The sequence below is a fragment of the Paracoccus alkanivorans genome (assembly GCF_003697785.1).
GTDB classification, from domain to species: Bacteria; Pseudomonadota; Alphaproteobacteria; order Rhodobacterales; family Rhodobacteraceae; genus Paracoccus; species Paracoccus alkanivorans.
Genome location: NZ_QOKZ01000004.1, coordinates 224,611 through 281,775, shown reverse-complemented (window position 1 = coordinate 281,775; position 57,165 = coordinate 224,611). Strand labels below are relative to the sequence as shown.

The window sequence follows — 57,165 nt, the reverse complement described above, 5'->3', positions numbered from 1 at the left end:
CGTTGCATACGAAATAACCCTCCAGTTCCGGCACCGGCCCCATCAGCACATTGCCATCCGGCGACCAGATCATCGGCCCGTTGATGCCGCGCTTGATCCCGGCCTCGCCCAGGGCGGGAACGCGGGTGATCGCGTTCATCAGGTTCTCCTCGATCCGCTCCAGGTCGTCGGGGAACAGGTCATGGGCGAAATCCAGCGGCGTGCCCTCTTCGGCCCAGAACTTCATGTCGCGCTCATAGGCGCCGACCAGCAGGCCCTTGCCCTCCTGCCGCAGGTAATATTCACCGTCGCGGTCGCTGACCGAGGGTAGCCGGCGGTCCATGCCGTCGATATCCGCCATGGTCTCGGTGACGAAATACTGGTGTTCGGTCGGCTGCAGCGGCAGTTCCACCCCGGCCAGCGCCGCCACCTCGCGCCCCCACAGCCCGGCCGCATTGACCACCCATTGCGTGCGGATATCGCCCTTGGGCGTGCGAACGATCCAGCTTCCGTCCGCCTGCTGTTCGGTCGCCGTCACCGGGGTGAAGCGGTGGATCTCGGCGCCCCGCTGGCGCGCGCCGACCGCATAGGCATTGGTTACCCCGGAAGGATCGACATTGCCGCCATCGGGCTCATACATGACGCAGCGGATACCGTCGAAATTGACCAGCGGGTTCAGCCGCCGGGCCTCCTCGATGCTGATCTCGTGGAAATTCATCCCGTAGAGCTTCGCCTTGGCCGCCTGCAGGCGCAACTGATGCTCGCGCGCCTCGGTCTGCGCCAGATAGAGCGAGCCGGGCTGGAACACACCGCAGCTTTGCCCGGTCTCGGCCTCCAACTCCTTGTAGAGCCGCATCGTGTAATGCTGGATGCGGCTGATATTGGTGCTGTCATGCAGCCCGTGGATATTCGCCGCCGCATGCCAGGTGCTGCCGCTGGTCAGTTCGTCCCGTTCCAGCAGGACAACATCCGACCAGCCCAGCTTGGTCAGGTGATACAGGATCGAGCAGCCGATCACACCGCCGCCAATCACTACCGCTTGCGCTTCCGTCCGCATCATTCCTCGCGTCATTGATCGAAAAGCCGGGCAAACGCTCAACGGGCAGCCTGCGCTCTTCTTCTTCTTCATACAAATATCCTGCGGGAGGTTCGGGGGGCGCAAAGCCCCCCGGCCATCGAAACGAGCCGATCATATTGTGCGGGCGGACGCCGCAGAACCATATTTCCGACATATTTCAACTTGCTTCGGCACCGTCATCGGCCTTTCCGTTCCTGCCATGCTTTGGCTGGTGGTCAGCCCTGTTTGCCATCTGCTGTCGGATTGCGATGGTGTTGCGAGCGCATCAACCGGGCGCGGGCGCGCAGGTCGGTCGGGCGAATGCTGTTGAACTCTTTGAACCATTTGGAGAAATGCGAGGTCGAGGCAAAGCCCGCCGCGATCGCGATATCCATGATCGGCTGCTCGGTATAAAGAAGCATCTCGCGCGCCCGATCCACACGCAACGAGATATAATACCGCACCGGCGTCATCCCCAGATGCAGGCGGAACAGGCGTTCCATCTGTCGGGCGCTGAGACCGGCCTCTTCCGCTAGGTCCTCGATCTGGATCGGCGTTTCCAGATTTTTACGCATCAGCCATATGATTTTTTGCACCGGTTCGGGCAGGGCTGTCATCTCCTGTGCGGTGCCGCCCTGCTGATCCTCGTCCGCCCGGCGAATGCGCTGGTGATGGAACTGGTTGGCGACAGCCTGCGCCAGATCTGGGCCGTAACGATCGGCGATGATCTGCAGCATCATGTCCATCGCGGCGGTTCCGCCCGAGCAGGTCAGCCGGTTCCGGTCGATCTCAAACAACGTGCAGGTCATCTCGATATGAGGAAACTCCTCTTCGAAAGCGGTCCGGTTTTCCCAGTGGATCGTGCAGCGATAGCCATCCAGAAGGCCCGCCTGAGCGACCAGGTAACTGGCCGTGGATAATGCCCCGATGGCCAGCCCGGCGCGTGCCGCACGCCGCATCGCGGCCAGGTATGGCCGCGCATCCAGCGGCTCCAGCCGCATCCCGCCGCACAAAAAGATCGCATGGCTGCGTTCCAGAACCTGATCCAGCGCAACTGCCTGGAAAGGTAGCCCATTCGAGGCAAGAACAGGCGCTCCGTCGAGGCTGCAGAGATCCCACTGGAAAGCCTCGCGACCCAAAAGGCGATTGGCCGCTCGCAGGGGTTCGGTCGCGGAGGCAAGGCTCATCATGGACTGCCCGTCAAGCATCAGAAAGGCAAAACACAGAGGTTCCCTTATCTCATGGTAGAACATCGTCGGTTCCTGATTGCATCGCGGCATGATTGATCGGGTATTCCGATGGCCTCAAGGAATTTTTCCGATGACCGCCTAACCGGGATGCAAACCGCCGAAGCCGGCGGCCGGTCATTCCAGAGAGATCTCGACATTCGAAACCGCGCGGCTCGAACAGGCGAGGATATAGCCCTGTTCCGCTTCTTCGGCGGTCAGCCCGCCATTCGGGCGGGCGTCGACATCGCCTGAAACCAGCCGGACCATACAGGTTCCGCACATGCCCTCTCCGCAACCGCAGGGGATGACGACACCTTGCCTGAGGCTGGCCTGCAAAACGGTTTCCGCGGGGCGGATCTGCAAGTCCCGGCCGTTCACCTTCAGCCGATGGGCGGGGCCGTCCGTTCCGGCCCGTTCCGGGGTGGGCGGAATAATGACGGGGGCGTCAGCTCCGAAACTCTCGGTATGGAACTGGGTCTTGTCGCCTCCCTCCGCCGCGTGGATCAGCCGTGCCTCCTGCATGAATCCGGCGGGGCCACAGCAGAAAACCTCGCGGCGGCCGAAGTCCGGGAGGGCAGCGGCAAGAAGCGCGCGGCGGATGCGACCGCGATAGCCGAACCAGCCCGGCGAGGGTTGCGTCACTGTCATCGCGACGCTCAGTCGCGGCATCCGGCGCTGCAGCTCGGTCAATCCCGATGCGAACAGCGTCTCTTCCGGGGCGCGCGCGGCGTGAAACCATGCGACATCGACCTTTGGCTCGGTCGCTGCCAGATGCCGCAGCATTGCCATCATCGGAGTTGCGCCCGAACCGCCCGACACGAATGCCAGTTTCCCGTTGTGGCGCAGCGCCAGCGTAAAGCTGCCGCGAGGAGGGCGGGCCTCAAGAGTATCGCCCCGGCGCAGATTGTCATGCAGCCAGCGGGTCGCGCCGCCCCGGGCCTGCGCCTTGATGGTCAGGTGCAGGTCGCCGCTGTCGCCGCCGGAAATGGTGAAACTGCGCCATAGTGGCCCGTTGGGAGCAGGCACTTTCAGCACCAGGGCCTGACCGGGAACGAAACTGAGCGGGCCGGATTTCGCGCGCAGTCGAAAGGTCTTGATTGTCGGTGTTTCGTCATGGACAGAGATGCAGGACAGGAGCAACAGTCCCGTCGGGACAGCTTGGATATTCACGCTTTTACTCCGCCGCTACCGCTCTGCGCGGGCCGCCAACATAATCGCCCATCTTTCCGGCATACCAGTCGGTGAAATGGGTCAGCATGAATTCCGACGGCGCATAGGGGCCGGGGCGATAGGCCCGCGACAGGATTCCACGGTGGTTGTTTTCGGCCAGCATTCCATCTTCGCTGTTCGTGGCCAGCCACACGGCGGTCAGATGCCCGACATCGTAATCCAGGCCATCGACTGCGTCTTCATGGACCAGCCATGTGGTGCGCAGCTCTGTCCGGTTGGCCGAAATCGGCAGGACGCGGAAATGAATGATGTGGTCTGACAGGAAATGGTTCCAGTTATGCGGCACGCGGAACATGCGGACCGAACCCAGATCCTGCTCGGTAAAATTTCCCAGCAGCTTGTTGCAGGCCGGCTTGCCGTCCATCGTGAAGGACACGGTATTCTCGTTGAAGGGCAGCCGGATGCAGCGGAACTCGATCCCACCATCGGCGGGCTTGTGAGGCAATCCCAATGCATTCCACCGCGAGACCGAGCGGTCCATCAGGCCCTGAAACTGGCTTTTCGCCTGCGGATCGTCCGGCAAGGCGAATTCGACCATCGAGACCAGCAACTCGGGGTGGTTCCCGGCGCAATGATAGCATTCGCGGTTATTCTCGATCACCAGTTTCCAGTTCGCCTCCTCGATGATTGTCGAGGTAAAGGCCACCTTGGTGCGGTCGGGCATATGCGGCGCGATATATGGTGTGACCCCGGCCCTGAAATGGTCCAGCGACGGCGGTCTGTCGGCAAGACAGATATAGACCATGCCGCAGACCACCTGCACATGCACCGGCGCAAGGCTGTAAGCGCCGATATCGAAGCCTTCGGGCATTTGGCGGGCGTTGATCAGGCTGCCGTCCAGTTCGTAGACCCATTGATGATAGGGACAGACCAGACGATTGGCGCGCCCCTTTTCTTTCAGACAGAGCTGCGAGCCGCGATGCCGGCATGTGTTGTGGAACGCCGCGACCTCGCCGTCGCGATTGCGCAGCACCACGATCGGGTTATGGCCCACCCGTAATGTCAGGTAATCGCCGGGGCGCGGGATCTCGACAGTGCTGCAGGCGAAAAGCCAGTCGGTTTCGAACACCGCCTCGACATCGGCCTGGAAAATCTGCTCGTCCACGTAAAAGTCGCGCGGCAGTGAGTGGCCGGAAAGGCGCTGATCCAGCAATCCTGCAATTCGTTCCTTCAGCATCGGCGATGCCTCCTGAAAGCCGGGGTCCTTGGGTGATGCATGGCATCCTTTCAGGCGCCTATCCTGACGCTTTGGCATGCGAATTTGCGCCAAGGATTCCGACATCGGGAATCAGCTTTCCGACCGGGGGGTGGGAGCATTACCGGGAATACCATGCAAAAAATATGCCTTGAACTCCGGTGCGGGTGCAGGGCTATAGTAGACCCTCTGCATATACCGGCAGGATTGCGGTGGCACCGTGATCCGCCCTGCAATCTCCATGCGAGATCATGGCCGATGGCGGATTTATGCAAGACGATGGCGGAAATGCATAACTTGTCCCGCGCCCATCCGGGATATCCCGGGATATCCGCTGACCGGATCGTGATCCATGTTCAGAGGAGAGGGGGAAACAGTGGAGATTCTGAGCTTTATAGCCAATAATTGGCTGGTGATCCTTGGGTTGGCAGGCGAGCATATCTCGATTGTCGTGGTCGCGGTGGGTTTTGCCGTCCTGACGGGCGTGCCGATCGGTATCGCCATCACCCAAAGCAAGCGCGTTGCGGATATGGTGCTTTACGCCGCCTCGATCATTGTCACGATTCCCTCGATCGCCCTGTTCGGCCTGATGATCCCGATACTCTCCATGATCGGGCAGGGGATCGGCTGGCTGCCCGCCGTGATCGCGATCCTGCTGTATTCGCAACTGCCCATCGTCCGTAACACCTATACCGCGATCACCAATGTCGACCCTGCCTTGCGCGAAGCGGCCACGGGGATGGGCATGACGCCTTTCCAGCGTCTGGCGCGGCTGGAGATCCCGATTGCCATTCCGGTCATCATGGCCGGAGTGCGCACCGCTGTCGTGATGAATATCGGTGTAGCCGCGATTGCCGCCTATATCGGTGCGGGCGGGCTGGGCGTTTTGATCGCCCGCGGCATTTCCCAGACCGATCCGCGTCAGCTCATCACCGGGGCGATTGCCGTCTCGCTGCTGGCGATTGTTGCGGACTGGGCGCTGCTGAAATTACAAAAACGCCTCACGCCAGAAGGGCTGAAGCGCTGAACCTCGTTCAACAGGAGGGACAAGCTATATGATTCGTCTCGAAGACCTGACCAAGATTTTCAGGACGCCGAATGGCGATGTCGTTGCCGCCGACCGGGTCAATATGGAGGTGCCGACAGGCGAGATTTGCATCCTCCTGGGGCCTTCCGGCTGCGGCAAGACGACCGCGCTCAAGATGATCAACCGGTTGATCCCGCCCACCAGTGGCAAGATTTATATTGACGGCAAGGACACCGCGACGCTGGACGACATCGAGCTGCGCCGCAATATCGGCTATGTGATCCAGCAGATCGGCCTGTTTCCCAACATGACCATCGAGGAAAACATCTGCGTCGTGCCCAGGCTGTTGAACTGGGACGCAAAAAAGGCCCGCGACCGCGCCGCCGAGTTGCTGGACCTCGTGGGGTTGGATGCCCGCCAGTATCTGAGGCGCTTTCCGAAAGAGTTGTCGGGCGGGCAACAGCAGCGCGTCGGCGTGATCCGGGCGCTGGCCGCCGATCCGCCGGTGATGCTGATGGACGAGCCCTTCGGGGCCATCGACCCGATCAACCGCGAGATCATCCAGGATGAATTCCTGAAGATGCAGTCCGAGATGAAGAAGACCATCATGTTCGTCAGTCACGATATCGACGAGGCGGTGAAGATGGGCGACAAGGTCGCCATCTTCCGGGCGGGCAAGATCGAGCAATATGCCTCTCCGGATCGGATCCTGGCGCATCCGTCGAATGAATTCGTCGCCGATTTCGTCGGTGCCGACCGCACCCTGAAACGATTGCGCCTGCTTACCGCCGAAGAGGTGGCCAGGAGCGACGCGCCGATCACCTCGCGCTCGACCAAGATCGACGATGCCCGGCAGGTCCTGTCCGCGGCAAGGGCCCGGATCGCGGTCGTCATCGATAGCGATCACCGGCCGGTGGGCTTCGTGACCGCGGACGAGATGACCGGCGCCTCGGGCACGGTGCGCGATCTGGCCCATCCGCTGCCTGCAACTGTGCCGGTCCGCGCAGATCTGCGCGCCGTCGTGTCAGAGATGTTCGCGCAGGATACCATGTGGCTGGCCTGTACCGATGATCAGGGCCGCTTCGCGGGCGTGATCTCGCAGCCCGATGTGACCGCCGCACTTCGCGCCACCTATACCCGCGACCGGAGAGCCTCCGAGAAACTGGAGGCCTCATGACGCAATCGCTCGGATTTGGGCGCATGGTATCGCTGCTTCTGGCCTTCGCGCTCGGAATATGGGTTTCGGCGTCCGGCCTGGTGGATTCTGTCTTCACCTACTGGGAGGATATCGTTTACCTGACCAAGCAGCATCTGGTGCTTGTCGCTTCTTCGGGGCTGGCTGCGATCGCGGTCGGGCTGCCGGCCGGGATCTGGCTTTCGCGCCCTTCGATGGAGCGTTACGCCGAGACGGTGATGCAGGTGTTCAATATCGGCACCACCATCCCGACGCTGGCAGTCGTCGCGCTGTCGATGACAATTCTGGGCATCGGCTTTCCACCGGCCTTTTTCGGGCTGTTCATCGCTTCGCTTCTGCCCATCGTGCGCAACACATATGCAGGGCTGCTGACAGTTCCCTCGCATCTGAAAGAGGCGGCGACGGGCATGGGCATGACCCGGCGCCAGCTCCTGTGGCGGGTCGAGTTGCCCAATGCTCTTTACGTGATATTTTCGGGTATCCGCACCGCGCTGGCGATCAATGTCGGCACAACGCCGCTGGCCTTCCTGATCGGCGGCGGAGGCTTGGGCGAACTGATCTTCACCGGCATCGACCTGATGGACACCGGCATGCTGCTGGCCGGGGCGATCCCGACTGCCGCGCTTGCCGTCGCCGTCGATTTCCTGATGGGGCAGGCGCAGCTGCACCTGATCCCCAAAGGTGTGAACCCGCTACGGTAGCAAAACACAACCAGCCAACCAAGGGAGAGTTTCAAATGAACATCACAATCAAATCCGCCCTCGCCGGCCTTGCCCTCGCCGGTTTCTCCATGGGTGCGCAGGCCGCCGATATCGTTGTTGGCGGCAAGAACTTCACCGAACAGCAGATCCTTTCGGCAATCACCCAGCAGGTGCTGGAGGCGAAGGGCCATAATGTCGACAACCGCGCCGGCATGGGCTCCGCCGCTGTGCGGCAGGCGATGGAGAACGGCCAGATCGACGTCTACTGGGAATATACTGGCACCTCGCTGATCACTTATAACAAGGTCGAGGAAAAGCTGGATCCGCAAGCGACCTACGAGCGGGTCAAGGAACTGGATGCCGAGAAGGGCATCATCTGGCTGAACCCGTCAGAGGCCAACAACACCTATGCCCTCGCCATGCGCGCCGGGGATTCCGAGGAAACCGGCATCAAGACGATCTCGGATCTGGCACAGGCTGTGAATGACGGCGGCGAGCTGACCTTTGCGTCCAACGCCGAATTCTATGCCCGTGCCGACGGTCTGAAGCCGCTGCAGGAAGCCTATGGCTTCGAATTCGGCCGCGCCAATATCAAGCGGATGGATACCGGGCTGGTCTATCAGGCGCTCAAGGACGGGCAGGTCGATATCGGGCTGGTCTTCGCCACCGATGGCCGAATCCCGGCCTTCAACTTTACCGTGCTTGCCGACGACAAGGGCTATTTCCCCAGCTACGCCCTTGCTCCGGTGATCCGCGACGAGGTGCTGGAGGCCAATCCCGATATCGGCGAGTTGCTGAACGAGGTCTCGGCCAAGCTTAATGACGAGGTGATGGCCAAACTGAATGCCAGCGTCGATGTCGACAAGGTTTCGGTCGAGAATGCGGCAACGCAATTCCTGAAAGATAACGGTCTGATCTGAACCAGCGGGCGGGATCCGCCCGTCACCATGCATTGCTGACAAGGCGCGTGCCCATGACGAACGGTAAGAAGTTGAATGTGGGCGCGGCCCAGTTCGCCAGCGAGATCGGCGATGTCGATGTCAATATCGACCGCCACCTGCGCTGGATCGCTAGGGGCCGTGAGGCCGGACTGGACATGCTGGTCATGCCCGAGCTTTCCCTGACCGGCCATTACGGGCCGGAAAGGCTGCTGACAGCCGCGATGTCGCGCAAGGATCCCCGGTTGAAGCGATTGGCCGAGGCGGCGGGGCCGATGGCGGTCACCGTCGGTTTCATCGAGGAAGGCCCGGCCGCGCAGTTCTACAATTCGGCGGCGATCCTTCGGAATGGCAAGCTTGTGCATCTGCATCGCAAGGTGAACGTGCCCAATTACGGCAAGCTGGAAGAGGGCAAGCACTACGCCTCCGGCCGTTTCGTCGAGACCTGGGCGATGGACGAGAACTGGCGGGCAGGACTGCTGATCTGCGCGGATGTCTGGAACCCGGCACTGACTCATCTGGCATTTCTGCACGGTTCTACCGTGCTGATCTGCCCGGTAAGTTCGGGTGTCGAGGCGGTGGGCGTCGAATTCGACAATCCCGGGGGATGGGTGTTGACCTGCCGATTCTATGCGATGATCTACGGCGCACCGGTGATCATGGCGAACCGGACCGGAACCGAGCGCGACCTGACCTTCTGGGGCGGGTCATGTATCGTCGATCCTTTCGGACGCGAAATGGCGGTTGCGGGGCAGGGCGAGGAACTGATCACAGCGACACTGGACTATGACGAGCTTCGGCGTGCGCGCCACCTGTTGCCGACCGTGCGCGACAGCAATATCGCACTGATCCATAACGAGACGACGCGACTGCTGGGAACGCTTGGCGTTCCCGATTTCGTGCGCGACTGAAGCGCCTATACTCTCACCCCCGGAACGTTTCACCCTGTCTGAAGTGGCAGCGGGAGAATAATCATCCAAAATCACGACAAAAAGAGGCGAGATTTTTCTCTTGCAATACACGATTAACTCTGTCGTAATTATCGTGTCATGAGGGTGCCGGGCAGAAACCAGCGGCAAGGGACACATCCCGCCGTTCCGTGCCCGCCCCTCTGGCACGAACTCGTATGGGGTCAGAAGAGGAGGTCCCGATGTATCGCACCGTCAAGACCGGAACCCATGTGCTTGCACAGGGAACATTTGTCCGTCGCCATGGCGATGGCAGAATCGAGATCAACCTTGGCGACCGGCATGTCATCGGCCTGCCCGTCGATGCCGATGACGGCACCGGACAGGGAAATGTCATCACGCGCCTGTTTGGCACGGGCTATTGGCGAGGCGGCCTGTTCGCAGTGCTTGCGACCTTGGGGCTGGGATTTTCATTTCCCCATGACGCGGCTGCGCAGGAAGAGCTCCTGAACGTCTCCTATGACCCGACCCGCGAATTCTATCGCGAGTATAATGAGCTTTTCAATGATTGGTGGGAGGCTCAGGGTCATGCTCCCGTCACCCTGCGGCAATCCCATGGCGGATCGGGCGGACAGGCGCGCGCCGTGATCGACGGGCTGGAGGCGACGGTCGTTACCCTCGCGCTGTCGGCGGACATCTCGGCCATTGCGGAAAGGACCGGAAAGATTCCCGAGGACTGGCAATCCCGCCTGCCGCATAATTCCTCGCCTTATACCTCGACCATCGTGTTTCTGGTCCGCGAAGGGAATCCGAAAGGGATCAAGGACTGGGACGATCTGGTCCGGGACGATGTCGAGGTAATCACCCCCAATCCGAAAACCTCGGGCGGGGCCCGATGGAATTTCATGGCCGGATGGGCATGGGCGCTGAAGGAATATGGCGGCGACGAGGAAAAGGCCCGCGCCTACATGGCCGAACTTTACGGCAATGTCCCGGTTCTTGATACCGGCGCGCGCGGTGCCACCAATACATTCACCCAACGGGGACTTGGTGACGTGCTGCTGGCGTGGGAAAACGAGGCTTTCCTGGCCCTTGCCGAACAGGGCGAGGATAACTTCGACATCGTCGTGCCCTCGGTTTCGATGCTGGCCGAGCCACCGGTCACGCTTGTGGACGGCAATATCACCTCGGATGCGCAAAGAGAGGCTGCGGAAGCCTATCTCGAACATCTCTACAGTCCCGAGGCCCAGGCCCTTGCCGTGAAGAATTTTTATCGTGCCTGGGACGATTCGGCCGCATCGGAAGAGGATATTGCCCGTTTCCCCGACGTGGAACGCCTGTCCATCGATGAATTCGGAGGATGGGCCAAGGTGCAACCTGCCTTCTTCGGCGATGGCGGCATCTTCGATCAGATCTACGGGGGATAGGACATGAAGGCGATTGCCATCCGCTCGCCCTCTCCCTTGCCGGGTTTCGGGCTGAGCTTCGGGATCATGTTGACGCTGCTGTCGATTATCGTCCTGCTCCCCCTGGCGGCCCTGCTGGGCCGCGGGCTGACGATTGGCCCAGTGGAGCTGTGGGGCATGATCAATTCGCGACGGGTCTGGACGGCGCTTGCGTTGTCTTTCCGTTCAGCACTGATCGCATCGCTGTTCAATCTTGTGCTTGGGCTGCTTCTGGCATGGGTGCTGGTGCGTTACCGGTTCTGGGGCAGAAAGCTCATGGATGCGGCCATTGACCTGCCTTTCGCCTTGCCGACTGCGGTAGCAGGGATCGCGCTGACCACGCTATATGCGCCGAACGGGCCTTTCGGTCAGGCATTCGGCGCCCTGGGTGTGAAGATTGCCTATAGCGAACTCGGTATCTGGCTGGCGCTGATATTCATCGGGCTACCTTTCGTCACGCGCACGGTCCAGCCGGTGATCGAAGAGATCGATCGCGAATGCGAGGAAGTCAGCGCAACCCTGGGCGGAAGCCGTGCTTATACCCTGCGCAGGGTCGTGCTGCCGATGCTGACACCCGCACTTCTGACCGGCTTTGCCCTGGCTTTGGCGCGATCGGTCGGGGAATACGGCTCGGTCATCTTTATCGCCGGCAACCTGCCCTACCAGACCGAGATCGCTCCACTGCTGATCGTGATCCGGCTGGAAGAGTACAATTATGACGCGGCGACCGCCATCGGCATCGCCATGCTGGCGATCTCTTTCGCCATGCTGCTGATCATCAACGCCATCCAGGTCTGGAGCAGGAGGAGAATCGGTAATGGCTGATATCCCGGTTCAGGCATTCACTCCGGTCACGACCGAACACCGCCATTTTCGCGCGGTCCTGATCGGCATCTCGGTATTCTTCATGGTCATCCTGCTTTTTGCGCCGCTTGCCACGATCTTCGCCACGGCGTTGAGCGATGGCTGGAAAGCCGCGGCCGAGGGCATCTCCTCGCCCGATGCGCTAAGCGCTATCCGGCTGACCCTGACCGTTGCCGCGATTGCCGTGCCGCTCAACATCATCTTCGGCATTGCGGCCGCATGGGCGATCGCCAAGTTCGACTTTCGCGGCAAGGCTTTCCTGATCACGCTGATCGATCTGCCTTTTTCCGTCTCGCCGGTCGTCGCAGGTCTTGCGCTGGTGCTGCTGTTTGGCAGTCACGGCGCATTCGGCACATGGCTGATTGCGCATGACCTGAAGATCGTCTTTGCCTTCCCCGGCATCCTGCTGGCCACATTGTTCATAACCTTTCCGTTTGTGGCGCGGGAACTGATCCCCGTGATGATCGAGCAGGGCCGGGCGGAAGAGGAGGCCGCCCTGACACTGGGCGCCTCGGGCTGGCGGGTTTTCCGCAGCGTGACGCTGCCCAATATCCGCTGGGCATTGCTTTACGGCGTATTGCTGGCGAATGCCCGTGCCATGGGCGAGTTCGGCGCGGTCGCGGTCATATCGGGCAAGATCAGGGGCGAGACGACCACGATGCCGATCATGATCGAGATGCTTTACAACGAGTATCTCTCGGTCGCGGCCTTTTCGCTGGCCTCCCTGCTCGCGGCGCTGGCGCTTGTCACCCTTGCCCTGAAATCCCTGCTCGAATGGCGCTTTGCCGGCCAGCTGGCCGCCACGCGCCGCCATTGAAGGAAGGTCACATGTATATCGATATCGACGAACTGGCCAAGGAATTCGGAACATCGCGGGCGCTTCATCCTGTCTCGCTCTCCATCCCGGCGGGCGCATTGGTTGCACTTCTCGGGCCCTCGGGCTCTGGCAAGACGACGTTGCTGCGCATTCTCGGAGGGCTGGAATTCCCGACCTCGGGTCGCGTGCTTTTCGACGGGAAGGACGCGACTGGCATGAGCGTGCAGGAACGCCGGGCCGGTTTCGTGTTCCAGCATTACGCGCTGTTCCGGCACATGACGGTATTCGAGAATATCGCCTTTGGGCTCCGCGCCCGAAAACGACGCGAACGCCCCGGCGAGGCTGAGATCGGACGACGGGTCAATCGGCTGCTGGACCTGATCCGGCTGCCCAATATCGGCGGCCGCTATCCAAGCCAGCTTTCCGGGGGGCAGAGGCAGCGTGTAGCGCTTGCCCGAGCCCTGGCCATCGAGCCGCGCATGTTGCTGCTCGACGAACCTTTCGGCGCGCTCGATGCTAAGGTGCGCAAGGAGTTGCGGCAGGGCTTGCGCGAAATTCACGATACCACCGGCCTGACCACCATATTCGTCACCCACGACCAGGAAGAGGCGATGGAACTGGCCGATCTCGTCGTGGTCATGTCGATGGGCCGTATCGAGCAGATCGGCAAGCCGGCCGATATCAGGTCGCGCCCGTCCAGTGATTTCGTTCGGGCTTTCACTGCAGCTTAGGAATGTTCCGATGCGATGCGACATGGTCTACCATCGGACGTCATGCGTTGGCTTCGCGCGCGAGCCGAGCGGGAACTCTTCGCCCGGCTTCTATCATATTTGTCGCAGTTGACGTTGGGTTACATGGATGAGCAAACCCGCACTTGACAGAATTGACAGGAAGATACTGAGCCAACTGATGCGTGACACGACGCTGCCAGTGGCACAGCTTGCCGAGCGTGTTGGCCTGTCACAGACCCCCTGCTGGAAACGGATCCAGAAGCTGGAAGCGGCCGGGATCATCACAGGACGCGTCGCACAGGTCGACCCGGCGATGATCGGCCTTGGCCTGACTGTCTTCGTGGAGATCGAGGCTCCGGATCATACTCCGGAATGGCGCGCGGAATTTCGCAAGATGATCCCCCGTTTTCCATCGATCGTTGAGGTGCATCGTCTGGCGGGTGACGTCGACTATCTGCTCAAGGTGGTGGTTTCGGGCATGGACGCATTTGACGAATTCTACCTGCAATTAACCCGCGCTCTTTCCTGCCGGAATGTCACCTCGAAGTTTTCCATGGAACCGATCATGGTAACCACCGCGTGGCCCCTTGACGTGGAAACACCCTGAACGTTGGGCGCCGAGCCCTCCGAGATTTGGTTGATACCCTGTGGAAGCAATCTGCCGGAGACTCGTTTTGTCTCATGCCTGCAATGATTGGAATTCAAATGGGCGATTGCTTGATGGCTCATATCCAGAGCAGTCTGCAGTTAACCGGGTTCAGCCGCGAGCTGCATCCCGCGATGGGCCGGAGGCGCTGCCCCGTCGCCGGCTGGTTTTCGAACCAGTGGTGCGACCGGCCGGCGACCCCCGGGGATATTTGCATCAAGAAGTGGGCCGACCCGGATCCGAATAAGCGCAAACTGCGTTAGGATGCGCTCCAGAAATCTATATCCGAGGCCGCGAACAAATCGGTCGCAGCCTGGGCCAGATCACTCCAATCCTGAGCTTTTTCCAGGGAGATGCTGAATATCTCTTCCGGAAGGTAAAGCCCAAAATTATTCGATTCCACGTCATCGTCGAAGGAGATTGGCTTGTTGTAAGGCTTCTTGTTTCCGTTTGTGCGGCGCCGGCGAATTTCTAAAAACAGGGAGATATAAAATTCCGGGGATGGGGCATTATCGGATTCTCGAATATCGCGATAAAAATCCCAGCCAATGCTCTGGCCATGGCGAAGATCATCTCCCGTGCAGAAAATGAGATAGGCGATATCGTTGGCGAACTGGTTCTTCCATTCCGATTCAACAGCATTTCTCCGTACGCCATTATTCTGCTGAAGGCGATGGAGCATGATTGAATAGGCAAGCAAATGGGCGTCCAGAAATGTAATGTCGGATTCTTCCGTGAGATTCGCCCGTTTGATTGCCTTGAATAATGAAACGGTCTCAACCATGGCTACATTTCTGCCGTAATCGACCATGCGTTTTCGAAGGTGGGAGGGGGATTGGTTCTTATTTGATTTCGCAAACAGATCGGTGCGAATGTTGACTCCCTGATCTCTTATTAACGGCTCTACCTTGAAAGCAACATATGGTTCAAAAATGCTGGCGTCTGCCCATTTGCTTTCCATCAATGCCATTTCGATCCTGCCATATGCCGAACAAGGGGCTCCGCGTCATATCAGATTGAATGCTACATGGCGCCGATTGGCATGACAAGCAAAGGAGCATCCGGCCGGGGGTGTTCTTTCACCGAGTCGGCTTTGCCGCCTCGTTTATAAAATTCTTCATTGTCGGGTCCGATCACTGCCCGGGCGGAATCCAGCGATCGGACGCCGCGTCTCGCCTATTGATACCTATGACGAAATTACCGGGCGTTTCAGCATCGATATGCGGAGGGGTGATCAACAGACAAGAGGTCATCCCTGCCGTCGCGCATAGCCGATCTGGCCCAATGCCGCAGCGATTTCGTCAAGAATGGCCGGGTCGTCGATCGTGGCGGGAGCATCGACATCTTCTCCGTTCGCTATCCTGACCATCATTCCCCGCAAGATCTTGCCCGAACGGGTCTTGGGCAGCCGGTCCACCACGCAGGCGTTCCGGAACGCGGCCACCGGGCCGATCCTGTCCCGAACCAGTGCCACGATTTCGCGGATGACCTGCTCATTGCTGGTCTGGACACCTCGCTTGAGGCACAAAAGGCCCAGCGGCACCTCGCCTTTCAGCCTGTCCGCGGCCCCGATCACAGCACATTCCGCAACCGCCGGGTGCGAGGCCAGGACTTCCTCTATCGCGCCGGTGGACAGGCGATGGCCCGCGACGTTGATCACGTCATCGGTACGCGCCATGATGTAGAGGTAACCGTCCTCGTCGACATAGCCCGCATCGCCCGTTTCGTAATAGCCGGGAAAACGGTCCAGATAGGCCTTGCGGAACCGCTCCTCGGCATTCCACAGCATGGGCAGGGTGCCCGGCGGCAGCGGCAGCTTGACCGCGATTGCGCCAAGCGTTCCCATCGGGACCGTTGCCCCCGCATCATCCAGTATCTGCACGTCATAGCCGGGCATGGCGACCGAGGGGCTCCCTTTCTTGACGGGCATATGCTCGATTCCGAAGGGATTGGCTGCGATGGCCCATCCGGTCTCGGTTTGCCACCAATGGTCCAGCACCGGCAGATGCAGGCGATCCTCCAGCCATTGGATCGTGTCGGGGTCGGCACGTTCACCTGCAAGGAAAACCGCCTGCAGGCCGGACAGGTCGTAATTTCCGATCAATTCACCGGCAGGATCCTCGCGCTTGACGGCGCGGATGGCCGTGGGAGCGGTGAAGAAGCTCTTGACCTTGTGGTCGCTTATCACCCGCCAGATGGTTCCAGCGTCGGGCGTGCCTACGGGCTTGCCCTCAAAGACGATGGTGGTCGCGCCCGCGATCAGGGGTGCATAGCAGATATAGCTGTGTCCGACGACCCAACCGACATCCGAAGCGGCCCAGAACACGTCGCCCGCATCGATGCCGTAGATATTCCTCATTGACCAGTTCAGTGCCACGAGATGCCCGGCGGTATGGCGCACGACACCCTTGGGTTGGCCGGTCGTGCCCGAGGTATAAAGGATATAGGCCGGGTGGTTGCCCTCGACGGCAACGCAATCGGCAGGTGCGGCCCCCTGCTGGAACTCGTGCCACTCGTGATCGCGGCCCGGGATGAGTTCGGCGATGTCCTGCTCCCGCTGCAGTATCACGCAGAATTCGGGCTTGTGGCTGGCGGTTTCGATAGCCGCATCCAGCAGGGGCTTGTATCGGACGACGCGGCCGGGTTCCAGCCCGCAGGAGGCGGCGATGATGGCGCGGGGCTTGGCGTCATCGATCCGGATGGCCAGCTCACGCGCTGCAAAACCACCGAAGACAACCGAGTGAATCGCGCCGATCCGGGTGCAGGCCAGCATCGCCTCCAGCGCCTCGGGAACCATCGGCATATAGATGATGACACGGTCCCCCTTGCCGACGCCCCCGGCCCGCAGCGCGCCGGCCAGCCGCGCCACCCGGTCTCGCAGTTCCGCGAAGCTCAGGCACCGGCTCGTTCCCGTAATGGGGCTGTCGTGGATGATGGCGGGTTGATCGCCCCGCCCGGCTTCGACATGACGGTCGACCGCGTTCCAGCAGGTATTGACCAGCGCATCGGAAAACCATTCGCCCACCGGTCCCTGATCGAACCAGGCACGGCTGGGCGCACGCTCCCAATCGATTTGCCGCGCCGCTTCCATCCAGAACCCTTCCGGGTCCGATTTCCAAGCGTCGTAAACGTCACGATAAGCCATGTCTCGCCCCTCCCTGCGTCAGGGAAGTGTTACGCGATCAGGTCGGCCCGCCGCAACTCCGCTTCTTCTTTACCCGGATGACACGGGGCAGCGACGGGCGACCCTGACTTTACAGGAGGTAATATCGGCTCCTAACTGTAGTGAGCAACCGGTGTTCCCGCGAGCACGCTCATGTTCAGCAGCCCGCGCGGGGTGATCGAGGGAGTAACGATATGGGCGCGGTTGCCCATCCCCATCAGGATCGGCCCGACCTCCAGCCCGTTGGCACACATTTTCAGCGCGTTACGCACGCCGGATGCCGCATCGGTGCCGGGGAAGATCACCGTATTCGCCGCACCTTCCAGGCGCGATCCGGGGAAGATGCGCTCGCGCAAAGCAGGATCGAGCGCTGCGTCGACATGCATCTCGCCATCATACATGAAATCGGGCTTCCGGGCGTCCAGCAATTCCATCGCCGCCCGCATCTTGCGCCCGGTATAGCTGTCGAGATTGCCGAATTGCGAGTGGCTGCACAGCGCGATGCGCGGCGTTACGCCAAAGCGGCGGACATGGCGGGCGGCGCCGATGACCGTCTCGGCCACCTGCTGCGGAGTCGGATCGTTATGACATTGCGTGTCGGCGATGAAGAGCGGCCCGTCCTCCAGAATGATCATCGACAGGGCTCCGACCGGCTGCAACCCATCGCGGGCCAGCACCTGGCGGATATATTGCAGATGCCACGAATACTGACCGAAGGTCCCGCAGATCATGCTGTCGGCCTCTTCGCGATGCACCATGACCGCGCCGATGGCGGTGGTATTGGTGCGCATGATGGCCCGGGCGATGTCGGGGCTGACCCCGCGCCGCGCCATCAAATGGTGATATGTCTCCCAGTAATCGCGATAGCGCGGATCGTTTTCGGGGTTCACGATCTCGAAATCCCGCTCGGGCCGGATCGGCAGGCCGGCGCGTTCGGCGCGCATCGAGATCACCTCGGGGCGGCCGATCAGGATCGGCACATCGGTGGTTTCTTCCAGCATCGCGTTGGCGGCGCGCAGCACGCGTTCGTCCTCGCCCTCGGCAAAGACGATGCGGCGGGTGGCTGTGGCGGCGGCCTCGAAGACCGGGCGCATGATCAGCGCCGAACGGAAGACCGAGCTGTCCAGCTTGCGCTTGTAGGTGTCGAGATCCTCGATCGGACGGGTCGCCACGCCGGATTCCATCGCGGCGCGGGCGACGGCGGAGGACACGACGCCGATCAGGCGCGGGTCGAAGGGCTTGGGGATCAGGTAATCCGGGCCGAAGGTCAGCGTCTCGCCGCGATAGGCGGCAGCGGCTTCGGCAGCCGTGGTTGCGCGGGCCAATGCCGCGATACCTTCGACGCAGGCTATCTCCATCTCGTCATTGATGGTGGTTGCCCCAACATCCAGCGCGCCCCGGAAGATGAATGGAAAGCACAGCACATTGTTGACCTGGTTGGGAAAATCGCTTCGCCCGGTGGCGATGATCGCATCGGGCGCAACGGCGCGGGCATCCTCGGGCAGGATCTCGGGCGTGGGATTGGCCAGCGCGAAGATGATCGGCTGCTTGCCCATCTTCTGCACCATTTCGGGTGTCAGAACGCCCGGCCCCGACAGGCCAAGGAACAGATCCGTTCCCTCTATCACCTCGTCGAGCGTCCGCAGATCGCTGGCCTGTGCATAAGCGGCCTTTTGCGGATTCATGTCCTCGACCCGGCCTTCATAAACCAACCCGTTGATATCGCAGAGCCAGACATTCTCGCGCTTGACGCCCAGTTTCAGCAGCATGTCGAGGCAGGCTATTCCGGCGGCACCTCCTCCGGTCGAAACCACCTTGATATCCGTGAATGTCTTGCCCGCCACGCGCAGCGCATTGGTGGCGGCGGCGCCCACGACGATGGCGGTGCCGTGCTGGTCGTCGTGGAAAACCGGGATATTCATCCGCTCGCGGCACAGCTTTTCGACGATGAAGCAATCGGGGGCCTTGATGTCTTCAAGGTTGATCGCACCGAAGGTCGGCTCCAGCGAACAGACGATCTCGGCCAGTTTCTCGGGATCGGATTCGTTCACTTCGATATCGAAGCAATCGATATTGGCGAATTTCTTGAACAGGACTGCCTTGCCCTCCATGACCGGCTTGGAGGCCGCCGCGCCGATATTGCCCAATCCCAGCACCGCGGTTCCATTCGACACCACAGCCACGAGATTGCCACGCGAGGTATAGCGGCTGGCATTGGCCGGATCGGCCTTGATCTCCAGGCAGGCCTCGGCGACGCCGGGGGAGTAGGCGCGGGACAGGTCGCGGCCATTGGCCAGCGGCTTGGTCGCCCGGATCTCCAGCTTACCCGGGCGTGGGAATTCGTGATAATCCAGTGCCGATTGCCGGGCGCTGTCCTGCCTGCGGTCGTTCATTTTTGCCCCCTCCGATTTCAGGTTAGTTCACCGTTAAACCATTTCCGCGGCGGGGAACAGGAGGGTTCGGCTTGCGTTGACGCCGGATGACGCGCAAAACTTGAAACGCAACCATAAACGGGGAGAGCGATGTCACTACTGGATGCCGCACGGGAGGTGCGTGATTCGGCCTACGCCCCCTATTCGCATTTCAAGGTCGGGGCGGCGATCCGCGGCGCTTCGGGGGCCGTTTATCGCGGCTGCAATGTCGAGAATGTCGCCTATCCCGAGGGCACCTGCGCCGAGGCCGGGGCCATCGCCGCGATGGTCGCGGCCGGAGAGACCGAACTGGTCGAGGTTGCCGTCATTGCCGACAGTCCCGGCCCTGTGCCGCCTTGCGGCGGTTGCCGCCAGAAGCTGGCCGAATTCGGGCGGGCGGACACGCCCGTGCTGCTGGCCACGACCGGCGGTGCGACATTGGCCACGACAATTGGGGAGCTTCTGCCGGGTCGCTTCGATTCGGGCCATATGAGCAAGACATCATGACCGATCCGTGCAGCGTCATCGCGGCGGTGAGGGACGGTCGCGGGCTGGATGGCTCCGGTGCGGCGCTTATGGCACAGGGGCTGGCCAATGGCTCTGTCTCGGATGCGCAGGCCGGGGCATTCGCGATGGCCGTTCTGACCCGTGGATTGGGAGAGAAGGGCAGGGTGGCGCTGACAAGGGCGATGCGCGATTCCGGGCATGTGATGCGGTGGGAACTGCCGGGACCGGTGGTGGACAAGCATTCGACCGGTGGGATTGGCGACACGGTCAGCCTGGTCCTTGCGCCCTTGCTGGCAGCGTGCGGAGTATTCGTGCCGATGATCTCGGGGCGCGGACTGGGCCATACCGGCGGCACGCTGGACAAGCTGGAGGCGATCCCCGGCTTTATTTGCGATCAATCCGAGGAACAGTTTCGCCGGATCGTGAATAATACCGGCTGCGCGATCGTTGCTGCGACGGCCGATTTCGCCCCTGCCGACCGGCGCCTTTACGCGATCCGCGACGAATCGGCGACCGTCGAGTCGATCGATCTGATCACCGCCTCGATCCTGTCGAAAAAGCTGGCGGCGGGGCTGGATGCGCTGGTGCTGGATGTCAAGGCGGGGTCGGGCGCGTTCATGCGGGAACCGGAAGCATCGGAGCGTCTGGCAAAGGTGTTGGTGCAGACGGCGAACGGAGCTGGATGCCGGACATCCGCGCTGATCACTGACATGGATCAGCCACTTGCCCGCAGCGCCGGGAATGCGTTGGAAGTAGCCGAAGCGATCCGGGTGCTGCGCGGTGAAAAGGGAGCCTTGCGGGATCTGGTGCTGGCGTTGTCGGCGGAATGCCTGCGACTGGTTGGGCAGGACTCCGAGGGGCTGGAACAGGCGCTGGACAACGGGGCCGCTGCAGAGGTCTTTGGCCGCATGGTCGCGGCGCAGGGCGGACCGGACGATCTGATCGACCGGCCCGAAGCCTATTTGACCGCTGCTCCGGTCATCCTGCCGGTGCCTGTGTCCGACGGTGCCGTGGCGGGAATCGACGTGACCGCCCTGGGCCATGCCGTCGTCGCCCTGGGCGGCGGGCGCGTCCGGGCCGGGGAAAGAATCGACCATCGCGTGGGCCTGTCCGCTCTGGCCAGGCTGGGCGAGCCGGTCGGTCCCGATGCGCCGCTGGCCATCGTCCATGCGCCGGATGAGACCGCCGCCGAGATTGCCATCGCCGCGGTGCAGGCGGCTTACCGGATCGGTGAGCGCGTCACGTCCGGCCCGCTGGTTCGCGACAGGATTTGTGCAGATGACTGAGAATCGTGCATTCCTGATCGTCATGGACAGCGTCGGCATCGGCGGCGCACCGGACGCCGACCGCTTCTTCAACGATGGCAGGCCCGATACCGGCGCCAATACCGTCGGCCATATTGCGCAGGCGCAACCGCTGCATATGCCCCATCTCGACCGCTTGGGGCTGGGTGCCGCCATCCGCCTTGCCAGCGGGCAGGAGGCGCCCGGACTGAATGCCGAGCCGCAAGGACTCTGGGGCGCGGCGACCGAGATCTCTGCGGGCAAGGATACTCCCTCCGGCCATTGGGAGATGGCGGGTGTTCCGGTGCCCTGGGAATGGCATTATTTCCCCAAGACGATCCCGGCATTCCCGCCCGAGGTCACTGCGCGGATATGCGAATTGGCGGGAACCGGGGGGATTTTGGCGAATTGCCACGCTTCGGGCACCCAGGTCATCGAGGATTTCGGGGACCGGCATATCCGCAGCGGCTGGCCGATCTGCTATACCTCGGTCGACAGCGTCTTGCAGATCGCCGCGCATGAAGAGCATTTCGGCCTCGACCGGCTGCTGGCGCTATGCGAAGGGCTTGCGCCGATGTTGCACGAGATGCGGGTGGGCCGGGTCATCGCGCGGCCCTTTGTCGGAGAGGTCTCGGAGCGGTTCAAACGCACCCCCAACCGCCGCGATTTCGCCATCGCGCCACCCGCCGACACGATCCTTGACATCGCGGCGAAGGCAGGGCGGATCACCCGTGCCATCGGCAAGATCGGCGATATCTTCAGCCATCGCGGCATCACCCATCTGCACAAGGGTAAATCCGACGCCGATCTGGCCGGGCATCTCCTTCGCCTCGGGCAAGAGGCCGAGCCGGGAAGCCTGACCTTCGCCAATTTCGTCGAGTTCGACACGAATTACGGACATCGGCGGGATATTCCCGGCTATGCCGCACAGCTTGAATGGTTCGACGGCATCGCGGGCCGGTTGATCGAGACGCTCCGCCCCGGCGACCTTGCTATTTTTACCGCCGACCACGGCAATGATCCAAGCTGGTTCGGCACCGACCACACCCGAGAGAGGGTTCCGGTGCTGGGCTTTGGTTTGGGCAAACGCGAAATCGGGCAGATCGGGTTCAGCGATATCGGTGCCTCGGTCATGGCGCATCTTGGCCTGCCCGCCCCGCAACATGGAAAATCCTTCCTGTGAAAAAGATCGAACTTCACCTGCATCTCGAAGGAGCCGCGCCGCCCTCGTTCATTCGTGCGCTGGCGGCCGAGAAACATGTCGATCTGTCGGGGATCTTCGACGCGCGGGGCCATTACGCCTATCGCGGTTTCGATGCGTTCCTGCGTGTCTACGAGGCCGCGACCAGCGTGCTGCAAACACCGCAGGATTTCGCCCGCCTGCTGGAGGAGATGCTGGAACGCTCGGCCGAGCAGGGGGTGATCTATACCGAGATCTTCGTTTCTCCCGAATTCTGCGGCGGCGCAGACCTGGCAGCCTGGCGCGATTATCTGGCGGCGATGACAGAGATTGCCGAGTGGATGCGCGGGCAGGGCATCGACAGCCGAGGTATCGTCACCGCCATCCGTCATTTCGGTCCGGAACGGGCGAAGAAATCCGCGCTTTGCGCAGCCGAAACGGCGGGCGGCTGGATCGCCGGTTTCGGCATGGGCGGGGCCGAGGCGGTGGGTGCCGCGACGGATTACGCGTGGAGCTTCGATTGCGCGCGCGAGGCCGGGCTGGGGCTGACCTGCCACGCCGGTGAATGGGGTGGTCCGGAAAGCATACGGCAGGCGCTCGCGCTTGGCGTCAGCCGGATCGGTCACGGTGTCCGCGCTATCGAGGACCCGGCGTTGGTTCGCGATCTGGCCGCGCGCGGCACCGTGCTCGAAATCTGCCCCGGCTCGAATATCGCGTTGGGGATTTATCCCGATTGGCCCGGGCATCCGATCGCAAAATTGATGGATGCCGGAGTCCGGGTTACCATCTCGACCGACGATCCGCCATTCTTCCACACCAGCATGCGGCACGAATATAATCGCCTTGCCGATGCTTTCGGATGGGGCGAAGAGGAATTCGCACAGATCAACCGATGGGCCATCGACGCCGCCTTTTGCGACGAGACAACGCGCGAAGGGCTGAGAAAGGAGTTCCCGTGACCAAGCAGCACCTGACCATCATCGACCACCCGCTGGTCCAGCACAAGCTGACGATCATGCGCAAGAAGGATGTCTCGACCGCCGGTTTCCGCCGATTGCTGCGCGAGATCAGCTTGCTTCTGGCCTATGAGGTCACGCGCGAGCTGGAACTGACTACCACCACGATCGAAACCCCGATCTGCCAGATGCAGGCCCCCACGCTGGAGGGCAAGAAGTTGGCGCTGATCTCGATCCTGCGGGCGGGGAACGGGCTGCTGGACGGGATCCTCGAAATGATCCCCTCGGCACGGGTCGGTTTCGTGGGACTTTACCGCGACCCGGAAACGCTGCGCCCGGTCGAGTATTACTGCAAGGTGCCCAATGCGCTGGATGCAAGGATGACCATCGTGGTCGATCCGATGCTGGCGACCGGAAATTCCTCGGTGGCGGCCATCGACAAGCTCAAGGAGCATGGCGCCAGGAACCTGCGCTTCCTGTGCCTTCTGGCCGCGCCCGAAGGGGTCGAGCGGATGCGGGAGGCTCATCCGGATGTGCCGGTCTTTACCGCCGCGCTGGACGAGCGGCTGGACGATCATGGCTATATCGTGCCGGGCCTCGGTGATGCGGGCGACCGGATGTTTGGCACCAAATAGGGGCGTATTAATTACCGCTTCAGGGATTTGGCCTATTCGTGGATCAACGGTGTTGAAACACGCAGGTGCTCGATGCAGAAAATCTGGAGCTTGCTTTGCCTGGTGATGTTGACCGGGGCGGTCCAGGCGGCGCCCTCGCCTTTGCCTCCCGATGATTTCGCGGGCGATCAGTATATCGACGAAGGTGGCTGCGTATTCAATCGCGATGGCGATAACTGGAAACCGCGCCTGGACAAGCGCGGCCGGATGGTTTGCGGTTTCCCGCCAAGCCTTTCCGCGCGCCGAACCGATCCCGATACCGTGTCGGTCCTGCCTCCCCTGAATCCGCCTGAAGCCCCTGACCCCGAAAAGATATTGCTCGAAGAACTTGCGGCAGGCTTGCGGCAGGGAGAGTTCCTGGCCGATCCGCGAATGGCAGAGAAACGCGAAGAACCGGTAACACCCCGAAGCGATGGCGGACTCGGTGCCGAGATCGCGGCGCTGGCGCAGCAGAAGCAGACGGTTCAGGCTATCATGATGGGCGCGCCCTCGAACTCCGCGCTTTGTGCGTTACTTGGTTATCAGCCCGCAGCTGATTCCGGCCCCATCCTGGGAAGGGACGTGACACAGGGGATGTGTCCCGGCATGCGTGCCAATCTGCCCGGCAAGCGCATCATCGTGGGCCGGCGGGCCGAGGATGACAAGATAGCAAGGCAAGGGGAGCAGAGCAGAGATCCGCATGGCCGGGAAACGGACCGGACCGCCTCCGCGAATGCGGGAGCAACCGTTGATGCCGCGGCGCGTCCGAAAATGCGGACGGACAAGACCGCATCGCAAGCTGACCAGCCTGCCAGATCGGGGGGACACATGCCCACCGGGATCAAGCACGCCAAGGACCATCCGGGGCCAGAGCCCGAGCTGATCCCGGCCACGGCGCGCTATGTGCAGGTCGGGCGCTTCCCTGATGATGCAAGCGCAGACGGAACGATCCGCAAATTGGCGCAGATGGGCTATCCGGTTGCGCGGGGATATGATGGCGAGGACGAGCCGAGGCGGCGGGTGATCTTGGCCGGCCCTTTCAGTGATCGCCGGTCTCTGGTGGCAGCGTTGAACATGCTGCGTGACAATGGCTATGCCAGGGCCGTTGCGCGCTGAACACTTGTGATGATCAGCGATCACCGTTTGCGTCGAAACAGGAGCGGATATGGCGCCAAACAGGTTTCCGGGACAACCAACATGTTCTGGGAGCCGGCCTAAGGATATTCATGTAACTCCACCGCATGCAGTGGCGCTCTTAGGTTGCGTCCGGGTCAAGGGCAGCATAGGCATGAATGGAACCGGATTGCTGCGGCTGGACGAGGGCTGGCATGAAAATCATCATCTGCGGCGCAGGTCAGGTCGGCTGGCAGATCGCCCGCCACCTTTCCGGCGAGCGTAACGATGTCACCGTCATCGACAACAATGCGGAACTGATCCGCAAGGCGACGGATGCGTTGGACGTTCAGGGCGTTACCGGCTTTGCCAGCCATCCGGACGTGCTGGATCGGGCCGGAGCGCGGGATGCCGACCTGATCATCGCGGCGACCTATTCCGACGAGGTGAACATGGTCACCTGCCAGGTCGCGCATTCGGTCTTTCAGGTGCCGCGCAAGATCGCCCGGCTGCGCTCCAGCGCCTATCTGGATGCGATCTATTCCGATCTCTACCGCACAGATCATTTGCCCATCGATGTGGTCATCAGCCCCGAACGCGAGGTCGCCAAGGCAGCCTTGCAGCGCCTTGATGCACCCTCGACCTTCGATGTCGAAACCTTCCTGGGCGGAAAGTTGCAGCTTCTGGGGATCGTTCTGGAAGAAGACTGTCCGGCGCTGAATACCCCGCTGCGCCAGCTGAACGAAATCTTTTCCAGCCTGCGCGCCATCGTGGCTGGGGTGCGGCGCGACCGGCGGCTGTTCGCTCCTGCGGCCGGAGACCAGCTTTTCGCCGGCGACCAGATCTATGTTTTCTCTCATATCGACGATGTGGCGCGCACCCTGGAAATCTTCGGGAAACCTGCGCGAAAACAAGAGCGGGTGGCGATCATCGGTGCCGGTAATGTCGGGCTGTCGGTGGCCCGCGCGCTGGAGGCCCGGCCGGACCGTATCCGTGCCAAGGTGATCGAGCGCGACCGGGCACGTGCGGAATATGCCGCCGACCGGCTGGAGCGCACGATCGTCCTGCATGGCGATGGCCTTTCCGCCGAACTGCTCGAAGAGGCATCGGTGCCGATCACCGATGCGGTTCTGGCAGTGACGGATGACGACAAGACCAATATCCTCGCCTCGGTCCGTGCCAAGCAGGCGGGCACCAAGATGGCGATCGCGCTGATCAACGACCCCACGCTGGTGCCGCTGATGGGCGCATTGGATATTGACGCTTATATCAACCCCCGCGCCACTACCGTTTCGACGATCCTGCGCCATATCCGCCATGGCCGGGTTCGCGACATATACTCCATCGGCGATGCCGAGGCCGAGGTGATGGAGGCGCAGGTGCTGTCCACCTCGCCCATGTCGGGCCGCGAGATTCGGGATATCGAATTTCCCGAAGGCGTTCTGATCGGCGCGGTGCAAAAGGGCGACAGGATCATCAAACCCTCGTCGGATACGCGGATCGAAGAGGGTGATATCGTGCTCATCTTTGCCCTGACCCATGACGTGCCCGAGGTCGAGCGCCTGTTGCAGGTCTCGATCGATTTCTTCTGAGGGCGCGGCTGTGGCAGTCCTCATGCGCCTGCACATTCTGATCCTGTTGACGCTGATCGCGGCACTGGCGATGCTGATCCCAGCGATTTACGCATCCTCCATCGACGAGGAGGCGATTGCGCGGAATTTCTTTTACTCCTCACTTCTGTGTATGACATTCGCTGGGATGATCGGGCTGGCGACTGCTGCCAATCCACGGGTCCGGTCGGCGCGCGGGATGTTGCTGACATGTGTCGCCGCAATGGGTTTTCTGCCCATGCTGCTTGCCCTGCCTTTCGCCGAAAGCTTGCCCGATACCGGTCTTTTCAACGCCTGGTGGGAAATGGTCTCGTCGCTGACGACCACCGGGGCGTCGCTCTATTCCGCTGATCTGTTGCCGGCGCCACTGCATCTGTGGCGCGCGCTGGTCGGCTGGATGGGAGGGCTGTTCATGCTTGTCGCGGCCATCGCCATTCTCGCGCCCTTGCGCGTGGGCGGGTTCGAGATCATGTCATCGCCTTACAGCCGCAACGAACAATTCGAGCGCCTGCCCAAAAGCGCCAACCCGCGGCAACCGGTATCGCACCTGTCCTCGCCCGCCTTTCAGACCGAGCTTGTCGATCCGGCCTATCGCCTGTTGCGGGCGGGCCGCGAAGTATTTCCGGTTTATGCCGGGCTGACCCTGGGGTTGTGGCTGCTTTTGTTGTTGCTGGGCGACGACTCGCTGGTGGCGCTGTGCCGGGCCCTGGGAACCCTGTCGACCAGCGGTATCACTCCGACGCTCGGACCGGCGGGCGAGCATTCAGGTGTGCTTGGCGAAATGGCCGTGTTCCTGTTCCTCATTCCGGCGCTGTCCCGCAGGTTCTGGCCCGGCGGCGGAGAATTGCGGGCGACCGAGCGTCTGACACGGGATCCGGAGCTAAGGCTTGCGGCTTCGGTCGTGCTGCTGGTGGCCACGGTGCTGTTCGCCCGCCATTTCTTCGCAGCCATCGATGTCAGCGCGGCAAATCCTGAAACGCCGTTGCTGCTTGCCGATATCCAGATGGGATTATCGGCTTTCTGGGGCGGCCTGTTCAGCGCGTTGAGCTATCTCACGACCACCGGCTGGAACTCGGTCGACTGGCAGGGCGCGCGCGCCTGGTCGGGATTGTCGAGCCCGGGTCTCATCTTTGCGGGGCTTGCCATTATGGGAGGCGGTGTGGCGACCACAGCCGGAGGGGTCAAGTTGCTGCGCATTTATGCTCTGGCGCGCCATGGCGAACGCGAGATGGAACGGATCATCCATCCCAGCTCCGTTGCCGGAGGGGGCAGGATGGCCCGCCGGTTGCGCCGCGAGGGTGCCTATCTGGCCTTCATCTTCTTCATGCTGTTCGCGGCGTCGATCGCGGTGACGGTCATCCTGGTGTCGATCCAGCAGATCGAGTTCGAGACCGCGACGATCCTGTCGATCGCTGCATTGACCAATACCGGCCCGCTGGCCTCCGCGATTCCGCTAACGCCTGCATTCGAAGGCACGGCAGGCGTCGCCTCGGCCCCGTGGGAAGGTTGGTCCGGGCTTTCGATCATGACGAAAATCGTTCTGGCGGGCGCGATGATTGTGGGTCGGCTGGAGACCCTGGCGATTCTCGCCTTGTTCACGCCGGATTTCTGGCGGCGCTGATATCCTTCGGCCCGCAGGAGTTGCTGTTCTGTCGCTAGTTTTCGGGCAACGATGCGCCGCGCTTGCAAGCCCGGCAGCACTCGCATAGATGTTATGTGACGCCCGACAGCAAGAAAACGGACAAGAAAACAAATGGCCAGCGATAAGCAAAACCTGCAGGACGCCTTTCTCAATCACGTCCGCAAGGCCAAGGTGCCGGTCACGGTATTCCTGATCAATGGCGTCAAGCTGCAAGGCGTAATCACCTGGTTCGATAATTTCTGCGTGCTTCTGCGTCGTGACGGACAGTCCCAGCTTGTCTACAAGCATGCGATCAGCACGATCATGCCGGGTCAGCCCATTTCGCTTTACGAAGGCGAGGATTGATTGGCGGAACCTACCTCGACCGAGGCCAGGCCGACCCGCGCCTATGTGATTCATCCGGATTTGGGTAACGCCCGCACACAGCGGCGCACACCCGAGCATGCGCTGGCCGAGGCCGTGGCCTTGGCGCATGCCTTGCCGGGAATCGAAATCGTCGGCGAAGAGGTCGCACGGCTGCGCGATCCCAATCCCGGCACGCTGTTCGGCAAGGGCAAGCTGGCCGAAATCGGCACCCGCCTGGAAACCGCCGAGGCGGAACTGGTGCTGGTCGATGGTCCGGTCAGCCCGGTGCAGCAGCGCAATCTGGAGCAGGCCTGGGATGCCAAGCTGCTGGATCGGACGGGACTGATCCTTGAAATCTTTGCCGACCGGGCGCGAACGCGCGAAGGCGTGTTGCAGGTCGAACTTGCCGCGCTGTCCTATCAGCGGACACGCCTGGTCCGGGCATGGACACACCTGGAACGGCAGCGTGGCGGTCTTGGATTCGTTGGCGGCCCCGGTGAAACGCAGATCGAGGCTGACCGTCGTGCCATCGACGAACAGATGACCCGGCTGCGGCGGCAGCTTGATCGTGTGGTCCGGACCCGGACGCTTCACCGTGCGGCGCGGGCAAAGGTACCTTACCCGATCGTTGCGCTGGTGGGCTATACGAATGCCGGGAAATCGACGCTGTTCAACCGTATGACGGGCGCCGAGGTGATGGCGAAGGACATGCTTTTCGCCACGCTGGATCCGACCATGCGGGCGATACGCCTGCCCGATGCGGGAGGCGGCAGTTCGGGGCGAAAGATCATCCTGTCGGACACGGTGGGTTTCATTTCGGATCTGCCGACTGAACTGGTGGCGGCTTTCCGTGCCACGCTGGAAGAGGTGCTGGAGGCCGATCTGATCCTGCATGTCCGCGATATCAGCCATCCCGAAACCGAGGAACAGGCGGCGGATGTCGCCGAGATTCTCGATAGTCTGGGTGTGGATGAGAATGTCGCCCTGATCGAGGTCTGGAACAAGATTGATGCATTGTCGGAAGATACCCGCGCCGCCCTGCGCCGCACTGATGCGCGGACCGAGGGGGTTCAGGCGGTCAGCGCGCTGAGCGGTGAGGGGCTGGGCGATCTGGTTTCAGCGATCGATACCCATCTCGCGCGGGTGCTGGACGAGGCGCGTAGCACCGATATCGTTATTTTGCCTTTCAGCGATGGCCGTCGCCGCGCATGGCTGCACGAGGCAGGTGTGGTGGAGCGTGAAGAGGCGACCGAAGATGGCCTGCGACTGCATCTGAGCTGGACCGAGCGCCAGAAGGCGGGCTTCGCGGCTCTGGACGAGGCAGCGAACGGGGGGCAGTGAGATCGCCTCATCGCGCTTCGCCCGATGCGCCGATCATCCCGGGACCTCTAAACAATGGCAAAAGAGCGTTCAGCCTACGGGCATTTCATGCGCCCAGGGCGGGTTCGCGCCCGGGCGGGACACCGTGATCGCAGCAGCCTGTGCGCCCAGGGTCAGCGCGGCATGAATTTGTTCGCCGGTGATCCCTTCGATAGCATCCTTGCCCAGCACCCCCTGATCGCGCAGGCTGGCCAGCACGCCCGCGTTGAAGGTGTCACCCGCACCGATAGTGTCGGCAACGGTGGTGCGGATGGCCGGGGCGCTGACGGTTTCGCCCGACCAGAAGGCGCGTGCACCCGAAGCTCCGCCGGTTTGCAGCACGATTTGGGGCCCCAGCTCCAGCACCTTGCGTGCGGCATCCTCCGTGTCAAGATCGGGATACAACCATTCCAGATCATCGCTGGAAAGCTTGACGATATCGGCCTGTGGCAGGATGCGATTCAGCCGGGCGCGGTAAGCCCCGGCGTCGGTGATGAAGAATGGCCGGATATTGGGATCGACCATCACCGGCAGGCGGGTATGGTTGCGCTCGATCAACGCTTCGACGGCTGCGCCGCAAGGATCGGGCACAAGGCTGATGCCACCCGCGAAGATTGCTTCGATCTCCTTGGGCAGCGGTGGGATGTCATCGGGTGACAGCATTCGGCCTGCCGAACCCTCGTCATAGAAAGAGTAGCGGGCCTCGCCCTTCGTCAGCGTCACCAGTGCCAATGTGGTCAGCCGTTCCGAGCGCGGGCAGAGATCGGTATTCACTCCGGCCTCGATCAGTGGGTTCAACAGCATCTCGCCGAACGGATCGTGGCTGATGGGCCAAAGATAGGCCGTCGGTGCCCCAAGACGGCCCAATGCGATCGCAGTGTTATAAACCGCCCCTCCGGCGAGCGGCCGGAATGTGCCGTCCTCCGGCACCATGTCGATCAGTGATTCACCCGAACACAGGATCATGCTCATGTCCCTCCGCTATACGCTGCCAGTGGCAAAACTCTCGCCCGGAGCCATCCCATCCGGCAACAGCCCTCCGCCAAGCTGGATATAACCTCCGGTCCCGGCGAAATACAGAAAAATTGTTAGCGCCACCAGAGTGAGGGTGGACGCGACAGCGATTATCCGGATGCGACAAGCTCCACGAAGCCAGCCCGTCGGAGAACCGCTGCGGCAAAGAGGCGGAAGCCAGCACCAGGATATCTTTGAAATCGCGGGTGCTATGACCCGACACCTGACGCCACCAGCACGACCGACGATCCCTATGCCCGACCGTTTCGCCCGGAAACCTGCGTTATGGCAGCAACTCCCCGGCGATTTCCCGGACGATCGGCGCCGCCTCGGCTTCGGTCATGCCGGGACGCAGGCGTGGATCGTAAAGGATCTGCAGCAACAGTTCATCATGCCGGGTCAGCAGGGCGAATTCCTCATCGTCGTTGAAGATCGAGGGGCGCACCGTCGGGCTGTCATTGGCCAGCCCCATGCCTTGCGCCAGTTCCTCATGGATGCAGGACAGCCGCAACAGGGATGACAACTCGGATCGTATCAACGCGACCGCATGGACATAGCTGCTCGAATTACCTTTGGAATAAGCGAAAACGGAACAATAGATATCGGGCGCCAGGTCGCGCAATGCCACAACATCATGCGCGGGTATGCCCGGCACCAGCTCGGGCAGGAGCGTATCGATATCCCGCCGTTCGTCATCGCTCAGCACCAGGACGGTGAAGTTGCCGCCATCACCGGTCAGCGCAACACTGTGACCGGAGACCTCTTCCAACCGGGTCGTGTAATCCGCAACCTCGCCGCGGATTTCCCGCTTGAGGGCGGTATCGGATGACGGGCCGAACTCCAGTTCGATACGGACAGGGTCCTGCCAGCGGCGCAGGGGCGCGCTTGCGCCCGCCCCCCCGGCATGGCGCGCCCCGTCACTGCCGTATTCGTCGCGTAATGCAATCTGAATGAAGTTCTGGGCCAATATGTCGGCATCGATGGGCGCATCCATCGGGATCTGGTCGCGGCGCAGTTGGTTGTCGTCAATCAGTTTCTGTTCGATTCTCGCATAGTAGTTCTGTTGCGATTGGCTGAGCGCGCTCACATTGATGGCGGCGGCCTGATTGGCGGCGCGGTTTCGTTCTGCTCTTGCCTCGCGGAGTTCCGCCTGAGTAGGGCCTTCGGGTTCCGGAGGCTCGGGAATGTTGACCGGGGGCGGGGCGATCTCGGCTTCTTTCTCGCGCTTGCTCGTGCAGCCAGCCAGGACAAGGGCCAATAGCAGCGTCAATATCGCCAGCGGATGGTGCCGGGGATCACGTGACGCAAAGGGAACCGCAGCCGGTATCATTGCTTGCCGGGCCGTTCTGCGGCCCCCTCCGGTTCCGATCCGGTCAGGCGCTGCGAACGGGCCGAGGACAACGCGTTGCGTAGTTCCGCTTCCATCTGTGTCAATTCCTCTTCCGCCGCGGCTCGGCGTGCCCGGCCCTCATCGGCGATGCGCAGGCTGTCCTCGATGGTCGAGATCAGTTCGGCATTGGCGGTGCGGACCGCTTCGATATCGAATACGCCCCGTTCAGTCTCCGTGCGGATCCGGGCATTGGCTTGGCGGAGGTTTTCCGCATTGCCGGTCAACAGGTCATTGGTCAGGTCGCTGGCCGCCTTGACCGCGTTCGCGGCCTCGGCGCTGCGTTGGATGGTGACGGCCTGAGCAAGCTGCGTTTCCCATAACGGAACCGTGTTCACCAATGTCGAGTTGATTTTCGTCACCAGCGATTTGTCGTTTTCCTGCACCAGCCGGATCGAGGGCAGCGATTGCATCGTAACCTGCCGAGTCAGTTTCAGGTCATGCACCCGGCGCTCCAGATCATCGCGCATGGTCTGGAGATCGCGCAGCTCCTGCGCCTCCATCACCTGATCGGGTTCGGCGGCCTTGTCCAGCTCGGCCCGCTTGGCGGGGATTACCTCGTTGTCCAGCTCACGCAGCTTTTCCTCGCCTGCCGCTATATAAAGCGCCAGCTCGTCATAGAAATTCAGCGTACGGTCATACAGCAGGTCCAGCGATTTGATATCCTTCAAAAGCTGCTGCTCATGCCCCTCCAGATCCGCTGTCACACGGTCGATCTGGGTCTGCACTTCCTCGTATCTGGCGGTGAATTTGGCAAAGGGCGTAACACGGCCCAGCAATCGCTCCCACCAACTGCGTTCGCGCCGCAGGTCCAGTTCCGAAGTCGAGAACCCCCTGATCGATGTGACGATCTCGCGCAGGCTTTCGCCCGCCGGTCCGACATCCTTGTTCTTGACGTCGGCCAGCATCTTCTGGCTGATTTCCTGCAACTGGGTTTGTGCACCCGCGCCGAAATGGATGATCGAGCCGGAATCGTCCATATTGATCTCGGCCATGCGCTTGCGGATTTCCTCACTCGTCGCGGGATCGGCGGTGGTCATCTCGACCTGATCGCTGCTGGGCTCGGGCAGCACTACCGAGGTCACGTCTTCGATGTCTTTGCTGACAGCCTCGGCGCGGCGTTTCGTGTCTTCGGTCATGACGTGCTTCCCTTTCGACTCTGACGACCGCCTAGGCCGTTTTGCACCGCAGCATAGGGTGATTCGGTGCGTATTCAACAAGAGCGGGGGACGAAAAAATCGTCCCCCTTGCATCCGGGCAACGCCCGCCGTGATCGAGATGCCACGATCATCGTGCCATCAGGCCGCCGTTTTCCTTGGACCGAAACGAGCGTAGAAACCAGCACCCTTCTTTGCCACATCGCGCAGCAGGTTCGGTGCCGCGAAGCGTGCGCCGTGACGGTCGGTGAGCCTTTCGCAAATCTCGACCGCGCGTGCCGCACCCAGCATGTCCAGCCATCCAAACGGACCGCCTGACCAGGGCGCAAAGCCCCAACCGAGGATCGCGCCGACATCGCCTTCGCGGATATCTTCCAGCACGCCTTCCTCCAGCGCCCGAACGGCCTCGAGGGTCTGGGCGAACATCAGGCGATGTTGCACTTCGGTCAGCTCGGGCTGCTCAGCCGCCTGCGGGTATTTCGCCTCAAGCCCTTCCCAGAGCCCCACTCGCTTGCCGGCCTCGTCATAGGCGTAGAAGCCGGCATTCGCCTTGCGCCCAAGGCGCCCTTCATCGGCCATCCAGAACAGCACCTCGTCAACCGCGCCATCGGGATAGGCGTCGCCCATCGCTGCCTTGGTCGCCTTGGCGATCTTGACGCCCAGATCGATAGAGGTCTCATCGACCAATTGCAGCGGCCCCAGGGGCATGCCCATCATCTTGGCGGCATTCTCGACCAGCACCGGATTGACGCCCTCGGCCACCATCCGCACACCCTCGTTGATATAGGGGATGATGCAACGGTTGGCATAGAAGAAGCGGGCATCGTTCACCACGATCGGCGTCTTGCGGATCTGGCGGACGAAATCGAGCGCCTTGGCCACGGCGCGGTCGCCGGTCTCGCGGCCCTTGATAATCTCGACCAGCAGCATCTTGTCCACGGGGCTGAAGAAATGGATCCCGATGAACTGATCAGGGCGGCTGCTCGCCTTGGCCAGATCGCTGATCGGCAGGGTGGAGGTGTTGGTGGCGAAAATCGCGTCCTGCGGGATGACCGCCTCGGCCTTTTTCGTCACCTCGGCCTTGATGCCGGGATCCTCGAACACTGCCTCGACCACCAGGTCGCAGCCATCCAGCGCGGCATAATCCGTTGTGGGCAGGATGCGGCCCAGAACCTCGGTCTTTTTCTCTTCGGTGGATTTCTTGCGGCTGATCGCCTTGTCCAGCAGACCCTCCGAATAGGATTTCCCCTTTTCGGCGGCCTCCTGCTTGGCGTCGATCAGCACCACTTCGATTCCGGCCATGGCGCTGACATAGGCGATACCCGCGCCCATCATCCCCGCACCGAGAATGCCGACCTTCCTGACCGTCTGGTCCGGGGCTTCGGGACGGTTCGCCCCCTTCTCCAATGCTTCCTTGTTGATGAACAGGCTGCGGATCATGGCGCCGGACGAGGGGTTCATCAGAACATTGGTGAACCAGCGCGCCTCGATCTTCAACGCCTGGTCGAATGGCACGAGCGCACCTTCGTAGACCGCCGACAGCAGGGCCTTGGCGGCAGGATAGACTCCCATCGTCTTGCCATGCACCATCGCGCTTGCACCGACAAAGGTCATGAAGCCCGCTGGATGATAGGGCGCGCCGCCGGGCATCTTGTAGCCCTTTTGATCCCATGGCTTGACCAGATCGGCATCCTTGGCGTTCAGAACCCATTCGCGCGCGGCGGCCAGCGGATCCTCGGCCACCTCGTCGATGATCCCGGCAGCCTTGGCCTTCTTCGGATCGTTCAGCTTACCCTCCAGCAGGAAGGGCGCGGCCATCATCGCGCCCAGCTTGCGCACCAGCCGTGTGGTGCCGCCCCCGCCGGGAAAAATGCCGACCATGATTTCGGGCAGGCCGATCTTGGCCTTCGGGTTGTCGGCGGCAAAGATGCGATGCGTGGCCAGCGGCAGTTCCAGCCCGATGCCGAGCGCCGTGCCGGGCAGGGCCGCCGCGATGGGCTTGCCGCCCTTCAGCGTCTTGGGATCCATCCCGGCGCGCTCGATCTTGCGCAGCAGGTGATGCAGGGACATGATCCCGTCAAACACGCCCTGTGCGCCGCCCTGATCCTTCATCCCGGCTATGACGTTCAGATCCATCCCGGCGGCGAAGTCCTTCTTTCCGCTGGTGATGACAATGCCCTTCACCGCCTCGTCGGCAAGTGCCTCGTCGATCAGCTTGTCAAGCTCTGCCGCGCCGTCCAGAGACAGCACGTTCATGGACTTCTTCGGAACGTCCCAGGTGATGATGGCAACGCCGTCCGCGTCTTTCCTGATCGTGAAATCTGTCATTTTGTTTCTCCCTTTTTCGGGTAAGGGGTTCCGTCCAGATGCGTAAAACCCTGCGGTGTTCCGAGCATGTCGAGACCGGGATAATGTGCGATATTCCGGGGATCGCGGCTGCCGACGATCAGATAAGTTGCGGGAGCATCGCTGTGATTGCGAAGGCAATGTGCGACTGGTGTGCCGGCCTTCCAGCAACAGGCATCACCGGGACGAATGATCGTTTCCTCGCCATCCTCGACCACAGTCAACTCGCCTGACAGCATGTAGAGGAACTCGTCTTCATGCTCTTCCCAGTGCATCTGCGAACTTTGTCCACCGGCATGCAGGGTTTCCAGCGCCGCGCCGAATTGTGTCAGGCCGCCGGCGTTCGAGATATGCCGATAGGATAGGTTCCCTGATCCGAGATTGTAGGGATCGGGATAGCCTGACACGGCATCGGTCACGGGGACCTCATCCTTGCGAATAATCGCCATCACAACCTCTCGATAATGGTGGCCGCGCCCATGCCGGACGCGATGCACAGGGTTGCAAGGCCGACCTGCTTGTCCTGCCGTTCCAACTCGTCCAGCAGCGTGCCGATGATGATCGCGCCGGTCGCGCCAAGCGGATGGCCCATGGCGATGGAGCCGCCATTGACATTGACCTTGCCGGGATCGACCTGGAATGCTTGGCAGAAACGCAGCACGACCGCAGCGAAGGCCTCGTTCACCTCGAACAGGTCGATATCGCTAATCGACATTCCGCTGTCCTTCAGGATCTTCTCGGTGACGGGCACCGGCCCGGTCAGCATGATCGTCGGATCGGTGCCGATCTTGGCGGTCGCGCGGATCCGGGCACGGGGCTTCAACCCATGCGCCTCGCCGAACTCCTTGCTGCCCAGCAGCACGGCTGCGGCCCCGTCCACGATGCCCGAACTGTTCCCGGCATGGTGGATATGCTCGATATGCGACAGATGCGGATATTTCAGCATCGCCACCTTGTCGAAACCGGGCATCGACTCGCCCATCTCCCTGAAACTGGGCTTCAGCTTGGCCAGGTCATCGGTGGTTGTGCCGGGGCGCATGTATTCGTCGCGCTCCAGGATGGTCAGCCCATTCTGATCGGTGACCGGCACGATGGACTTGGCGAAACGGTTCTCTTCCCATGCCCTGGCCGCCCGGCGCTGCGATTCGACGGCCAGCGCATCGGCCTCCTCGCGGGTGAATCCGTATTCCGTGGCGATGATGTCGGCACTGATCCCCTGCGGCACGAAATAGCTCTTCAGCGCAAGGCTGGGGTCGACGGCGATCGCGGCCCCGTCGCTGCCCATGGCCACGCGACCCATCATCTCGACGCCGCCGGCGATATAGCCCTGACCGGCGCCGCCCCTGATCTGGTTCGCGGCGAGGTTCACGGCCTCCATGCCGCTGGCGCAGAAACGGTTGATCGCAAGCCCGGGGATCGATTCATCGAGATCCGAGGCCAGCACCGCCGAGCGCGCCAGGCAGCCGCCCTGTTCCTTGACCTGGGTGACATTCCCCCAGATCACGTCCTCCACGGCATGGCCTTCCAGCCCGTTGCGCTCCTTGACGGCATTGAGCAGCCGCGCCGACAATGCCAGCGAGGTGACTTCGTGCAGGCTGCCATCCGGGCGGCCCTTGCCCCGCGGCGTGCGCGCGGCGTCATAGATATAGGCTTCAGACATGCGTCCTCCTGTGGTGTTCGGTCACGCCCGGTCCGAGGGGTTGCCGGGCATCAGATCATAGGGATGTTTCCAGCCGGGCAGGGTGCTGATAGCGTCCAGCCAGCGGTCGATATGTGGCCAGCCCTTGCGGTCGAAACCGAAGGGCTCTGGATAGAACAGGTAGCCACAGCAGGCGAAATCGGCGATGGTCGGGCTATTGTCTGCCACCCAGCCCCGCTGTGCCAGGTGATTGTCCAGCACCTTGTATGTGGCTTTCAGGCGTCCTTGCAGAAATGCGATGGCTTCTTGCGGGCGCTTCTCTTCGGGAAGGAAATTCATCAGGAAACGCGTCGGTCCGGCCTGTCCCGACATCTTGTGATTGTCGAACATCAGCCAGCGCAGCGTTTCGTTGCGATCCGATCCGAGGAACTTGCCGGTCCGCTCGGCGATATGGAGCTGGATCACCGCTGATTGCGTCAAGGTCAATTCGCCCTCACGAAAGACCGGCACCTCGCCCATCTCGTTGATTTCCCGGAACTCGGGGCTGCGAGCCTCGCCATTGAAGAAGTCGACATAGACGGGCGACCAGTCATAACCCGCCAGTTCCATGGTCAGTGCCGCCTTGTAGGCATTGCCGGATTCGCCAAAGCACCAGAGTTGGGCTGTCATCTCTTTCCTCCTAGATGCCGGGGGCTTTGCGCCCCCGGACCCCCGCAAGGTATTTGCACAAAGAAGAAGGGGGCGTATTAAGGTTAATGCAACGCTTCCATGTCAGAGTTCCTGGTGCGGTACAGGCTGAGGAGCCGATGACCGCCAAAGGAGAAGTCGTCCCGGCCTGTGGGCGGATAACGCCCGACCCGTTGCGAGGCGGGAGAGGCCGGGACGCAGCTTGTGCTTCTTCTTTGCACAAATACCTGTTCTGGCCTTACCCATCCTTATCGCCCTTTCAGAATGCTTCCGCGCCAAGGGCCATCACCGGATCGGCGCCGGACTGGATGCGGGTCAGATGCGTGGCGGTCATCGGCAGTTGACGCTTCATGTAGTAGCGGCCGGTGGCGAGCTTCGTTTCGAGATATTCCCTGTCGCCGTTGCTGGCCTCCAGAGCGGCCTGTGCGGCCACCGCCATCTGCGCCCACATGAAGCCAAGCGTGACATGGCCGAAGAGATGCATGAAGTCATAGGAGCCCGACAGGGCGTCATTCGGGTTCTTCATGCCGCGTTCCATGAAGAACATCCCGGCAGTTTGCAGATCCTTGGATGCGGCTTTCAGCGGCTCGATGAAATCGGCGGCGAGGGTTTCGTTCCCGCCATGCTCCTTGCAGAAGGATTTCACCATCTCGAAGAAGCCCATGACATGCTTGCCGCCGTCCTGCGCCAGCTTGCGGCCGACAAGATCCAGCGCCTGCACGCCATTCGCGCCCTCGTAGATCATGGTGATGCGGGCGTCGCGGACGAACTGGCTCATGCCCTGTTCCTCGATATAGCCATGCCCACCATAGACCTGCTGCGCCAGCACCGCCGACTCGAATCCCTTGTCGGTCAGGAAACCCTTGATGACCGGGGTAAGCAGCGAGATCAGCCCCTCGGCGTCCTTGTCGCCCTGGTGCCCGCGATCGATCAGATGTGCACCCCAAAGCGCCAGCATCCTCGCGCCTTCGAGGAAGGATTTCTGGTCCATCAGGCTGCGCCGGATATCGGGATGCACGATTAATGGATCGGCGGGACCTGAGGGGTTCTTTGCCCCGGTCACGGCGCGGCCCTGCAGCCGTTCGCGGGCATATTCGACGGCGTTCTGATAGGCGGGCACCGCGCAGGCATAGCCCTGCAGACCGACGCCCATGCGGGCTTCGTTCATCATGGTGAACATGGCGCGCATGCCCTTGTGCAATTCGCCCAGCAGCCAGCCTTTGGCGCCGTCGTAATTCATCACGCAGGTCGAATTGCCGTGGATGCCCATCTTCTCTTCGAGATTGCCGACCGAGACTGCGTTCCGCTCGCCCGGTGAGCCATCCTCGTTCACCAGGAATTTCGGCACGATGAAGAGCGAGATGCCCTTGGTGCCCTCACCCCCGCCCGGGGCCTTGGCCAGCACCAGATGGATGACGTTTTCCGACAGGTCGTGATCGCCTGCCGAGATGAAGATCTTCTGGCCGGTGATCAGGTAGCTGCCATCGTCCTGCGGCTCCGCCCTGGTCCGAAGCATGCCCAGATCGGTGCCGCAATGCGGTTCGGTCAGGTTCATGGTGCCGGTCCAGTCGCAACTGACCATTTTCGGCAGGTAGGTCTGTTTCTGTTCGTCGGTGCCATGGGCATGGATGGCCGAATAGGCACCGTGGGTCAGGCCCTGATACATGTTGAAGGCCATGTTGGCGGAGACGAACATTTCGCCCGTGGCCACGCCGAGCACATAGGGCATGCCCTGTCCGCCATATTCGGGATCGCAGTCCAGCCCGGGCCAGCCGCCTTCCTTCATCGCCTCGAAGGCCTTGCCGAAGCCTTCGGGCGTGCGCACCACGCCGTTTTCCAACCTGCAGCCCTGCCGGTCGCCGACCGCGTTCAGCGGAGCCAGCACCTCGGAGGCCAGCTTGCCCGCGGCGTCCAGCACGGCCTCGGTGAAATCGCGGTCCAATTCGTCATGGCCGGGCAGGCCGGATTGCGACAGTTTCAGCACGTCGTGGAGGGCGAACTGCATGTCGCGGATCGGGGGGGTATAGGTCGGCATGGTTTATCCTGAACGCTTGCTTCGGGTTGCGGTGATCAGGCGGTTTTCGGCGTCGTCGATCTGCGATTGCAGGTCGGCGATGGCCTCGCGGAGCTCCGAATATTGACGTTCCATGTCTGCCAGCCGCTCCCGCGCCACCTGGATGGTGGCGGCGATCTGCGTCTCGTTCCGGCCGCCCGGCTCGTAGAGTTCGAGCAATTGGCGGATCTGTTCGAGGCTGAAGCCAAAGCGCTTGCCGCGCAGGATCAGCGTCAGCCGCGCCCTGTCCCGGCGGTCATACAGCCGGTGCTGGCCGCGACGTTGGGGAAAGATCAGTTCCCGCGCCTCGTAGAAGCGCAGGGTGCGGGGGGTGACGCCGAAGCTGTCGCACATCTGGCGGATCGTCATCAGCTCGTCGGACATGGATCGCGGTTCCTCCTCGTTCACCGTCTGTCGTCCTTGGTCAGCCATATATCCAAAGGTTGACGCAAACGTAAACAAAACGCTGCGTCACAACCGACAGATCGATCAGATCCGGCTGTCGGGCCGGATGGGGCAGGTCAATCGAGCCCCTTCAATTCATTGGCGGCCGTATCGCGCAAATCCTGAAGATCGGCGCGGGCCGTCTGCAAATCCTCTATCTGCGCGGCCAGAACCCCAAGCTGCTTGTCGGCCAGTTCCAGCCAGACCTGCAACTGTTCGCGGCTGCCCTTCTGTTCATAGATCTGGAGCCATTGACGAATCTCCTCCAGTGAGAAGCCAAAGCGCCTGCCGCGCAGGATCAGTGTCATGCGGGCGGTTTCTCGCGGGCCATAGAAGCGGGACCGGCCTTCCTTCCGCGGCTGGAGCAGCTCGATATACTCGTAATAGCGCAGGGTCCGTGGCGTCACGTCGAACTTCGCGCACATTTCCTTGAAACTGATCACCTGATCGTCCGCCATCCGCCTCTCCCAGCATCTGCTTGCCTGAAAGGGTATCCTGACGCAGGTTGCTTCTCAACCGAAAGGCGCGGAAAGCGGATGATGAGCCTTGAGCAGGGACAACTCTCCCGGCTAAGTCTTGGCCGGCATCAGGGAGACACGACGGATGAACGGTGACGCAAGGGATGGTGCCGAGGAAAATCACGCCCGAATCGCCCAGCAATTCATCGAAGCGATTCCCCATGCAAGGGCATTGCGGATGCGGGTCGACGAGATCGGCGACGGCTGCGCGGTGATCTCGATGCCATGGGACGAGCACCTGGTCGGCGATCCGCGCAGCGGTGTCATCCATGGCGGAGTCGTTTCGGCGCTGATGGACACCTGCTGTGGGGCGGCGGTGATGGCGCATTCCAGCCAGCCGCGCTCGACCGCGACCATCGACCTGCGCATTGATTACATGCGCGCGGCCAGGCCGGGCCAGCGGATCACCGCGCGGGCCGAGGTCTATCACATGACCCGCAGCGTGGCCTTCATGCGGGCGGTGGCGCTGGACGACGATGACACAAGCAACCCGGTTGCCACCGCGACCGGCGCCTTTACGGCGGAACGATAGGGGCAGGCCGATGGATCGTAACGAGCCGCTGGACCAGATCAAGACCCGCCGCGATTCGGCGCTGAACGCGCTGGTCTCGGGCGTGCCCTACATGCACTGGCTGGGAATCAGGTTCGACCGGCGAGGGGACGAATTGACTGCCGTCCTGCCTTTCGACCGGAAACTGATCGGCAATCCGCAACTTCCGGCGCTGCATGGTGGCGTGACCGCGGCCTTCCTGGAGATGACCGCGATTGTCGAATTGGCATGGGCGGCGATGTGGGAGGATCTCGAATCGGGTCGCATCGCCCCCGACGCGGCCATGCCCGAAAGCCTGCCGCGCCTGCCCAAGACCATCGATTTCACAGTCGATTACCTGCGCAGCGGTCTGCCTCGCGATGCCTATGCCCGCGCCAATGTGGTGCGCTCGGGGCGGCGCTACGCCTCGGTCCAGGTCGAGGCATGGCAGGACAACCGCGCCCGGCTGATCGCCCAGGCAACGGCACATTTCCTCATGCCGCAGGGGTGACCGGATGGAGATCACCCATCGGCGGGTGTTGAATATCGCCTTGCCCATCGTGCTGTCGAATGTGACCGTGCCGCTTCTGGGTCTGGTTGATACCGGGGTGATAGGCCAGCTTGGCCGGGCCGGGCCGATCGGTGCGGTCGGGATCGGCGCAGTGATCGTGACCTCGATATACTGGGTATTCGGTTTCCTGCGCATGGGAACCTCGGGGCTGGTCGCGCAAAGCCATGGCGCCGGGGACGGGCCGGAGGTCGGCGCGCATCTGCTGCGGGCGCTGACCATCGCCGGTCTTGCCGGGCTGGCATTGATCCTGCTGCAGATACCGATCTTCTGGGCAGCGCTCCGGCTTGCGCCCGCCTCGAGCGAAGTCGAGGCACTGGCCCGCGATTATCTCGCCATCCGTATCTGGGGGGCGCCCGCCACGATCGGTCTGTATGCGCTTACCGGCTGGCTGATCGCCATCGAAAGGACAAGGGCGGTTCTGGCATTGCAGGTGCTACAGAACGGGTTGAACGTGGTGTTGGATGTCTGGTTCGTGCTGGGCATTGGCCTGGGCGTGAGCGGGGTGGCATGGGCGACACTGATCGCGGAATGGAGCGGGCTGATGCTGGGGCTCTGGTTCGCCCGTCACGCCCTGCGTGCCGCTGTGCTGGCCGCCCGCAACGCTGCGACGCTGTTTGCACGGAACAAGCTGAACCGGCTGTTGCGCGTGAATGGCGACATCATGATTCGCTCGGTGCTGTTGCAGGCCAGCATTACCAGTTTCCTGTTTCTCGGGGCCGCGCAGGGAGATGTGACCCTGGCGGCCAACCAGGTGTTGATGCAATTCCTGTCGCTCACCGCTTTCGCGCTGGACGGCTTTGCCTTCGCCGCTGAAAGCCTTGTCGGCCAGGCTGTCGGCGCGGGCCGTCCCGAAAGGGTTCGCCGCGCCTCCATCGTGACCTCGCAATGGGGAATCGGAGGCGCGCTGATCCTCGGGCTGGCCTTCTGGTTCGGCGGCGGGGCGATCATCGACATGCTGACCACCGCCCCGGCGGTTCGCGAGGAGGCTCGTCTCTATCTGATCTGGATGGGATTCGCGCCACTGATCAGTGTCGCCAGCTGGATGTATGACGGCATTTTCATCGGTGCGACCCTGACGCGCGAGATGCGGGTCGCAATGCTGCAGGCGGTAGCGATCTATATCGCGGCGCTTCTGATATTGCCGCCGCTGATGGGCAATCACGGGCTCTGGGCCGCATTGATGATCCTGAACACGGCCCGGGGCGCGGCAATGGCCCGGATGTACCGGCGTGCAGAGGTCGTGGCGATATCTCGGCCCTGACGAATATGACTCCGCGCGCGCCCCGGGGCTCATATCCCGTCGCCGGCCGAATTCAAGAGCCGGCGGCATGACCCGCCGGCGATTCCATAAGGTATTTGGACAAAGAAGAAGAAAGGCTCAGCTTCATGCGGCAAAGTGATGGTTTGGCCGCAGGTTACGTATCCGAAGCTCCCCTGTATTCTGCAGCGCGTGTTGCGTGCAGTCACTTGGCCTCGTCGATCACCTGTTTCTTGGCTTCGCCCATCATCTCCGCCATCTTGGCGCGGATCGTGGCGGCGTCCGCATGGCCTTCCAGATCGCCGGCCAGCTTGCGAAACACGTCATCATCGCCGGGCTGTTCGAAATCCGATGAAACCACTGTGAGCGCATAGCTCTTTGCGTCCTCCCCGGACTTTCCCAGCAGTTCCGCCGCCCATTCGCCCAGCAGGCGGTTTCGGCGTGCCTCGGCCTTGAAAAGCAGATTGGCGTCATGGGCGAATTTCGCCTCGTATGAGCGCTCGCGATCGTCGAAGGTGGTCATGCTTGGCCTCCTGATTAACCGTTACTTTCTGGTATGCCCATTGCTGGCACTCGCCGCAAGCCTTATTGCCCCCGAACCCCGTTCTGCGCTAAGGGCAGGCAGTCAAATGCGAAAGGATGGCCCCTCATGGCTCCGCGGCGCAAGAAAATCTACGAAGGCAAGGCGAAGATCCTCTACGAGGGCACCGAGCCCGGTACGCTGGTGCAATATTTCAAGGACGACGCGACAGCCTTCAACGCCCAGAAAAAGGCGGTGATCGAGGGCAAGGGCGTGTTGAACAATCGGCTGTCCGAATTCTTCATGCAGGGCCTCACCAATATCGGCGTGCCCAATCACTTCATCCGCCGCATCAATATGCGCGAGCAGTTGATCCGCCAGGTCGAGATTATCCCGCTCGAGGTGATCGTTCGCAACTTCGCCGCCGGTTCGCTGACCAAGCGGTTGGGGCTGGAGGAGGGCACGTTGCTGCCGCGTCCGATCGTCGAATACAGTTTCAAGAATGACGAGTTGGGCGACCCGATGGTGTCCGAGGAGTATATCATCGCCTTCGGTTGGGCCAGCCAGCAGGATCTGGATGATATCGTCAGCCTTGCACTGCGGGTGAATGATTTTCTGTCGGGCGTGTTCTTTGGGGTCGGCATCAAGCTGGTCGACTTCAAGATCGAGATCGGCCGGGTCTGGGACAACGATTTCATGCGCCTGATCGTCGCCGACGAGATCAGCCCCGATTCCTGCCGCCTGTGGGATCTGAAAACCGGGCAGAAGCTGGACAAGGACGTGTTCCGTCGCGATCTGGGCAACCTGACTGACGCCTATACCGAGGTCGCTCGCCGTCTTGGCCTGATGCCCGCGAACACGACCAGCCTGAAACCGACCGCGATCAACTAAGAGGGAAGCCCTGATGAAAGCCCGTGTCACCATCATGCTCAAGGACGGCGTTCTGGACCCGCAGGGCGAGGCGATCCGCCACGCGCTTGGCGGGCTGGGGCACAAGGGGGTGTCGGGCGTGCGGCAGGGCAAGCTGATCGAACTGGACCTGGATGCCTCCGATCCGCAGGCCGCCCGTGCCGAGGTGGTGAAGATGTGCGAGGGGCTGCTGGCCAATACGGTGATCGAGAAATACTCGATCGAGATCGCCTGATCCGCGGTTGATGTTCGAAGCTGTTGCAATCGCCGTGTAATTGTCGCCCAATACGCGGATGGAAAGCCGGAACGACAGCATGCCAGACAATACGCCTCCCGTCATCCAGATAACCGGTCTGCACAAGGCCTATGGTCCTCTGGAGGTCCTCAAGGGTGTTTCGATGACCGCCCCGCGCGGTCATGTGATCAGCCTGATAGGTTCGTCCGGTTCGGGAAAATCGACGCTTCTGCGCTGCTGCAATCTGCTTGAAAACAGTCAGCAGGGCGAGATCCTGTTCGATGGCGAGGCGGTGCGGTGGAAACCCCACGGAGCGGATCGGGTGCCTGCGGACCGGGCGCAGGTGACGCGCTTTCGCACCAATCTTTCCATGGTGTTCCAGCAGTTCAACCTGTGGTCCCATATGACGGTGCTGCAGAATGTCATGGAGGCGCCGCTTACCGTTCTGGGCGAGAACCGCACCAAAGTCGAAGAACGTGCGCGCGCCTTGCTGACCAAGGTCGGCATCGGCGACAAGGCCGGGTCATGGCCCGCCCAGCTTTCGGGTGGCCAGCAGCAGCGGGCGGCAATCGCGCGGGCATTGTGCATGGAACCGCGCGCACTTCTGTTCGACGAGCCGACCAGCGCGCTTGATCCCGAGTTGCAGCAGGAAGTCGTCAAGGTCATCAAGGACTTGGCGGCTGAGCATCGCACCATGATCATCGTCACGCATGACATGCGTCTTGCCGCCGATGTCAGCGATCACGTCGTATTCCTGCATGAAGGCGTGATCTGCGAGGAGGGCCCGCCCGAGCAGTTGTTCGGCGCCCCGCAAACCGAGCGGCTGCGCCAGTTTCTAAGCGCCACGATGGCTGCCTGATTTTGTTCAACAGGAGAGTAAAAATGAAAAAACTGATCCTTGCCGCAACCGCCTTGGCCATGAGTGCCGGGATGGGCATGACCGAGACGGTTCGTCTTGGCACAGAGGGGGCTTATCCTCCGTATAATTTCATCAACGACGCTGGTGAGGTTGACGGGTTCGAGCGTGAGTTCGGTGACGAACTGTGCAAACGTGCGGAACTGGATTGCACCTGGGTCACGAATGACTGGGATTCGATCATTCCGAACCTTGCCTCGGGCAATTACGACGCGATCCTGGCCGGTATGAGCATCACGCCCGAGCGCGAGGAGGTCATCGCCTTTACCCAGAACTACATTCCGCCGGCGGCTTCGGCCTATGCCGCCTTGTCGGAGGATGCCGATATAGAAGGGGGGGTGGTTGCCGCACAGACCGGGACGATCCAGGCCAGTTTCGTGGCCGAGTCGGGGGCGACCCTGCTGGAATACGCCACCCCGGACGAAACCGTCGCAGCCGTCCGCAATGGCGAGGCCGACGCCGTATTCGCCGATAAGGATTTTCTCGTTCCCGTCGTTGAGGAATCGGGTGGCGAAATGGTCTGGATCGGCGAGGATGTGGCCCTGGGCGGCGGGATCGGCGTCGGCCTGCGTCAGTCGGATACCGAACTGCGCGAGAAACTTGACGCCGTTATCACCGAGATGAAAGAGGATGGCACCATCAACGAAATGATCAAGAAGTGGTTCGGCGACGAAGCCCCACTTTTTGAATGATGTAGAACGCCGCCTTCGATTCCGGTCGGAGGCGGCATGACGGGTGCCGATCATGTTCTCGCAATGTGCTGATCCCGCCTCGCTGCAGGGGCTGTCATGGCTGATGTGCTACCTGACCACGGGCAAGCACATGCTGTTTTATGCGAGCTTCGGCACCGTGCTTCTGTTGTTGGCCGTCACTGCACCGATTGCGCTTTTGTTCGGCTTTGGCGGTGCGATGGCATCGCGGTCGCGCCTTTTGCCGGTCAGATGGTTCGGCAAGCTTTACACCTCGATGGTGCGGGGGGTGCCGGACATCATCTTTTTCCTTTTCGTTCCGATCGCGCTGGACCAGGCCTTCGAATGGACGCGCCACAAGCTGCTTTGCGACAGCGATGCTCCGGTGCGGCAGGGCAATGATTTCATCGTCTGCGCGGCGGCCAAGCTGCCGCTGTCGACCAGCCCGGAATGGGTGCACCAGAGCTATGGTTTCATTCTGGCCGTGGTCGCTTTCGCCATTGTTTTCGGGGCCTTCGCGGCAAATGTGCTGTATGGCGCGATGCAGGCGGTGCCGCGCGCGCAGCTTGAAACCGCCGAAGCCTATGGCATGAGCCAGCGTCAGGTGAACCGGCGCATCCTGATCCCGCAGATGTGGAGCTATGCGATTCCCGGCCTGTCCAACCTGTGGATGATCCTCATCAAGGCGACACCGCTTCTGTTCCTGCTGGGAATCGAGGATATCGTCTATTGGGCGCGCGAGCTGGGCGGTGCCAAGACCAGCGCCTTCAACTATCCGCATCCGGATTGGCGGCTGTATTACTTCCTTGGCATTCTCGTCTTTTACCTGGCGATGACATGGGGGTCCGAGAAAATCCTTGCCCGCCTGACGCGCCGCCTTTCGGCCGGACAGGCGACCATGGGCGGTGAAGCGCTGCGCAAGGGGGCCGCATGAGCTGTGCTCAGACGATTGCCGATTACGCCCTGCGCTCCATCGGGATGGGCGAGCGGCTGCTGCCGCGCAGCGATTTCACCCTGTGCCAGCAGGTCACGCTGATCGGCTCGGGGCTGATTTGGAACCTGTATTTTGCCTTTCTTGCATTGCTGGTCGGGTTCTTCCTCGCCAATGGGCTTGCCGTCGCCAAGGCCAGCCCAAGCCGCTGGCTGCGCAAACCCGCCGACTGGTTCATCTTCCTGTTCCGGGGCAGCCCGCTTTTCATCCAGTTCTTTCTCGCTTACGAGGCGCTGGTCATGCTGCCGCGTGCGGGGATCGAGGTTTTCGGCATCACCGTGGCCACAAGCTGGCTGACCAGGGCATGGGCGGGGGCGCTGATCGTGCTGATCCTGAACACCACGGCCTATTCCGCACAGATATTCCACGGCGCGCTGATGTCGGTGCCCAAGGGCGATATAGAGGCCGCAGACGCCTATGGCCTGACCGGCTGGCACAGGTTCCGCCGGGTGATATGGCCTACCATGATGCGTCTGGCATGGCCTTCTTATACCAACGAGGCGATCTTCCTGTTTCACGCCACGACGCTGGTGTTCTTTTCCGGCTTTCCCGCCTTCCAGCAAAAGGGCGACAGCCTCTATTATGCGAGTTATTTCGCCGACAAGACTTTCAATCCCTTTGTGGCCTATCCAATCGTCGCGGGTTACTTCATTATCTGGACATTGATCCTGATCGGCCTCTTCGGCATCGTGAACCGGCGCCTGAACCGGCACTTGCCGGGCGCTGCGAAACGGCTGAAATATCGTCCGCAACTCGTGAGATAACTCTATGGAATGGCTGAGACAGCATCCCGACGTCAAGACCATCCGTGTCGCCGCTGCTGACCTGAACGGCGTGGCGCGCGGCAAGAGGATGCCCGCCCGTTTTGCCCCGAAGCTGATGGAAGAAGGCACCAAGTTCCCCTACTCGGTGCTGAATCTTGATATCTGGGGCGAGGATATCGACGACAGCCCGCTGGTCTTCGAATCCGGCGATCCCGACGGCCTGCTGCTGCCGACCGAGCGGGGATTCCTGCCGATGCCCTGGCTGGACGCGCCGACCGCGCTTTTGCCGCTCTGGATGTTTCATCCCGATGGCAGCCCCTATGACGGTGATCCGCGTCAGGCACTGGCCCGCGTCGTCGCCCGCTACAAGGCTGCCGGGCTGGTGCCGGTGGTGGCAACCGAACTGGAGTTCTTCCTGATCGACGATTCCGGCAGGCAGTTGCGTGTCGCGCCCAGCCCCCGTTCGGGCAAGCGGCGCACAGGGGGGGAAGTGCTCAGCCTGCGGGCGCTGGATGCGTTCGATCAGTATTTCACCAGCCTCTACGACGCCTGCGAGATGATGGATATCCCTGCCGACACCTCGATCTCCGAGGCCGGGCCGGGACAGTTCGAGATCAACCTGATGCATCAGGCCGATCCGATGAAGGCGGCAGATGACACATGGCTGTTCAAGATGCTGGTGAAAGGAGTGGCGCGGTCCTATGGGTTCGCCGCAAGCTTCATGGCCAAGCCTTATGACGCATGGCCGGGCAGCGGGATGCATATGCATTTCTCGATCCTGACCGAGGATGGACGGAACATCTTCGACAATGGTGGCGAAGAGGGAACCGAGCAATTGCGCCATGCCGTCGCCGGTTGCCTGCGCGCCATGCCCGGCTCGACCCTGCTGTTCGCCCCGCACGAGAATTCCTATGACCGGCTGGTGCCGAACGCCCATGCGCCCACCGGCATAGGCTGGGCCTACGAGAACCGCACCGCGGCGATCCGCATCCCGTCGTCTTCTCCCAAGGCGCGTCGGATCGAGCATCGGGTGGCTGGAGGCGACGTGAACCCTTACCTGACCGTTGCCGCGATTCTCGGGGCGGCATTGGACGGGATCGAGGACAGGCTGGAGCCGCCCGCACCGTTCAAGGGAAATGCCTATGACAAGAAGTTGGACCAGCTTCCCGGGGATTGGGGATCAGCTATCGAAGCCTTCGACAAATGTTCCGAAATTCGCCGTATTTTCCCCGAGCATCTGATCGACAACTACCTGATGACCAAGCGGCAGGAACTGCATTACATGGCGGAACTGACCGACGAGGAAACGGTAGAGCTGTATCTCGACACGGTTTGACAGGGCGAAGCCGGAAGGATTTTCCGGCTTCGGGCTGTTATCCGTCTTTCGGCTGATCCGCCGCCACCGGGGTTTTCGCGGATGCATCGTCATCGATCCCCTCGGGGCGGCCGACAAGAACGAAACGCAGCTCTGCGGAATGCAGCAGCCGTTCCGCCACCCGCTGGACATCTTCGGCGGTCACGGCTTCGACCTGCTCGTTGCGGGTATTGGGATAGTCGATGGGAAAGCCCACGAGTTGCATTCCGGCAAGGATCGAGGCGATCTTGCCGTTCCCGTCGAAGCGCAACGGGTATTCGCCGGTCAGGTATGTCTTGGCATCGGTCAGTTCCTGCTGTGTGACACCTTCCTCCGCCATGCGATCCCATTCCTGCCGGATCAGGTCGATCGCTTGCTTGACGGTGTCATTGGAACCGGCCATGCCGCCTTGCCATGTCTGCCCGTAAAGCCCGGTCGCAAGCCCCGTGCCGATCCCATAGGTCAGCCCGCGCTTTTCCCGGATTTCATTCATCAGGCGTGAACTGAAGCCGCCGCCGCCAAGGATATGATTGGCCACATATGCCGCGAAGTAATCGGGATCGTCGATGGGCAGGCCCGGCCCGGCAAAGCTGACGATGGTCTGCGGGCTGTTCCAATCGATCACCGTGACACCGCCCGTCAACTGCAATTCGGCCTGTCCGGGAAGCGGGACGGTGCCTTTCTCGGGCAAGCCGCCAAGGATTTTATCCAGCAACGGCCCCAGCTCTTCAGCGCTGATATCCCCGGCGGCGCCGATCACCACACGATCACGGGCAAGGACGCGGTTCTTGGCGGCCACCAGGTCCTTGCGGGTCAGCCGTGCCACGGAATCGGAACTGCCGTTGATCGATGTGGCATAGGGATGTTCGCCCCATGCCTGCCGCGCCATCTCCTTTGCCGCGATGGCCTGTGGATCGGTGGCCTCGGATTTGATGACCGCCTGCACCTGCGCCCGGACACGGTCGAGCGCGCTGTCGTCGAAACGCGGCTGCGACAGGGCCTGTGCCAACAGGTCGGCGGCCTCGTCCCGATTCTCGGTCAATGCGCGCATCGAGACATTCAGCGAATCGTCTCCGACATCGAAGCTGAGCTCCGCTCCCAGGGCTTCGAGCGCCTGCGCGAATTCGGTGGCGTTCCGCTTGCCCGCGCCTTCCTCCAGTGTAGCTGTCATCAGGTTTATCGCGCCGCGCTTGTCCGGATCGTCCAGGCTTGCGCCGCCCTTGAAATCAAGGCTCAGCGAGACAAAGGGGATGGAATGATCCTCCACCAGCCAGGCCTTGATGCCGTCCGGCGATGTCACTTCCTGGATGTCGATGGCCTGGGCCGGAACGGCGATAACCGCGAAGAAAAGGGCAATAACGGCGCGAATCATTCCTGCACCTCCGGTTGGGCGGCTTCTTCGAGGGCGGGTGCCGCCGGCGGCTGTTCGGACACATCTGCGGGCGGTGCGGAGCGCGCGGAAGCTGCCGTTTCCGCAGGGGCCTGTCCGCCGTCCTCTGCGGGCAGAAGCCAGCCGGTCACACTGGCCTTGCTGCTCAGCAGGTCGCGCGCCGCCTTGCTGACATCATCGGCCGTAACCGAGGCCAGAATGTCGGGCCAGTCGTTGACATCCTCGATCGTCAGCCCGGTCGCAAGTCCCTGACCGTAATCATAGGCCCGCCCATGGGCCGAGTCGCGGGCATAGATCTGCGCCGCCCGGATACGTGTCTTTACCCGTTCAAGGTCGTCCGGGTCCGGTCCGGCCTTCAGAAACTTTGCCAACACCTCGTCCAGCATGGCTTCGGCCTTTTCCGGCTCCATCCCCTGTGCGGGCACCATGGAGAGAGTGATTGTCGTCGGATCGACCGCCAGCCCGTCGTAACCGGCCCCTACCCACAGCGCCTTGCCGGGGATTGCCAGTTCCCGCCCCAGGACCGAGGTCTGCATGGACCCGCCCAGCAATTCGGCCAGAACCGTCAGCGCGGCGGCGGTTTCCTGATCGCCCGGATTGCGTTCGGGAGCAAGATAGCTGCGGGTCAGGCGGGGTTGGGCGACCCGGGGATCATGCATCTCCATCCTGCGGGGCGCGCTTTGCGTCGGCTCCTGCGGGCGTGCTCGAGGCTCGGCCTCGCCCTTGGCCGGAAGGGGACCGTAATATTCCTCGGTCAGTTCCCGCGCCCTTTCGGCGGTGATATCGCCCGCAAGGATCAGCACCGCCTCGTCCGGAGAGTAGTGCTCGTCATACCATGCGATGGCGTCCTCGCGGGTCAGTTCCATCATCTCCGCCCGCCAGCCGATCACCGGGCGGCCATAGGGATGGTTGTAATACTGCACCGCATTGCGCTCCTCGGCGAAAAGCGACGCCGGATCGCTGTCGATCCGCTGTGCGCGTTCCTCCAGCACCACCTGACGTTCGGCCTGCCAGTCATCCTCGCCGATCTTCAGATTGGCCATGCGGTCGGCTTCCATTTCCATGATCAGGGGCAGACGGTCGCTGGCAATGCGTTGAAAATAAGTGGTGTAATCGTAAGATGTGAAGGCGTTGTCCATACCACCATTGGCCGTCACAGTTTTGGACAACTCCCCAGGCTCCAGCTTGTCGGTTCCCTTGAACATCAGATGTTCCAGATAATGGGCAATGCCGGATTTGCCGGGCTGCTCATCGGCCGAGCCGATCTTGTACCACAGCATCTGCACCACAACCGGGGCGCGGTGATCCTCGATCACAACGGTTTCCAGGCCGTTCGGCAGGGTGAAATGGCTGATGCCTTCGGGCATTTCGGCAAAAGCGGGCAGCGCGGTGAGCAACAGCGCCATCGTGACGGACAGGGCAGGGCGACGCATGTTCGGGACGATCTCCTCTATTGCGAGAGGAACCTGAACCGGGAGGGTCGCGGGTGCAAGCCTCCCTACCATATACCTGTCGACAAAGTGATCCGCTGCCCGCACATGACAATGCGAGCGGCGCTCACCTTTTACAGGACATAGCGCGACAAATCTGTCGAGCGGGCCAGATCGCCCAGATGCTCATCGACAAAAGAGGCATCCACACTGACCGCCTCGCCGCTCTTGTCCGGAGCGGTGAAGGACAGATCCTCGAAGACCCGTTCGATCACGGTGTAAAGCCTGCGTGCACCGATATTCTCGACCGAGGCATTCACCTCGGCGGCGATCCGGGCAAGCGCGGCGATGCCGTCCTCGGTAAAGCTGACCTGGACCCCCTCGGTCGCCATCAGCGCGGTATATTGCCGTGTCAGCGCATTGTCGGTCTCGGTCAGGATGCGGACGAAATCCTCTTCGGTCAATGCGCGCAGCTCGACCCGGATCGGCAGGCGCCCCTGCAACTCGGGCAGCAGGTCCGAAGGCTTGGCGACATGGAAGGCACCCGAGGCGATGAACAGGATATGATCGGTCTTCACCGGACCGTATTTGGTGCTGACCGTGGTGCCCTCGATCAGCGGCAACAGGTCGCGCTGCACGCCTTCGCGGCTGACATCACCGCCCCGGGCATCGCTGCGCGCGCAAACCTTGTCGATCTCGTCGACAAAGACGATGCCGTTCTCCTGCACCGATTCCAGAGCGGCGGCCTTGACGGCCTCGTCGTCCAGCAGCTTGTCGGCCTCTTCCGCGATCAGCAGGTCATAGCTTTCGGCTACCGTCACCTTGCGCCGGACCCGCCGCCCGCCAAAGGCCTTCATCAGCCCCGACAGATCCATCATCCCGCCCATTGCCGCCCCCGGCTGGCCCGGAATTTCCATCGCGCCCAGAGGATTCGAATTGTCCTGCAGTTCAAGCTCGATCACCGTGTCGTCAAGCTCGCCCCGCTTCAGCTTGTCGCGGAACATCTGCCTGGTGCCGTCGCGCGCGGCTTCGCCGGCCAGCGCCTCGACCACCCGCTCCTCGGCTGATTGATGCGCCCGCGCCTCGACCTCCTCTCGCATCCGCTCCCGCGTGTCGATCATCGCCGAGTCGGTCAGGTCGCGGATGATCTGCTCGACATCGCGCCCGACATAGCCGACCTCGGTGAACTTGGTGGCCTCGACCTTGATGAATGGCGCATTGGCCAGCTTTGCCAGCCGCCGGCTGATCTCGGTCTTGCCGACCCCGGTCGGCCCGATCATCAGGATATTCTTGGGATAGACCTCGTCGCGCAGATCGTCGCCCAATTGCTTGCGCCGCCAGCGATTGCGCAGCGCCACGGCGACAGCACGCTTGGCGTCCTTTTGGCCGATGATGAAGCGATCCAGCTCGGATACGATCTCGCGCGGTGTCAGGTCGGTCATTGCTCTGCCTATACTGTTTCTTCTTTGTCCAAATACCTCGGGGGCGAGGCCCGCCAGGGCCGAGGGGGCGGCGCCCCCTTACCCTTCGATGGTCTCGACCGTCAGGTTTCCATTGGTGTAGACGCAGATATCCGCCGCGATGGCCATCGCCTTGCGGGCAATCGCCTCGGCGTCCAGATCGCTTTCGATCAGGCCCCGGGCTGCCGCCAGCGCGAAATTCCCGCCCGAGCCGATCGCGGCGATATCATGTTCGGGCTCCAGCACGTCGCCCGCACCGGTCACGACGTAAAGCTGGTTGCCATCCGTCACGATCAGCATCGCTTCCAGGTTGCGCAGGTATTTGTCGGTGCGCCAGTCCTTGGCCAGTTCGACACAGGCGCGCTGCAACTGCCCCGGCGCGGCCTCGAGCTTCTTCTCCAGTCGTTCAAGCAGGGTGAAGGCATCGGCGGTCGATCCCGCGAAACCCGCCACCACGTCGCGCCCGCCGGGCTTGAGACGGCGCACCTTGCGGGCCGAGCCCTTCATCACCGTCTGGCCGACGCTGACCTGGCCATCGCCCGCGACCACGACCTTGCCGCCCCGCCGCACCGCGAGGATCGTGGTGCCGTGCCATCCTGGAAACTTGTCTTCTGCCATCCCGGCCTCCGTCGTTTCGGGTCAGATATGGCTGCGGGCCCGGCTTCGCAACCCGTTGCTACCGGACGAAGGCCGAATTAGCCTGCAAGGCATGAGCACGCCCTTGCATCTGCACATCTACCTGCATCACCCGGTTCTGCAAACTGTCAGGGCCGGTAAACTCGGCTTTATCAACAGGATGAGCGGACTGCTGAAAGCCCGGGGCTGGCGGATAGAGGTGCATAAGTCAGGCAGCGCGGCCCGGGCGCAGGCGCCGCGACGTCCCGGATATGCGCTTTTCAACATGGAAAGACCGACTCACCCGCAGGCGCTTACCTTCCGGCTGGCATATCATTATCCGTTTTGGCGACTGGAGCGGGTGCCCGAGCGCTGGCGCTGGCCTATCGCCAGGGCGGCCTTCGATCCGGATCAGCTTGATGCCGAGGATGCCCGGGATTTCGCGGATCGCCTGCGCGGAAGGGTTCTGCCGGGGCCGGAGCCCAAGCGGGGGGAGCACGTATTGATCCCTCTTCAGGGACGTATCCGGCGGCAGCGTTCGTTCCAGACCATGAGTCCGGTGCAGATGATCGAGACCGTCGCCCGGACGGGCCGGCCGGCTGTTGCGACCCTGCATCCGAACGAAAAATATGACGACGCGGACATGGCCGCACTCAAGGATCTGGAGAGCCGCTTTCCCAATCTGACGATTGGCGGCGATACCGCCAGCCTGTTGCGCGATTGCGCTTTCGTGGCGACGCAAAACAGCGCGACGGCCTTTGACGGTTACATTCTCGGAAAACCTGCGGTGTTGTTCGCACAGGTTGATTTTCATCACATCGCGCTCAACGTGGCCGATCTGGGGCCAGAGGAGGCCCTGACGCGCGCGCCGCAGCATCGCCCCGATTTCGCGGCATATCTGGACTGGTTTCTGCGGCAAGGCAGCCTGGATATGATGGCACCCGATGCGGATGAGCGTTTGCTGGCGGCGATGAGACGCGGCGGCTGGCCCGTGTGAAGCGGTTGCCATCGCAAGGACGAGGAGAAACCCGGGGAGGGGGAGAAGATGTCGAATGAATCCGGGAGCGACCGCGCGGTTCGTGTTCCGCGCGAGGTTTGGGGATCCGGGCGGGATCCGTGGCATGGACATATCGAGGGGGCGCAGATCGATGCCGGGATCACGGTGCTGTTTTATGCCAACGATACGCCGGGCAAGGGGCCCAAATGGCATGTGCACCCCTATGACGAACTGTTCGTCATAAGGAGGGGTCGTGCGCTTTTCACCATTGGCGACCGCAAGATCGAAGCAGAGGAGGGAGACGTTCTGCTTGGACCGCGCGATGTGCCGCACAAGTTCCACAATCTCGGGCCGGGGCGGCTGGAAACCGTGGATGTCCATCACAGCCCGCGCTGGATCCAGACAGACCTGCCGGATCCAGAACTAGAGGGCGACGCCGACATGTGATTATCGGCGCCGTCGCCAAGAGCGCATGAAAACGCGGCAGTCAGCCATCCGGGGAATTCGCCGGACGGCTGTCGCGGCGGATCAGACGCTTTCGTCGATCCAGTTTTTCAATGCGGCTTTCGGTGCCGCGCCCATGCGGTTCGAGATGACCTCGCCATCCTTGAACATGAACAGCGCGGGAATGCCGCGCACGCCAAGGGCTGCGGCCTGTTCCGGGTTCTCGTCCACATTGACCTTAACGACCTTGAGCTTGCCGGCATATTCATCCGACAGTTCCTCCAGTGCGGGGCCGATCTGTTTGCACGGTCCGCACCATTCAGCCCAGAAATCCACGATAACGGGGGTATCGGCCTTGCGGACCTCGGTGTCGAAGTCGCTGTCGTTCACATGCACGGTAGCCATATTCGATGCTCCTTGAAGGGCGTGAGCCGGAGGATCCGGCGAGAGGGTTCCTCCAACAGCTATGGACGCGAGGTCTCGCGGTCAAGGGGCTCGATCACCTCATCCAGCAGCGGATCGGGTAATGCCATCAGGCTGCGGGTCGCGGTCCACAGGATGGTGGTCCGAACCGCATGTTCGGGATAGATCAGCCGTAACGCCGCGCGGTAGGCCGCCATCTGGCGAAGGATGCCGTCCGGCGTGGCCTCGGGGCGATCGGGGA

56 protein-coding genes (2 of these 56 cut by a window edge) are annotated in these 57,165 nt (G+C 62.0%); 32 read left to right on the top strand and 24 right to left on the bottom strand.

What is annotated here, in order from left to right; translation table 11 throughout:
- The 4 genes from C9E81_RS12550 to C9E81_RS12535 all read right to left on the bottom strand — a co-directional run.
- Positions 1-1,036, bottom strand: the 5' end (the start) of a protein-coding gene (locus tag C9E81_RS12550; RefSeq protein ID WP_122112854.1) for a GcvT family protein. It extends 1,385 nt beyond the left edge of the window; only the first 1,036 of its 2,421 coding nucleotides appear in the window; it begins with the start codon at positions 1,034-1,036; the stop codon falls past the left edge of the window.
- A gap of 236 nt (positions 1,037-1,272) precedes the next feature.
- Positions 1,273-2,289, bottom strand: a complete 1,017-nt coding sequence (locus C9E81_RS12545; RefSeq protein ID WP_122112693.1) for a GlxA family transcriptional regulator — start codon at positions 2,287-2,289, stop codon at positions 1,273-1,275.
- A gap of 111 nt (positions 2,290-2,400) precedes the next feature.
- On the bottom strand, positions 2,401-3,435 hold the full coding sequence (locus tag C9E81_RS12540) for an FAD-binding oxidoreductase (protein ID WP_122112692.1): 1,035 nt from the start codon (positions 3,433-3,435) through the stop codon (positions 2,401-2,403).
- Positions 3,436-3,439: 4 nt separating this feature from the next.
- The gene (locus C9E81_RS12535; protein ID WP_122112691.1) at positions 3,440-4,672 is read right to left on the bottom strand and encodes an aromatic ring-hydroxylating oxygenase subunit alpha; all 1,233 of its coding nucleotides are present in this window, start codon (positions 4,670-4,672) and stop codon (positions 3,440-3,442) included.
- 394 nt (positions 4,673-5,066) lie between these two features.
- Here C9E81_RS12535 and C9E81_RS12530 point away from each other — a divergent pair, with 394 nt between their 5' ends.
- From C9E81_RS12530 to C9E81_RS12485, 10 genes are all read left to right on the top strand, one after another.
- On the top strand, positions 5,067-5,717 hold the full coding sequence (locus C9E81_RS12530) for an ABC transporter permease (protein ID WP_122112690.1): 651 nt from the start codon (positions 5,067-5,069) through the stop codon (positions 5,715-5,717).
- A gap of 28 nt (positions 5,718-5,745) precedes the next feature.
- Positions 5,746-6,894 carry an ABC transporter ATP-binding protein gene (locus tag C9E81_RS12525; RefSeq protein WP_122112689.1) on the top strand — a complete coding sequence of 383 codons (1,149 nt, stop codon included), beginning with the start codon at positions 5,746-5,748 and terminating at the stop codon, positions 6,892-6,894.
- Positions 6,891-7,613: an ABC transporter permease gene (locus tag C9E81_RS12520; protein ID WP_122112688.1), complete on the top strand. Its 723-nt coding sequence runs from the start codon at positions 6,891-6,893 to the stop codon at positions 7,611-7,613. The genes C9E81_RS12525 and C9E81_RS12520 overlap by 4 nt, the downstream gene beginning before the upstream one ends.
- Positions 7,614-7,648: 35 nt before the next feature.
- Positions 7,649-8,533, top strand: coding sequence for a glycine betaine ABC transporter substrate-binding protein (locus tag C9E81_RS12515; protein ID WP_122112687.1), 885 nt, complete (start codon positions 7,649-7,651; stop codon positions 8,531-8,533).
- A gap of 53 nt (positions 8,534-8,586) precedes the next feature.
- Positions 8,587-9,462: a nitrilase-related carbon-nitrogen hydrolase gene (locus tag C9E81_RS12510; RefSeq protein WP_122112686.1), complete on the top strand. Its 876-nt coding sequence runs from the start codon at positions 8,587-8,589 to the stop codon at positions 9,460-9,462.
- 239 nt (positions 9,463-9,701) lie between these two features.
- Positions 9,702-10,886, top strand: a complete 1,185-nt coding sequence (locus tag C9E81_RS12505; protein ID WP_122112685.1) for a sulfate ABC transporter substrate-binding protein — start codon at positions 9,702-9,704, stop codon at positions 10,884-10,886.
- Positions 10,887-10,889: 3 nt separating this feature from the next.
- Positions 10,890-11,729: a sulfate ABC transporter permease subunit CysT gene (cysT, locus tag C9E81_RS12500; RefSeq protein WP_122112684.1), complete on the top strand. Its 840-nt coding sequence runs from the start codon at positions 10,890-10,892 to the stop codon at positions 11,727-11,729.
- Positions 11,722-12,585 carry a sulfate ABC transporter permease subunit CysW gene (gene cysW, locus C9E81_RS12495; protein WP_122112683.1) on the top strand — a complete coding sequence of 288 codons (864 nt, stop codon included), beginning with the start codon at positions 11,722-11,724 and terminating at the stop codon, positions 12,583-12,585. Before cysT ends, cysW begins: the two co-directional genes overlap by 8 nt.
- A gap of 11 nt (positions 12,586-12,596) precedes the next feature.
- The gene (locus C9E81_RS12490; RefSeq protein ID WP_122112682.1) at positions 12,597-13,316 is read left to right on the top strand and encodes a sulfate/molybdate ABC transporter ATP-binding protein; all 720 of its coding nucleotides are present in this window, start codon (positions 12,597-12,599) and stop codon (positions 13,314-13,316) included.
- 127 nt (positions 13,317-13,443) lie between these two features.
- Positions 13,444-13,923, top strand: coding sequence for an Lrp/AsnC family transcriptional regulator (locus tag C9E81_RS12485; protein WP_122112681.1), 480 nt, complete (start codon positions 13,444-13,446; stop codon positions 13,921-13,923).
- A gap of 298 nt (positions 13,924-14,221) precedes the next feature.
- Here C9E81_RS12485 and C9E81_RS12475 read toward each other — a convergent pair whose 3' ends face one another.
- The 3 genes from C9E81_RS12475 to C9E81_RS12465 form a co-directional block, all read right to left on the bottom strand.
- On the bottom strand, positions 14,222-14,932 hold the full coding sequence (locus C9E81_RS12475; protein WP_122112679.1) for a hypothetical protein: 711 nt from the start codon (positions 14,930-14,932) through the stop codon (positions 14,222-14,224).
- Between the two features lie 279 nt (positions 14,933-15,211).
- Positions 15,212-17,107, bottom strand: coding sequence for a propionyl-CoA synthetase (locus C9E81_RS12470; protein ID WP_122112678.1), 1,896 nt, complete (start codon positions 17,105-17,107; stop codon positions 15,212-15,214).
- 131 nt (positions 17,108-17,238) lie between these two features.
- Positions 17,239-19,518, bottom strand: a complete 2,280-nt coding sequence (locus C9E81_RS12465; protein ID WP_122112677.1) for an NADP-dependent malic enzyme — start codon at positions 19,516-19,518, stop codon at positions 17,239-17,241.
- Positions 19,519-19,647: 129 nt separating this feature from the next.
- Here C9E81_RS12465 and C9E81_RS12460 point away from each other — a divergent pair, with 129 nt between their 5' ends.
- The 10 genes from C9E81_RS12460 to hflX all read left to right on the top strand — a co-directional run bounded on the left by C9E81_RS12460 (position 19,648) and on the right by hflX (position 30,166).
- The gene (locus C9E81_RS12460; RefSeq protein ID WP_122112676.1) at positions 19,648-20,043 is read left to right on the top strand and encodes a cytidine deaminase; all 396 of its coding nucleotides are present in this window, start codon (positions 19,648-19,650) and stop codon (positions 20,041-20,043) included.
- Positions 20,040-21,329, top strand: a complete 1,290-nt coding sequence (locus C9E81_RS12455) for a thymidine phosphorylase (RefSeq protein ID WP_122112675.1) — start codon at positions 20,040-20,042, stop codon at positions 21,327-21,329. Before C9E81_RS12460 ends, C9E81_RS12455 begins: the two co-directional genes overlap by 4 nt.
- Positions 21,322-22,509, top strand: coding sequence for a phosphopentomutase (locus tag C9E81_RS12450; protein ID WP_122112674.1), 1,188 nt, complete (start codon positions 21,322-21,324; stop codon positions 22,507-22,509). The genes C9E81_RS12455 and C9E81_RS12450 overlap by 8 nt, the downstream gene beginning before the upstream one ends.
- A complete protein-coding gene (locus tag C9E81_RS12445) occupies positions 22,497-23,465 on the top strand; it encodes an adenosine deaminase (RefSeq protein ID WP_122112673.1) in 969 nt (322 codons plus the stop codon). Before C9E81_RS12450 ends, C9E81_RS12445 begins: the two co-directional genes overlap by 13 nt.
- Positions 23,462-24,097 (top strand): uracil phosphoribosyltransferase, encoded by a 636-nt coding sequence (gene upp, locus C9E81_RS12440; protein WP_122112672.1) that lies wholly within the window; start codon positions 23,462-23,464, stop codon positions 24,095-24,097. Before C9E81_RS12445 ends, upp begins: the two co-directional genes overlap by 4 nt.
- 72 nt (positions 24,098-24,169) lie before the next feature.
- On the top strand, positions 24,170-25,231 hold the full coding sequence (locus C9E81_RS12435) for an SPOR domain-containing protein (RefSeq protein WP_122112671.1): 1,062 nt from the start codon (positions 24,170-24,172) through the stop codon (positions 25,229-25,231).
- Positions 25,232-25,443: 212 nt separating this feature from the next.
- A complete protein-coding gene (gene trkA / locus C9E81_RS12430; RefSeq protein WP_122112670.1) occupies positions 25,444-26,820 on the top strand; it encodes a Trk system potassium transporter TrkA in 1,377 nt (458 codons plus the stop codon).
- A gap of 22 nt (positions 26,821-26,842) precedes the next feature.
- On the top strand, positions 26,843-28,459 hold the full coding sequence (locus tag C9E81_RS12425) for a TrkH family potassium uptake protein (RefSeq protein ID WP_166461897.1): 1,617 nt from the start codon (positions 26,843-26,845) through the stop codon (positions 28,457-28,459).
- 132 nt (positions 28,460-28,591) lie between these two features.
- Entirely contained in the window at positions 28,592-28,825 is a 234-nt protein-coding gene (gene hfq / locus C9E81_RS12420) for an RNA chaperone Hfq (protein ID WP_076527397.1), read from the top strand.
- Complete coding sequence (gene hflX, locus C9E81_RS12415; RefSeq protein ID WP_122112668.1) at positions 28,826-30,166, top strand: GTPase HflX; 1,341 nt, start codon at positions 28,826-28,828, stop codon at positions 30,164-30,166. It begins immediately after the preceding gene.
- 69 nt (positions 30,167-30,235) lie between these two features.
- Here the strand turns inward: hflX and C9E81_RS12410 are convergent, their stop codons facing one another.
- The 10 genes from C9E81_RS12410 to C9E81_RS12365 form a co-directional block, all read right to left on the bottom strand.
- Positions 30,236-31,150 (bottom strand): carbohydrate kinase family protein, encoded by a 915-nt coding sequence (locus tag C9E81_RS12410; RefSeq protein ID WP_122112853.1) that lies wholly within the window; start codon positions 31,148-31,150, stop codon positions 30,236-30,238.
- A gap of 331 nt (positions 31,151-31,481) precedes the next feature.
- A complete protein-coding gene (locus C9E81_RS12405) occupies positions 31,482-32,528 on the bottom strand; it encodes a DUF2927 domain-containing protein (RefSeq protein WP_122112667.1) in 1,047 nt (348 codons plus the stop codon).
- A complete protein-coding gene (locus tag C9E81_RS12400) occupies positions 32,525-33,724 on the bottom strand; it encodes a toxic anion resistance protein (protein ID WP_122112666.1) in 1,200 nt (399 codons plus the stop codon). The genes C9E81_RS12405 and C9E81_RS12400 overlap by 4 nt, the downstream gene beginning before the upstream one ends.
- Before the next feature lie 159 nt (positions 33,725-33,883).
- Positions 33,884-36,070, bottom strand: a complete 2,187-nt coding sequence (locus C9E81_RS12395; protein ID WP_122112665.1) for a 3-hydroxyacyl-CoA dehydrogenase NAD-binding domain-containing protein — start codon at positions 36,068-36,070, stop codon at positions 33,884-33,886.
- Positions 36,067-36,537, bottom strand: a complete 471-nt coding sequence (locus tag C9E81_RS12390; protein ID WP_122112664.1) for a cupin domain-containing protein — start codon at positions 36,535-36,537, stop codon at positions 36,067-36,069. The genes C9E81_RS12395 and C9E81_RS12390 overlap by 4 nt, the downstream gene beginning before the upstream one ends.
- On the bottom strand, positions 36,537-37,748 hold the full coding sequence (locus C9E81_RS12385; RefSeq protein ID WP_122112663.1) for an acetyl-CoA C-acetyltransferase: 1,212 nt from the start codon (positions 37,746-37,748) through the stop codon (positions 36,537-36,539). The genes C9E81_RS12390 and C9E81_RS12385 overlap by 1 nt, the downstream gene beginning before the upstream one ends.
- 21 nt (positions 37,749-37,769) lie before the next feature.
- Positions 37,770-38,396 (bottom strand): glutathione S-transferase family protein, encoded by a 627-nt coding sequence (locus tag C9E81_RS12380; RefSeq protein WP_122112662.1) that lies wholly within the window; start codon positions 38,394-38,396, stop codon positions 37,770-37,772.
- A gap of 277 nt (positions 38,397-38,673) precedes the next feature.
- Positions 38,674-40,449: an acyl-CoA dehydrogenase C-terminal domain-containing protein gene (locus tag C9E81_RS12375; RefSeq protein WP_122112661.1), complete on the bottom strand. Its 1,776-nt coding sequence runs from the start codon at positions 40,447-40,449 to the stop codon at positions 38,674-38,676.
- A gap of 3 nt (positions 40,450-40,452) precedes the next feature.
- Positions 40,453-40,851, bottom strand: coding sequence for a MerR family transcriptional regulator (locus C9E81_RS12370; protein WP_122112660.1), 399 nt, complete (start codon positions 40,849-40,851; stop codon positions 40,453-40,455).
- A 137-nt stretch (positions 40,852-40,988) separates the two neighbouring features.
- A complete protein-coding gene (locus C9E81_RS12365; RefSeq protein ID WP_122112659.1) occupies positions 40,989-41,369 on the bottom strand; it encodes a MerR family transcriptional regulator in 381 nt (126 codons plus the stop codon).
- Between the two features lie 145 nt (positions 41,370-41,514).
- On the opposite strand from C9E81_RS12365, the gene C9E81_RS12360 reads away from it, so the two are divergent.
- The 3 genes from C9E81_RS12360 to C9E81_RS12350 are packed head-to-tail and all read left to right on the top strand — an operon-like array spanning position 41,515 to position 43,790.
- Entirely contained in the window at positions 41,515-41,961 is a 447-nt protein-coding gene (locus C9E81_RS12360) for a PaaI family thioesterase (RefSeq protein ID WP_122112658.1), read from the top strand.
- Between the two features lie 10 nt (positions 41,962-41,971).
- Positions 41,972-42,469 carry a PaaI family thioesterase gene (locus C9E81_RS12355; protein WP_122112657.1) on the top strand — a complete coding sequence of 166 codons (498 nt, stop codon included), beginning with the start codon at positions 41,972-41,974 and terminating at the stop codon, positions 42,467-42,469.
- A 4-nt stretch (positions 42,470-42,473) separates the two neighbouring features.
- Entirely contained in the window at positions 42,474-43,790 is a 1,317-nt protein-coding gene (locus tag C9E81_RS12350; RefSeq protein WP_122112656.1) for an MATE family efflux transporter, read from the top strand.
- 202 nt (positions 43,791-43,992) lie between these two features.
- On the opposite strand, the gene C9E81_RS12345 is transcribed toward C9E81_RS12350, so the two are convergent.
- Positions 43,993-44,310: a DUF1476 domain-containing protein gene (locus tag C9E81_RS12345; RefSeq protein ID WP_122112655.1), complete on the bottom strand. Its 318-nt coding sequence runs from the start codon at positions 44,308-44,310 to the stop codon at positions 43,993-43,995.
- A 126-nt stretch (positions 44,311-44,436) separates the two neighbouring features.
- Between C9E81_RS12345 and purC the strand changes: the two genes are divergently transcribed.
- The 7 genes from purC to C9E81_RS12310 all read left to right on the top strand — a co-directional run bounded on the left by purC (position 44,437) and on the right by C9E81_RS12310 (position 50,147).
- A complete protein-coding gene (gene purC, locus C9E81_RS12340; RefSeq protein ID WP_122112654.1) occupies positions 44,437-45,198 on the top strand; it encodes a phosphoribosylaminoimidazolesuccinocarboxamide synthase in 762 nt (253 codons plus the stop codon).
- A 13-nt stretch (positions 45,199-45,211) separates the two neighbouring features.
- Entirely contained in the window at positions 45,212-45,451 is a 240-nt protein-coding gene (gene purS / locus C9E81_RS12335) for a phosphoribosylformylglycinamidine synthase subunit PurS (RefSeq protein WP_122112653.1), read from the top strand.
- Positions 45,452-45,530: 79 nt separating this feature from the next.
- Complete coding sequence (locus C9E81_RS12330; RefSeq protein WP_166461896.1) at positions 45,531-46,310, top strand: ABC transporter ATP-binding protein; 780 nt, start codon at positions 45,531-45,533, stop codon at positions 46,308-46,310.
- Positions 46,311-46,333: 23 nt separating this feature from the next.
- Positions 46,334-47,059, top strand: a complete 726-nt coding sequence (locus tag C9E81_RS12325; protein ID WP_122112651.1) for a transporter substrate-binding domain-containing protein — start codon at positions 46,334-46,336, stop codon at positions 47,057-47,059.
- 52 nt (positions 47,060-47,111) lie between these two features.
- Positions 47,112-47,990 carry an ABC transporter permease gene (locus tag C9E81_RS12320; protein ID WP_122112650.1) on the top strand — a complete coding sequence of 293 codons (879 nt, stop codon included), beginning with the start codon at positions 47,112-47,114 and terminating at the stop codon, positions 47,988-47,990.
- Positions 47,987-48,811, top strand: coding sequence for an ABC transporter permease (locus C9E81_RS12315; protein ID WP_122112649.1), 825 nt, complete (start codon positions 47,987-47,989; stop codon positions 48,809-48,811). The genes C9E81_RS12320 and C9E81_RS12315 overlap by 4 nt, the downstream gene beginning before the upstream one ends.
- 4 nt (positions 48,812-48,815) lie before the next feature.
- Positions 48,816-50,147 (top strand): glutamine synthetase family protein, encoded by a 1,332-nt coding sequence (locus C9E81_RS12310; protein ID WP_122112648.1) that lies wholly within the window; start codon positions 48,816-48,818, stop codon positions 50,145-50,147.
- A 37-nt stretch (positions 50,148-50,184) separates the two neighbouring features.
- Here C9E81_RS12310 and C9E81_RS12305 read toward each other — a convergent pair whose 3' ends face one another.
- The 4 genes from C9E81_RS12305 to hslV all read right to left on the bottom strand — a co-directional run bounded on the left by C9E81_RS12305 (position 50,185) and on the right by hslV (position 55,063).
- On the bottom strand, positions 50,185-51,537 hold the full coding sequence (locus C9E81_RS12305) for a M16 family metallopeptidase (protein WP_208021164.1): 1,353 nt from the start codon (positions 51,535-51,537) through the stop codon (positions 50,185-50,187).
- Complete coding sequence (locus tag C9E81_RS12300; protein WP_122112647.1) at positions 51,534-52,988, bottom strand: M16 family metallopeptidase; 1,455 nt, start codon at positions 52,986-52,988, stop codon at positions 51,534-51,536. Before C9E81_RS12300 ends, C9E81_RS12305 begins: the two co-directional genes overlap by 4 nt.
- Positions 52,989-53,119: 131 nt before the next feature.
- Entirely contained in the window at positions 53,120-54,427 is a 1,308-nt protein-coding gene (gene hslU, locus C9E81_RS12295) for an ATP-dependent protease ATPase subunit HslU (RefSeq protein WP_122112646.1), read from the bottom strand.
- A 78-nt stretch (positions 54,428-54,505) separates the two neighbouring features.
- A complete protein-coding gene (gene hslV, locus C9E81_RS12290) occupies positions 54,506-55,063 on the bottom strand; it encodes an ATP-dependent protease subunit HslV (protein WP_122112645.1) in 558 nt (185 codons plus the stop codon).
- A gap of 91 nt (positions 55,064-55,154) precedes the next feature.
- On the opposite strand from hslV, the gene C9E81_RS12285 reads away from it, so the two are divergent.
- Positions 55,155-56,057: a hypothetical protein gene (locus C9E81_RS12285; protein ID WP_122112644.1), complete on the top strand. Its 903-nt coding sequence runs from the start codon at positions 55,155-55,157 to the stop codon at positions 56,055-56,057.
- A 48-nt stretch (positions 56,058-56,105) separates the two neighbouring features.
- Complete coding sequence (locus C9E81_RS12280; protein ID WP_122112643.1) at positions 56,106-56,504, top strand: cupin domain-containing protein; 399 nt, start codon at positions 56,106-56,108, stop codon at positions 56,502-56,504.
- Positions 56,505-56,585: 81 nt separating this feature from the next.
- Here the strand turns inward: C9E81_RS12280 and trxA are convergent, their stop codons facing one another.
- Positions 56,586-56,906: a thioredoxin gene (gene trxA, locus C9E81_RS12275; RefSeq protein ID WP_122112642.1), complete on the bottom strand. Its 321-nt coding sequence runs from the start codon at positions 56,904-56,906 to the stop codon at positions 56,586-56,588.
- 59 nt (positions 56,907-56,965) lie between these two features.
- Positions 56,966-57,165, bottom strand: the 3' end of a protein-coding gene (gene addA, locus C9E81_RS12270; protein WP_166461895.1) for a double-strand break repair helicase AddA. The gene runs 3,172 nt beyond the window's last position; the window shows 200 of its 3,372 coding nt (coding positions 3,173-3,372); its start codon lies beyond the right edge, outside the window; its stop codon occupies positions 56,966-56,968.

Coding starts and splice junctions, on each gene's coding strand:
- C9E81_RS12545 (WP_122112693.1), bottom strand. CDS start 2,289: ATGTTCTACCATGAGATAAGGGAACCTCTGTGTTTTGCCTTTCTGATG.
- C9E81_RS12535 (WP_122112691.1), bottom strand. CDS start 4,672: ATGCTGAAGGAACGAATTGCAGGATTGCTGGATCAGCGCCTTTCCGGC.
- C9E81_RS12525 (WP_122112689.1), top strand. CDS start 5,746: ATGATTCGTCTCGAAGACCTGACCAAGATTTTCAGGACGCCGAATGGC.
- C9E81_RS12520 (WP_122112688.1), top strand. CDS start 6,891: ATGACGCAATCGCTCGGATTTGGGCGCATGGTATCGCTGCTTCTGGCC.
- C9E81_RS12515 (WP_122112687.1), top strand. CDS start 7,649: ATGAACATCACAATCAAATCCGCCCTCGCCGGCCTTGCCCTCGCCGGT.
- C9E81_RS12510 (WP_122112686.1), top strand. CDS start 8,587: ATGACGAACGGTAAGAAGTTGAATGTGGGCGCGGCCCAGTTCGCCAGC.
- C9E81_RS12505 (WP_122112685.1), top strand. CDS start 9,702: ATGTATCGCACCGTCAAGACCGGAACCCATGTGCTTGCACAGGGAACA.
- cysT (WP_122112684.1), top strand. CDS start 10,890: ATGAAGGCGATTGCCATCCGCTCGCCCTCTCCCTTGCCGGGTTTCGGG.
- cysW (WP_122112683.1), top strand. CDS start 11,722: ATGGCTGATATCCCGGTTCAGGCATTCACTCCGGTCACGACCGAACAC.
- C9E81_RS12490 (WP_122112682.1), top strand. CDS start 12,597: ATGTATATCGATATCGACGAACTGGCCAAGGAATTCGGAACATCGCGG.
- C9E81_RS12485 (WP_122112681.1), top strand. CDS start 13,444: ATGAGCAAACCCGCACTTGACAGAATTGACAGGAAGATACTGAGCCAA.
- C9E81_RS12475 (WP_122112679.1), bottom strand. CDS start 14,932: ATGGCATTGATGGAAAGCAAATGGGCAGACGCCAGCATTTTTGAACCA.
- C9E81_RS12470 (WP_122112678.1), bottom strand. CDS start 17,107: ATGGCTTATCGTGACGTTTACGACGCTTGGAAATCGGACCCGGAAGGG.
- C9E81_RS12465 (WP_122112677.1), bottom strand. CDS start 19,518: ATGAACGACCGCAGGCAGGACAGCGCCCGGCAATCGGCACTGGATTAT.
- C9E81_RS12460 (WP_122112676.1), top strand. CDS start 19,648: ATGTCACTACTGGATGCCGCACGGGAGGTGCGTGATTCGGCCTACGCC.
- C9E81_RS12455 (WP_122112675.1), top strand. CDS start 20,040: ATGACCGATCCGTGCAGCGTCATCGCGGCGGTGAGGGACGGTCGCGGG.
- C9E81_RS12450 (WP_122112674.1), top strand. CDS start 21,322: ATGACTGAGAATCGTGCATTCCTGATCGTCATGGACAGCGTCGGCATC.
- C9E81_RS12435 (WP_122112671.1), top strand. CDS start 24,170: ATGCAGAAAATCTGGAGCTTGCTTTGCCTGGTGATGTTGACCGGGGCG.
- trkA (WP_122112670.1), top strand. CDS start 25,444: ATGAAAATCATCATCTGCGGCGCAGGTCAGGTCGGCTGGCAGATCGCC.
- C9E81_RS12425 (WP_166461897.1), top strand. CDS start 26,843: ATGCGCCTGCACATTCTGATCCTGTTGACGCTGATCGCGGCACTGGCG.
- hfq (WP_076527397.1), top strand. CDS start 28,592: ATGGCCAGCGATAAGCAAAACCTGCAGGACGCCTTTCTCAATCACGTC.
- C9E81_RS12410 (WP_122112853.1), bottom strand. CDS start 31,150: ATGATCCTGTGTTCGGGTGAATCACTGATCGACATGGTGCCGGAGGAC.
- C9E81_RS12405 (WP_122112667.1), bottom strand. CDS start 32,528: ATGATACCGGCTGCGGTTCCCTTTGCGTCACGTGATCCCCGGCACCAT.
- C9E81_RS12400 (WP_122112666.1), bottom strand. CDS start 33,724: ATGACCGAAGACACGAAACGCCGCGCCGAGGCTGTCAGCAAAGACATC.
- C9E81_RS12395 (WP_122112665.1), bottom strand. CDS start 36,070: ATGACAGATTTCACGATCAGGAAAGACGCGGACGGCGTTGCCATCATC.
- C9E81_RS12390 (WP_122112664.1), bottom strand. CDS start 36,537: ATGGCGATTATTCGCAAGGATGAGGTCCCCGTGACCGATGCCGTGTCA.
- C9E81_RS12385 (WP_122112663.1), bottom strand. CDS start 37,748: ATGTCTGAAGCCTATATCTATGACGCCGCGCGCACGCCGCGGGGCAAG.
- C9E81_RS12380 (WP_122112662.1), bottom strand. CDS start 38,396: ATGACAGCCCAACTCTGGTGCTTTGGCGAATCCGGCAATGCCTACAAG.
- C9E81_RS12375 (WP_122112661.1), bottom strand. CDS start 40,449: ATGCCGACCTATACCCCCCCGATCCGCGACATGCAGTTCGCCCTCCAC.
- C9E81_RS12370 (WP_122112660.1), bottom strand. CDS start 40,851: ATGTCCGACGAGCTGATGACGATCCGCCAGATGTGCGACAGCTTCGGC.
- C9E81_RS12365 (WP_122112659.1), bottom strand. CDS start 41,369: ATGGCGGACGATCAGGTGATCAGTTTCAAGGAAATGTGCGCGAAGTTC.
- C9E81_RS12360 (WP_122112658.1), top strand. CDS start 41,515: ATGAACGGTGACGCAAGGGATGGTGCCGAGGAAAATCACGCCCGAATC.
- C9E81_RS12355 (WP_122112657.1), top strand. CDS start 41,972: ATGGATCGTAACGAGCCGCTGGACCAGATCAAGACCCGCCGCGATTCG.
- C9E81_RS12350 (WP_122112656.1), top strand. CDS start 42,474: ATGGAGATCACCCATCGGCGGGTGTTGAATATCGCCTTGCCCATCGTG.
- C9E81_RS12345 (WP_122112655.1), bottom strand. CDS start 44,310: ATGACCACCTTCGACGATCGCGAGCGCTCATACGAGGCGAAATTCGCC.
- purC (WP_122112654.1), top strand. CDS start 44,437: ATGGCTCCGCGGCGCAAGAAAATCTACGAAGGCAAGGCGAAGATCCTC.
- purS (WP_122112653.1), top strand. CDS start 45,212: ATGAAAGCCCGTGTCACCATCATGCTCAAGGACGGCGTTCTGGACCCG.
- C9E81_RS12330 (WP_166461896.1), top strand. CDS start 45,531: ATGCCAGACAATACGCCTCCCGTCATCCAGATAACCGGTCTGCACAAG.
- C9E81_RS12325 (WP_122112651.1), top strand. CDS start 46,334: ATGAAAAAACTGATCCTTGCCGCAACCGCCTTGGCCATGAGTGCCGGG.
- C9E81_RS12320 (WP_122112650.1), top strand. CDS start 47,112: ATGTTCTCGCAATGTGCTGATCCCGCCTCGCTGCAGGGGCTGTCATGG.
- C9E81_RS12315 (WP_122112649.1), top strand. CDS start 47,987: ATGAGCTGTGCTCAGACGATTGCCGATTACGCCCTGCGCTCCATCGGG.
- C9E81_RS12310 (WP_122112648.1), top strand. CDS start 48,816: ATGGAATGGCTGAGACAGCATCCCGACGTCAAGACCATCCGTGTCGCC.
- C9E81_RS12305 (WP_208021164.1), bottom strand. CDS start 51,537: ATGATTCGCGCCGTTATTGCCCTTTTCTTCGCGGTTATCGCCGTTCCG.
- C9E81_RS12300 (WP_122112647.1), bottom strand. CDS start 52,988: ATGCGTCGCCCTGCCCTGTCCGTCACGATGGCGCTGTTGCTCACCGCG.
- hslU (WP_122112646.1), bottom strand. CDS start 54,427: ATGACCGACCTGACACCGCGCGAGATCGTATCCGAGCTGGATCGCTTC.
- hslV (WP_122112645.1), bottom strand. CDS start 55,063: ATGGCAGAAGACAAGTTTCCAGGATGGCACGGCACCACGATCCTCGCG.
- C9E81_RS12285 (WP_122112644.1), top strand. CDS start 55,155: ATGAGCACGCCCTTGCATCTGCACATCTACCTGCATCACCCGGTTCTG.
- C9E81_RS12280 (WP_122112643.1), top strand. CDS start 56,106: ATGTCGAATGAATCCGGGAGCGACCGCGCGGTTCGTGTTCCGCGCGAG.
- trxA (WP_122112642.1), bottom strand. CDS start 56,906: ATGGCTACCGTGCATGTGAACGACAGCGACTTCGACACCGAGGTCCGC.